This window comes from Cohnella phaseoli (assembly GCF_003386235.1).
In the GTDB taxonomy this organism is placed as follows: Bacteria; Bacillota; Bacilli; order Paenibacillales; family Paenibacillaceae; genus Cohnella; species Cohnella phaseoli.
Window position 1 is genome coordinate 115,344 of sequence record NZ_QRDZ01000018.1, and the last position, 57,671, is coordinate 173,014.

A 57,671-nucleotide genomic window follows, 5' to 3' on the forward strand; every position below is an offset into this window, starting at 1 on the left:
GACGGCCGTGTCGTCATGGTCACGACCGGTTCGGCGACGCACGGAGAAGTCGCCGAATTATTGCGAGCCAAGGGCGCCGTCGATGCGATGGGGTTGGACGGAGGCGCTTCGGCCGGCATCTACTCGCAGGGAGTTCAGTTGTTCACGCCGGGGCGGAATTTGAGCAACGTGCTGCTGTTCGGCCCGGATTTACGATAAGGTTGGCTCTGGCGCAAATTGCCGAGGTTTGGTACAATTTTAGGCATAGTTTGAATAGTCGGTCGTGAAGAACACGCCGCTTGCTCCCTGTTTTACGGGGAGTAGGCGGCGTTTGTCGTTTTCGGCCGACCAAAGAGGAGGCAGGTGGAGATGAGAAACAGAGGGATGCGGGATCAGGAGAAAGGCGCGGCGATACCGCATGACGAAGCATTCAAGAAGCTGCTGCAAACTTTTTTTGCAGAGTTTATCGAGCTGTTTTTTCCCGAATTGGACGTTTTGCTGGATCACAGTCATACGAGGCTGTTGATGCAGGAGCAGCTCGTCGATATTGTCGGCGAGGAGGCGAAAATTCTCGATTTGCTATTGGAAACCCGCTACAAAGCGCTGGATGCGTACATTCTGGTTCATATGGAGCCGCAATCGTCGCGTAAGAAGGACTTTTCCGAACGAATGTTCATTTATTTCGGTCGTCTGTTCGAGCGTCATCGCAAGGAGCATCGACTGATTATTCCGATCGCCATCTTCACCGCGGACGAAGGCGGCGAGGAGCCGGATACGTTCAGGATGGCCATCCCGGGGCGCGAAATCGTCCGATTTCATTATTGGAAGGTGGAGCTGAGGCGGCATTCCTGGAGGAGGTTTGTCGATTCGGACAATCCGGTAGCTGCTGCACTGCTGGCGAAAATGGGTTACAATGAGAAGGAGAAAAAAGAAATGCGTCTGGCGTATTTGCGGATGCTTTTACGGCTCAGAAGGAAGCTGGACGATGCGCGGATAGCGCTGCTGATGTCGGTGGCGGATTTGTATTTCAAACCCGACCCTGAGCAGGACGAGCGAATCATGCGAGAATTGATGAACGATCATCCGAAGGAGGGGGAAGCAATTATGGAATTGATGCCGGCCTGGAAGCGTTGGGGGTATGAGGAGGGCATTGAAGAGGGACTGTTGAAGGGCAAGGAGCAGGGAGTAGCTGAAGGAAAAGCTGAAGGTATGGCAGAAGAGAGGGCTAAGGTAGTCCGCAAAATGCTCGCTAAAGGTTTGGATGCAGCGCAAATCGCCGATATGCTCGACCTTACGCATGACGAGGTGCAGCGAATCGGGAAACGATAGAAACTCAGGCCCGGGGATGGTCGACAGAAATGCCGATTCCATATCCGGGCCGAACGAGCGGCTAAGGATAATCTTCTTCGACAACTTCGTCCGGAGCGTCGACGTCTCCCGGGTAGCCTCGCTCCATACCGGCATGGAACTCGCGATTTTCATAGGAGAAAGGGTTAGGCGGACGCTGGTCGTCGCGCCATGGTGAGCTTTTGCCGATGGCGTGCATCGGAGCGGGTGAGCCGTAAGGCCCCTCCGGGAATTCCTCGGAAGCGAGGTCGTTGCGCTGCGATTCTACTGTGGCCAGATCGGTCGACGGCTGCTTGTTTTCAGGATAGAAAGGGGACATGGCGAAATCTCAACTCCTTCTTAAGGCGACTGATTCCGTTAGCATATCCGAACCATTCGTCCGTTAATCGGTGAAGTTGACAGCTCCCAGTACGAGAGTCAGGAACTGAGCTAGCTCAGCGGCTTCCTCTTCGGAGATGCGAAATGCCGATTCAAGCACGCCCTCTTCCTCCAGGTCGTCGGGGCCGAGTATGGCGCTTCGCCCGAACATCATGTCGGTGACCAATTTTTTGCCGTAAAAACGGTTCGTCGTTAATATGGCCAGATCGAAGCGTTTAAGGCCGGGAGTAATGAACGTAACAAAACGGGTCGACGTTTGTTCGGTCGAATCGGACAGAAAATCGTAATCTTTCAAAACCATGCGGATAAGTCCTCCTTGGGGCAGCTGTTGCCTTTATTATAAATGATCAAAGAGGTCTTGCCTAACCTGGATAATTCTGATAATCTTAAGTTGTTCAATGTTCGCACGATTGAGGAAGCACCTCATCGCCAAACCGGCGTGGGGTGCTTTTTTTGTTTGCCCTGGCCGGCGTTGCAGTTGAACGCACATTATGAAGCCGCGGATGCGGCCGGGGAGGAATTGGAATGCAGGTTGTATTTTTGAATCAGTTCGAGCGGGTGACGGGACATGCGGATGAGCGCGCACAGGTGTTCATCGGCGAACTGCAGGGGATTTGGAGCGTTGGCTGGCGGACGCTTCAAGATGCGGCGTCGGAGGTGCAGGATCTGTGGTACGAGGGCATGAGCTGGGAAGAGCTGCTGGCTGCGTTCCGTCATGGGGTCGCTGTCAAAATGAAGCTGGGCTTCAGGCCTCTTCTGGACGGAATGTTGGAGGAGGTGCCGTTCTGGGAACGTCGTCAAGCTATGCCGCAGCTGCTGCAATGCTATGCGGACACGCAAGATGCGGAAGAAGTGGTATCTACGCTTCGAACCTGGAGGAGAGCCAGAGCGGTCGAAGAGAAGAAGTCGGCCTATCTGATCGCGACGAACCGGGAAGTGCAGCTGCTGGCCGTTTATTTGCCCCATACGCTGGACGAGTTGGGGGAGATTCCGGGCTTCGGGAAAGTTAAGACCGAACGTTACGGCGGCGAGATCATCGAACTGCTGCAGGGCATGGAGAGGCGGCATACGTTTCCGCTTAGCGAGTGGGTGCCGGGATCGGTAACTGCAGAGCAGTTGGCGTCCTGGATGTTCCGGCAGCAGGAGGAGAAGTACAGCAAGAAGCTGGCGATTGTCAGGGAGAAGCGTTCTCTTCTTGAAGGAATACGCGGCGGTAAAACGCTGGTTCAATTAGGGGACGACCTAAAATGCTCGCGCCGGGCGCTCATCGAACGAATTGAACGTCTGGACGAGGAAGGATACGATGTGCTGCCGATCGTGGAGCGGGAGCTCAGCGAGTTGACCGAAGAGGAAGCGCAGCAATTCGAAACGGCCATCGGCGAGCTCGGAGATCAATATTTGAAGCCGCTGCTTCGCAAAATGTATGGGGATTCCGTCTCCGCCGATGAAGCGGAGACGAAATACGCGAAGCTGCGCATGATGCGAATCCGGCATCGCAGATCGGTCGTTCAAGCCGTCTGATCCGCGAATATAAACAAAGCCGGCTTCCCTTCGTATGGATGAAGGAAGCCGGCTCTAAGGGCGTATCGTTCGCCTATCGGACGGATCGGGCGCGGGTTGGCTCGATTTCATAGCCAATCCTTCTTGCGGAACAAGTAAAACATGCCAATGCCGATGACGGTCATACAGACGATCAGAACAACCGAACCGTAGGCGAAATGCATTCCGGGAATATAGTCGAAGTTCATTCCGTAAATTCCGGTAATAAAGGTCAATGGCATGAAAATGGTCGTGAGAGCGGTAAAAACTCTCATAATTTCGTTCGCGCGGCTCGCCAGACTGGATTGGTAAGCCTCTCGTAAGTTCCCCATCAGGTCGCGGTAAGTCTCGAACGTTTCATAAATTTTGACCGCGTTCTCGTGAATGTCGCCGAAATATTTCTGCAAATCGTTGTCGATCAGGCGCAAATCCTTCTTGTTGAGCGTGGCAATCAAATCTCGCTGCGGTCCCAGCGCTTTCTTCAGCCACAAAATCTCGCTTCGAAGTCCAATGATCTCGGTCAGATGGGATTTCTTCGTATGCATGAGAATATCTTCTTCGAGGCTTTCAATGCGGGCTTCGATCCTGTCGCCTACCGTAATGTAATTGTCGACGACAAGGTCGACGAGGTGGTACATGAAGCGGTCGGCCGTATCGACCTCCTGCTCCCATAGTATCGGCTTGACGCTGCGGATTTCGTTGATCTTCTGACGGGTAACCGTGATCAGATAGTGGCGGCCGAGAAATAGGTTCACCGCCCGCAGGAAAATTTCCTCATCGTCGAAGCGGATGCTGTTGATCACAAGAAAATACTGGTTTTCGTAAATTTCCAGCTTGGGCCGCTGTTCCTCTTCCGTCAAGCAGTCCTCGACGGCCAGATCGTGAAGCCCGAACAGGGGCTGAAGGACGACCAGATCGTCTACGTCCGCGTCAATCCAGTAAAATCCGTTTTTCGGCGCAATCAATGTTTCTTCAATGCTGTCGATCGGCGTAAATATGCCATTGTTTACAAGTCTGATTTTCATGGGAATCGCTCCTTTTGCATGTCCGTTTCCGTTCATGCAGGACGACTCCGCCTAAGCGATATAGATTATCCGGAAGAGGCCGGACATCGTTATCTTGCCAATGACGGAAATCGATCCTGCATTTTTTATGTGACTTCCATCCGGCTTCGGTTTATCGCCTTCCATGCCCGGCTCCCCCCTTTTTGCAGTCGCGTGGACTTTGTCGATAATGTTGGTTAACGTGATAAGTATAATCCTCACCCCCCAAACCTTTCAAGGAGAAAATCAAGCCTTTGCAGACGGCGGTCCGCGCATAAACGACACCTTGACTGTCCCCGCGATTTCGGGTACATTAAGGGTAGTTTTCCCGACAACCAAATAATGATGGCCATCTTATCAAGAGCAGGCGGAGGGACTAGCCCTATGAAGCCCGGCAACCGGCGTAGCTATTATACGCACGGTGCTAATTCTTGCGGAAACGGTATGTTTCTGACAGATGAGAGGGGCGCGCGTACGATTGACGGATACACGACCCTGAACTCATTTGGGGTCGTTTTTTTATTTGGCGACATGCAACATTCGGCCCAATAGGAGGAATGAATATGCCGATTAAAGTACCGGACCACTTGCCGGCCAAGGAAGTGCTGGCACAAGAAAACATCTTCGTCATGGATGAAAGCGTCGCGTATCATCAGGATATTCGCCCGCTGCGGATCGCGATCCTGAATTTGATGCCGACCAAGGAAACGACGGAAACCCAACTGCTGCGCCTGATCGGAAATACTCCGCTGCAAGTGGAGGCGGTATTGCTGCATCCGAAGACGCACACATCCAAAAATACGTCCACTGAGCATCTGTCCAGCTTCTATAAAACGTTCGAAGACATTAAAGACGAGAAGTATGACGGGATGATTATTACCGGCGCTCCTGTCGAGCACTTGCCGTTCGAGGAAGTGAACTACTGGGAAGAGCTGAAGGAAATTATGGATTGGTCGGTCGATAACGTGACGTCCACCTTCCATATTTGCTGGGGAGCGCAGGCAGGGCTGTATCACCACTTCGGCATTCCGAAATATCCGCTTCAGGACAAAATGTTCGGCGTCTTCGCGCATGGAGTGACGAAACCGAATACGCCTCTGCTGCGGGGCTTCGACGAAATGTTCTATGCGCCTCAGTCCCGCCACACCGAAGTGTTGAGGGAGGACGTGGAGAAAGCGCCGGGACTGGAAATTTTGTCGGAATCGGAGGAGGCCGGGGTCTACATCGCGGCGTCAGCGGACGGCAAACAGATTTTCGTGACCGGCCATTCCGAGTACGATCCGCAATCGCTCAAGTGGGAGTATGACCGAGACAAAGCCAAAGGACTGCGGGTTAACGTTCCGAAGAACTATTTTCCGAACGACGACCCGACGAAGTTCCCGCTATCCACCTGGAGAGCGCACGGCAACCTGCTGTTCTCCAACTGGCTGAATTATTACGTTTACCAAGCAACGCCATATGAGCTAGGCAAAGCCAAGTCGCAAACCAATTCGTTAGGAGGCGCTTGAATCATTATGAAAATTGAAAGTCGCTTGGCCCAAATCGGGTCGCAGAACGATCCGCAGACGGGAGCGGTAAGCTTCCCGATCTATCCTTCCACCGCCTTCCGGCATCCTCGCCTCGGGCAAAGCACGGGTTTTGACTATTCCCGTTCGAAGAGCCCGACGCGCGCTGTGCTGGAAGCGGCGGCGGCCGACCTGGAAGGAGGGGACGCAGGCTTCGCGACTAGTTCGGGCATGGCCGCGCTGCAGATCGTTTTCTCTTTGTTCAGCAGTGGAGACCATTTGCTCGTATCGCTGGATCTATACGGCGGAACCTACCGTCTGCTGGAGCAGGTGATGTCCAGGTTCGGCGTGACGGCGACTTATATCGATACGAATGATCTGGATGCCCTGGAATCGCATCGCAAGCCGAATACGAAGGCGGTGCTCATCGAGACGCCGACGAACCCTCTGATGATGATTACGGATATTGCCAAGGTGGCGGCTTGGGCGAAGCGCAGCGGCCTGCTCACGATTGTGGACAATACGCTTCTGACGCCGTTCTTCCAACGGCCGATCGAGCTTGGCGCAGATATCGTCGTCCACAGCGCAACCAAGTACCTGGGCGGCCATAACGACGTGCTTGCGGGTCTCATCGTAACTAAGGGCGAGAAATTGTCCGCGGACGTGGCGTTCCTGCACAACTCGATTGGCGCAGTGCTCGCTCCCCAGGACTCCTGGTTGCTGATGCGCGGCATGAAGACGCTGGCGCTGCGGATGGAGCGGCACCAGGCAAACGCGACGAAGATTGCTGAGTGGCTTAAGGATCACCCTTCCGTGGAAGAGGTATACTACCCGGCGCTGCCGGATCACCCCGGACATGAGATTCAGAACGCCCAGTCTTCCGGCAATACAGGCATCTTCTCCTTCCGAATGAAGGATGCCCGCACGATTGAACCGATCCTGCGCCACATTAAGCTGATCGCATTTGCGGAAAGCCTGGGAGGCGCGGAGTCTCTGATGACTTACCCGGCGGTACAGACGCATGCGGACATCCCGGAAGAAATCCGTCGCGCGGTCGGCGTGGACGACCGGTTGCTGCGGTTTTCCGTCGGACTTGAGCATGGGGACGATATTTTGGAGGATCTGCGGCAGGCAATCGAGGCTGCGGAGCGGGAAATCAACGGGTAAAACGAATCGGAGGAAAACGCATGAAATACGATTTCGACAGACGCATCGACCGGACGGGAACGGCCTCCTACAAGTGGGATCAATCGGAGAAGCTGTTCGGTCGTCCCGATATTCTGCCTTTATGGGTAGCGGATATGGATTTCCAACCCCCGAAGGAAGTCGTGGACGCGATCAAACAACGAGCGGAGCATGGCATTTACGGCTATACGATGCGGCCTCAAAGCTATTACGACGCCATTGTCGGATGGCTGTCGCGACGCCATGGATGGCGGATCGAGCAGGATTGGCTCTCTTCCAGCCCGGGAGTGGTGCCGGCGCTGAGCGTGGCGGTGCAGACATTTACGCAGCCGGGGGACGGAATCATTTTACAATCGCCGGTCTATTATCCGTTCTACGACGTCATTCGCATGAACGGGCGGGAGGTCGTGAACAATCCGCTAGTCCTTCGCAATGACCGCTATGAGATGGATTTCGAGCTGCTGGAGAAGCAGGCGGCGGCCGGGGCAAAAATGCTGTTGCTGTGCACGCCGCACAATCCCGGCGGACGAGTATGGACGCGCGAGGAACTGGAGCGGGTCGCAGAAATTTGCGCGAAGCACGGACTGCTTGTCGTCGCGGACGAAATTCACCACGATCTCGTCTTCTCCGGGCATAAGCATGTGCCGTACGCTTCCTTGTCGGAGGCGAGCGCGCAGCATTCCATTACCTGCATCGCGCCAAGCAAAACGTTTAATCTCGCCGGGTTGCAGGCGGCGGCCGTCGTCATCCCGAATGCGGACGTTCGCCGTCAGTACAATGCGGCGCTCAAAACGCTGTCCATCCACATGGAGTCGTACTTCGGACTGACCGCGACCGAGACGAGCTATGCGCACGGCGACGAATGGCTGGATCAATTGCTCGTCTATTTGGAGGGCAATCGGGACGCGCTGCTCGCTTACGTGAAGGAGCATTTGCCGCAGGTGAAGGCGATGTCGCCGGAAGGTACGTACATGGTATGGATGGACTGCACGGCGATCTCGAACAAGCCTGCGGAGCTGAAGCAGCTCATGTTCGACAAAGCGGGCGTCGCCTTCACCGAAGGCTCCGTGTTTGGCGAACAAGGAGCCGGCTACTTGCGGGTGAATCTGGCCTGTCCGCGCTCTTTGCTGCTCGAGGCGCTCGATAAGTTTGTCGAAGCGATTCGAGAAGAAAGCGCAACCCGTTCCTAACAAAGTAGAAGCCGCAGGAATTGTGTCGATTCTTGCGGTTTTTTGCTTTGTTTTCTCTAACCGTCTTCGCTCCTTTTGTGTTATAATATTCCAATCTATTTCAAGACAGGGATGATGGAACTTGAGAATGCAGAAGATGATCGACCGGTTTTCATGGGCATGCCGCATGCTGCTGCCTGACCGGCTGCTTAGGTTCTATCCGCCGGACTTCACCTTGCGCCGCCCAACCGTTTCCTTGTTGAACAAGAGAATCAGACGAGGCAAGGACTGCTATCTGACGTTGTTCAAGCTGGATTGCTATCCGGTTAAGCAGGAGATTTCCCGCGGCGAATGGTCCGACTTTCTGGAAGCCGCCCGTCGTCATCTTCGCATCTCCGCAATGAACCGTTTCGAGGAGCAAGAGGTAATCGCGCTAGTTCAGTATTCCGACACCGAGCTTATTATGCTGACCGAGAGCCGATACTTCAAAGAGAAAAGCAGCTTTGTGCCGGAGAAATTACGGCTGTTGCTCGACGGAGTGCGTACCGACTTGGAGGTCGGTCTGGCGGGGCATCGCCCCGAATGGAGAAATACGCTGACCGTCGTTTCTGCTTCAGTGCCGTTTTCCGCCGCCCCCGCGTCCGATGCGCCAACCGAAATTTTGCTGCTGGAAAGCTATCAATCCGCGTTGGCGTTGGCAACGGGGACAATCACGCCTCAGATGCAGAGTCTTCGGAGCGAGCTGGAGCATGTCCTGGACAACGGGACGATTACCGTATTAGCGCAGCCAATTATGAATTTGACGACGGGAGACGTGTTCGGATGGGAGATGCTGACGCGGGGGCCGGAAGGATCTCTGCTGCATTTTCCGGACGAGCTGTTCAATTTCGCCACACAGAGCCGACTTCTCAGCCGTTTGGAATTTCTCGTCGTTAAGCGCGCGCTGGACGAGATCGCTTCTCGCAGCATTAAGGAACCGGTGTTTCTGAACATAACCGCAGTGACGCTGTCGCATCCTCTTTTTCTCTCCCATGTGCTTGAATGCTTGGAACGGAGTCCGTCGCTCAGCGCTCGGCAGGTGATTTTTGAAATTACGGAGCGCCACCAGATTACAAATTTTACAGCAATGAATGCCATTTTGGGATCGTTCCGCCAGCACGGCTTCCGCTTTGCGGTGGACGATGCCGGTTCGGGCTATTCCAGTCTGCAATGGATCGGAGAACTCGTTCCTGAGCTGATCAAGATCGATCGTTCGGTCATTAAGCATGTCGACCAGATCGCCATCAAGGAATCGCTGCTGCGAGCCATCGTCATGGCCGCTAGAGAGATGAATTGCGAGATTGTGGCGGAGGGAGTCGAGCGCGAGGAGGAAGCCGACATCCTGTTCAAGCTCGAAGTCGATATGGGGCAGGGCTATTACTTCGCGCGACCAAACGTACTGTTGCATGAGCACGAACGGCAGATGTTTCAGGAAACGAAGGATCGGATTCAACATCGCCGCGGACTTGTCGCCTCTTAGGTGACTCCCGCGGTGTTTTTATGTTACGATGGGATAAGGTTTGAAGAGGACAGCAGTCCACCGAGGAGGAGGGTCCGAACATGAGTCAAGTGGATCGGATATTGGAAGGCGCTCTGCAGGGCAAACGTCTTCAACAGGAAGATATTGTTGCTTTGTTCGAGAGCGATGAAATAGAAAAGATGGGGCATACGGCTAACCGGATTATGCTGGCCAAGCATCCGGAGCCGATCACGACGTTTGTCGTGGGGCGTAACGTCAACTACACGAACGTGTGTGACGTTTATTGCCGTTTTTGCGCGTTCTACAGGGCGCCGGGCTCCAAGGAAGGCTATGTGCTGCCAGACGAAGCGATCTTCCAGAAAATTCAGGAGACGATCGACGTGGGCGGCACCGAAATATTGATGCAGGGCGGGACGAATCCCGACTTGCCGTTCAGCTATTATCTGGACTTGCTGCGCGGCATCAAGCAGCGCTTCCCGAGCATCACCATGCACTCGTTCTCCCCTGCGGAAATCCGCAAGATGCAAGTCGTGGCCGGCAACATCCCGATCGAGGATGTCGTCAGACAGCTTCACGAGGCGGGCCTGGACTCGCTGCCGGGCGGCGGCGCGGAAATTCTCGACGATAGGACGAGGAAGAAAATCAGCCGTCTGAAGGGCTCTTGGAAAGACTGGATGGAAGTGATGACGACCGCGCACAAAATCGGCATGAACACGACGGCGACGATGGTCATCGGGTTTGGCGAATCGATGGAGGAGCGGGCGCTGCATCTGCTGCGCGTACGCGACGCGCAGGACGAATGCTTGAACAACGGCTATCCGTCCCCGGGCTTCCTGGCATTCATCCCGTGGACTTTCCAGCCGGACAACACGAACATGAAGCGCGAGAAGGCGACGCCGGAGGAGTATCTGAAGACGCTGGCCATTAGCCGAATCGCTCTCGACAATATCCAGAACTTCCAGTCGTCTTGGGTAACGATGGGACCGGAGATCGGCAAGCTGTCGCTGCAGTACGGCTGCAACGACTTCGGCAGCACGATGATCGAAGAGAATGTCGTCTCGGCCGCAGGCACGACGCATAAAGTCAATATCGAACTTATCCTTAAGTTGATTCGCGAAAGCGGCAAAATTCCGGCTCAGCGCAACACGAAGTACGAGATTTTGAAGGTGTACGGGGAAAGCGAGACCGCCGAGAAGGATTACGTCATGCAGAACTGATTCATAAATAAAGGGCCTTTCCCGTGGGCGATTTGCGACCCGGGAACGGCCCTTTATTTCGCTCAACAGCTTCCGCTTGCGGCAAGATGCTGCGGCGTCTGTTCAGGCTGGGCGATGACGGTGCGGTTCTTGCCCGAGCGTTTCGCCTCGTACAGAGCCGCATCCGCCAGCTTAAACAGTTCTTCCTTGCCCATTCCCGGAATGTAGGCGTTCAGCCCGATGCTGACGGTTACATTGCTTCCGTCCAACGTGTCGTGCGACGAGGCGGCAATCTCCTTGCGAATATCCTCGACCAGATCGAACGCCTCCTGAAAGCTTTTCTCCGTAAACAAAATAACGAACTCTTCTCCGCCGTACCTAGCGACGAAGTCGTTGCTTCCGGTTTTCAAGCGGGCGATCGAAGCGACTTTGCGCAATACGACGTCCCCTGCTTTGTGGCCGAACGTATCGTTGATTTTCTTGAAATTGTCGATATCCATAATGGCCAGATGCAGCTGCAACACTTCTTTGTCCGCCTGTGCGACAAGGTAGTCCGTATATTCGTGATAAGCCATGTGGTTGTAGGTGTCGGTAAGCGCGTCCGTCTTCGCCAGCTTGTCCATCATTATCGTCCGCACAAGCAGCTCCTGATTCGATTCGTACGAGCTGCGCAAATGACTCAAAATTTCTTTGCCTCTGGCAAGAATGCCGAATCCGATTCCGCTGTATACAAGCAAAATGATCGCCATCGTCAGCACTCCCGCGCTTGACATGCGCTCCTCGATCTCGCCGTTAAACGCAAGCAGTGCGGCAAAAGCGACGCCGGTAATCAAGATGGCGTATACCAGTTTTTTGTACTGGAAATAAAAAATGCTGATCAAAATCGGAAAAAACAGAAGAAACAGGAGATACTCCAAGGAAGAATGAACGAAGGTGACGGTATAGGTTAACAAAGTGGCAGTCGTGATGAGGATGTAGTCGTGATGCTTGGAAAAATAACGAAGGCTGATTTCCGCAGCGATCAGGATGACTCCCATGATTGCCGCCGGTCGGACGATGTATGAGGAGATGAATTGCGCGGCAGGCAGTTCGGTTACTTGCAAATAAAGGAACTCAGTGGCTATGGATAGCAGGAACACGACCCAGCAGCCCTTCAGCAGTAACCGATTCCAACGTATCTGACGATTGGAAAACGACGATAAAGACATAGGGACGTCCTTTCTTGATCAAACTTTATAAAATATACCATAAACGCCCTGCCATCGTATATCCCTTTTTGGGCCACCATATAGTTAAGTAACGAGTCGGAAGGGTGGAGGCGGGGAAATGAAAAAAAAGATGAAGTTCGTCGTGGCATACGCAAGCGATCCTCCTTCGCTGGAACGGCTGGCGGGCATGCTGAGCCGAACGTTCGTAGACGCTGACGCTCCGGTGGACAGTGTGCTATGGGAGTTAAGCCAGGAAGACGGCGTGATTCGCTGTCAGTTCCCGATCGGTCCGGGGCCGCAAGGAAAAAAGAAGTCATGCGACCGCGTCGGAAAGGTGTTGGCGGAATATACGCTGTCGGAGCAAGAGCCGTCGCTGCTTAGGAAGCTGTTTCGATCCAAGTTCAGCTTAAGCGATGCAATGGAGCTCGATGCAATGATTGCGGAAGCCGTTGCGCTGCTGGACGGCGAGCCGGAAGCGGACAGCGGGTGGATGGGCCGTGGAAGGGAGCGCAGGCGGCAGAAGCTGGCTGACAAGTTTTCGCAGTATTTGGCGGAGCATGAACGTTTGAACCTGGAAGGCTTTCTGAGGTTCCGCCTCTCCGACTACCGAGCCGAAGTTCTGGAAGCGGCCGAAGCGGCAATTGAAGAGCGAATGATGGAGCGTCAGTACCAGGAATTCATGGCCTTGCTTAAGTCGATGGTGGAGCGGCAGGAATCGAGAACGCCGACGGTTCATGTTCTGCATTCCGGCGGGCATGCCTTCCGGTTGCTCGATGAGGAGCTGCGTCCGCTCGGAGAAGCCGACGAAGTCGAGCCGGAATCGCTGGGACGGTCGAACTCGGGCGGGAAGGAAAGCTTGGAGGAGACCGAGGAAGAGGAAAGCTTGCTGGTTAGTCGGCTGCTTGTCGCTTCGCCACGTCAGCTATATATCCATACGCCGGAACCTGAAGCGCAAGTCATTCGTACGATCATTGGCATTTTCGGAGATCGGGCGTCGCTATATCCCGACCTTCCGGTTCATTAAGGGAGCCGGAGCTGTTAGTTGCTGCGGGATATTGACGGATATCGGACACAATCGATATAATAAGCAGTATGAAATCCACATTCAAAAGCGATGAGAAAGACAATGCTGTCTGAACCGGACGGTCCAGAGAGAGGAACCTTAGGCTGCAAGTTCCTTCCGTAACGACTGACAGATACCCCTTTCGAGCTGCAGGAAGGAATTTAACGGCTTAATCCGCCGTTGCAGTATTTCCTGCCGGGTCATGACCGTTAGCTTCATGCCGGAGGATCGACATAGCGATGTCGGTTGATGGAGGGTGGAACCACGGGCCGCATACAGAGCACCCGTCCCTTTTCGGGACGAGGTGCTTTTTTTGTTTCCCCACAAGACGAAGGAGGCATTCGAAATGTCAGTACAAGTGAAATTGCCGGACGGCGCCGTGCGCACCTACGATGCGGGCGTCACGATCGAAGAGGTGGCGCAATCGATCAGCCCCGGCTTGCGTAAAGTCGCGGTAGTCGGCAAGGTGGACGGCAAAGTCGTCGACCTGAATACGCCGATTGACGGTGACGTCGCGCTCGAAATCGTGACGCTCGACAATGCGGAAGGGCTGGAAGTGATGCGTCACAGCACGGCTCACTTGCTCGCGCAAGCGATCAAGCGGATTTATGGAGGCGATAAGGTTAAACTGGGAATCGGTCCGGTCATCGAGGACGGCTTCTATTACGATATCGACATGGAGCAGTCGATTACGCCGGAAGATCTGGCGGCGATCGAGAAGGAAATGGAGAAGATCGTTAAGGAGAACCTGCCGATCACCCGGCGCGAAGTGAGCCGCGAGGAAGCGCTCGGCATTTTCGAGGAGATCAACGATCCTCTCAAGCTGGAGCTGATTCGCGATTTGCCGGAAGGCGTTGCAATTACGATCTACGATCAGGGCGAATTTTTCGACCTGTGCCGTGGCCCTCACTTGCCGTCCACCGGACGCATCAAGTCGTTTAAGCTGCTCAGCGTTGCCGGCGCTTACTGGCGCGGCGACAGCAAAAATAAAATGCTGCAGCGGATATACGGCACTGCCTTTGCCAAGAAGGCCGAGCTGGACGAGCATCTGCACTTCCTGGAGGAAGCGAAGAAGCGGGATCACCGCAAACTGGGCCGCGAGCTGAAAATGTTTACGTTCTCCCGCGAGGTCGGACAAGGCCTGCCGCTCTGGCTTCCGTATGGAGCGAAGGTTCGCCGCACGCTGGAGCGTTATATTGTCGACCTGGAGGAAAAGCTCGGCTACACGCACGTATACACGCCGGTACTGGCGAACGTGGAGCTGTACAAAATTTCCGGTCACTGGGAGCACTACCAGGAAGATATGTTCCCGAAAATGGAGTTGGACAACGAAGAGCTCGTTCTTCGTCCGATGAACTGTCCGCACCATATGATGGTGTATAAGAGCGACATGAGGAGCTATCGCGACCTGCCGATCCGGATCGCGGAGCTGGGTACGATGCACCGCTACGAGATGTCGGGCGCACTGACCGGCTTGCACCGGGTTCGTGCAATGACGTTGAACGACGCTCACATTTTCTGCCGCCAGGATCAAATCAAGGAAGAATTTACGCGCGTCGTCAACCTGATTCGCCAAGTGTACGAAGACTTTGGCATCAAGGAGTATCGCTTCCGTCTGTCCTATCGCGATCCTAAGGATACCGAGAAATACTGGCCGGACGACGAGATGTGGGAGACGTCGCAGCGGATGCTGCGCGAGGTCGTCGAAGAGCTCGGCTTGCCGTTCTTCGAGGCGGAAGGAGAAGCGGCGTTCTACGGTCCGAAGCTGGACGTGCAGATCAAGACGGCGCTGGGCAAGGAAGAGACGCTGTCGACCGCTCAGCTCGATGTGCTGCTGCCGGAGCGCTTCCAATTGGAATACGTCGGCGACGACGGCAAGAAGCATCGTCCGGTCGTTATTCACCGCGGCATTATCAGCACGATGGAGCGCATGACCGCGTTCCTGCTGGAAAACTTCGCGGGCGCGCTGCCGACATGGCTGTGCCCGGTTCAAGCGAAGCTCATCCCGGTTAACCCGGTGTACGAGCCTTACGTGAAGCAGGTGGAAGAGAAGCTTCTGCTTGCGGGCGTTCGCGTCGAAGCGGATTTGCGCAACGAGAAGCTCGGCTACAAAATTCGCGAGGCGCAGTTGGAGAAGATTCCTTACATGCTTGTTATCGGCGAACAGGAATCCGCTAATGGCACTGTATCCGTGCGTCGCCGCGGCGAAGGCGACTTAGGCGCAGAAGCGGTGGAAGATTTCATTGCTCGCATTACGGGCGAAATCGCCTCCAAACGGGTCGACTAAGGTATTGTAGATGAGTAGGGCGGTTCTCCAAGCAGGGATTGTTGCGGAGTGGATCTGGACAATCGGAACTGCTTGGGGAACGGCCTTTTTTGGTGCGTCAGGTTAGTGGGTAGGACACAACGACTCATGCACCGCCCGCCAACCTCATTCTCAAAGGCAAGGCTGTCCGTTTCTGCTGGAGTTACCGATTCCTGTCGTTTATTTCCTACTTTGTGGGAATTATTCTCTTTTTATCGCGTATATGATAGAATAGGAGTACTTTAATAAAAGCGTCCTTTTAGGAGTGGCTGGTTACATGGACTTCCTCCGCGATTCTCGTTTACCGAAAGCGTTTCAATCGGAAGATGAGATGTTGACTGAGCTGTATTCTCAGATGTTAAAGGTCGTACGCCATAAGCTATGGCATAAAAGCGATGCGGTGGACGTCGTGCAGGAAGCTTGGGTGCGCATTTTGGAGAAGAGCGCTACGCTGAGGGACAAAGAGAAGCTGGTTCCTTGGGCCAAAGCGATCGCCTACAACCTCGCCTCTAACGCCAATCGCGCAAGACGGCACGATGCCAACTACGATATGCTGGAAAACGAGCTTGTCAGCCCGACGTTCGTCTTCGAGCCGGAAGCGATGACGGAGCTGTCCGATTTGCTTGGACGGCTGGATCCGACGACGAGGACGCTGCTGCTTTACAAGTTTTATTACGGGCTGAAGGACGCCGAAATTGCGGCCGCTTTGGATCTGCCTGTCGGCACGGTCAAAGCCCGTATTCATAGAGGCAAAGCCCGGCTGAGAACGCAGGCGGACGACGAGAGCGGGCATACATAAAGAGAGCTTGCGAACTCGCACATAAAGACAACTCCCTCTGTCCATGCTATGGGTGGAGGTGAGGGAGAAGTGGCCAAGAACAAGAAACAGAAGCCTGGCAATTCGAATGCTTATCAGGAAGAATTCGCTACGGAGCTGAATGACAATAACGCGGCGGCCAACGTCAAAGCCGCTCAGAAAAACCAATCCAAGCGTTAAGAAAAGCAGGAAGCTGAATTCGTATTAATGGGGAAGGGGCCGAGAGGTCCCTTCCTTTTTGTCGACAAACCCTATATAATGTTAGGTATTCTTACATATCATGATAGTCGGGTTTGGAGGGATGGGGAGATGGGGGATTGGCGGCGTTGGTTGTTAAAGGATGACGGAAAAGAAGCGGACAAGCGGAATTTGAGTCGGTTCGGGCAGACGGGAGCGGTCGATCTCGAGTCGGCTGTATCGGACGCGGCTAATCCGGCGGCGCTTCGGAAGATGATTGAAGAAGCGGTGGTCATCGCCGACCGGCTCCAGGCCGCAGTATCGGAAGTAGACTCCAGCATGGGCCAGCTTGACGGAATCGCCAACTTGGCGGCGAAGCAGGAGCAGAGGCTGCGTCAGCATGCCCAGACGGCGATGCTGCGCTTGGAAGAATCGTTCGCTTCGCTCGGAGAGGTGGAGGCTTCCTCCCGGGAAATTCGCGGCGCAACGGAGGAGCTAAGCTTACAGAGCAAGAACGCGAGGGACGTCGTCGTCGAAGTATGCCGATCGTTGACGCATACGGACGAGGTGATGAACGACTTGTCCCGCAATCACGGCACGATGGAGGAGCGGGTAAACGCTCTGATCGCTCAGGCCTCCAAGATCGGAGAGATCAACGCGTGGATACAGGAAATTGTCTCGCAAACGTCGCTGCTGGCGTTGAACGCCGCGATTGAAGCGGCTCATGCCGGAGAGCACGGGCGCGGCTTCTCCATCGTTGCGCAGGAAATTCGCAAGCTGGCGGAGCAAAGCGCCCAAGCGATCAAAAATTCCACGGGAATCGTGCATAACATCGAAGCGGGCATCCGTCAGGTCGTCAGCTCGGTGGAGGGAGAGAAGAAATCGGTCTCGCTCGGACTGGCGGAAATGGGCAGGACCCGCGAGCGGATGGACGTTATTTTCAACTCCTTCCTTAACGTGGACGAACGTGTCGGCAGGACGCTGGATTTCGCGATCGAGCAGGCGGAGCGAACGGCAGCCACGAACGCGATGCTGGAGGAGGTTGTGCAATCCGTCGGCATTACGTTGAGCAGCGTCGACGAGACGCTGGCCCAGAACGAACGGCAGCGGGCGGAGATCGCCAATCTGGCGCGAGTGTCGGAGGAATTGAAGGAGTCGGCCGACGAGCTTGTAGACGCGGTTCAAAGCGCCGGCGGGCGCGTCTGGGAAGGATCGGGCGCGGCGGATACGGATAGATGGACCGAGCTGCTGCACGCAATCGTTTCCGACCGTGAACTGGCGTCTATGTTGGAGGAGGCGCACCGCAGCGTGTTGAGAGGATGGCTGCAGCGCTCCTCCGGCATGGAGGCGATCTGGTCCAACCGCAGCGACGGATCGTTCGTATTCTCCGAGCCGGCGGCCGGTCTGCTTAACGCCCGAGGGCGAGAATGGTGGAAGCGGGCGATGAACGGAGAAACGTTCGTCTCGGAAGTATACTTATCCGCCATTACGAAAAAGCCGTGCCTGACGGTGTCCATGCCGCTGCGCCGGGACGACGGAACGATCGTCGGAATCGTCGGAATCGATATTGCGGCATCATGAACAAAGCGAGGCTGTCCGGAGGGTTGTCGAAAAAGACGACCTAGGGCGGCCTTTTCTCTACATGGGCATCTCGGTCTGCAGACCGAGGCCAACTTCCAACCCGCGCCGCTGTTGTGCAGGCCGAGCTTTTCGCTATACTGAATACAACAGATTAACATCCGCAACGGGTTGGAGGACAGGGCTATGAATTCATCAATCGTTCATCGACTGCTATGGGGAGCGCTCATCGTTGTCGTAGGCGTCGTATTTTTACTGAACCAGGTCGGCTTGATTTCAATGGATATCGGGGACTTGTTCCGTACCTACTGGCCGGTTTTTCTTATCGTATTCGGCTTGCAAGGCATGCTGCTTCAGCAAGTATGGTGGAATTTGATTACAGTACTCGTCGGCTGCTATTTTCTCGGAAGAAATCTCGGGTTGGTGGAATGGGGCTTCGGCGACTTTATCCGAATTCTAGGGCCGGTGGCGATTATTTTGTTCGGACTAAGCTTGATTTTCAGAGGGAATCGTCCATCGTGTCGGAATTCTCGCTCGCATCATCAGAAGCACGAAGGTTGGAATCCGATAGATCCTCAACCCCCGACTCCGCCTATGCCGCCGGGTCCGCCTCCCGCGCCTCCCGAACTGGAGGACTTCGAGAGACGCTCGGGAATCAACCTCGGCAAAGAGCCGAAAGCTGAGCATTCGGACGATTACGGATTTAACAATCGGAAGCATGCTTCGCCCCCGCCTCCCAATCCGGATCCTTACGGCAGCTGGAAGAACGGAGGCGACCATAAGGATTGGTGGGATTGGAAGCACGCCGGCAAAAACGCGCACAGCCGCTTTATCGGAGATGCGCACTTCGGCAAAGATTATTGGGAGCTGCGTCCGATGAATATCTCCCATTTTATCGGAGATACGACGCTGGACCTGACGAAGGCGCAAATCCCGGTCGGAGAAACCCGCGTATATGTCTCTTCGTTTATCGGCGACGTTAAGGTATATGTACCTAACGATCTTGGCGTAGGCATTCAAGTCGTATCCAGCAGTCTGATCGGCGACGTCAAAGTGCTGGGACAGAAGCGCGGCGGGCTGTTTAACCAGATCACGGAGGAAACGCCGTTTTTCCAGGATGCGGACAAACGCGTTATCCTGATCGTCAGCAGCTTCATCGGCGACGTGCGCGTCACGAAGGTAGGTTAATCGATGGTCAGAAAAGTTCGCACGAGTAAATGGGCTTCGTCGATTTATGCCGGTCTTGCTACGATTGTGCTTATGTTTGCCCTATACTACGGCGTTATTTTTTTCACGGATTCCGCGCCGTCTCTGGAAACATGGTTGACCTGGATGGCGACGTTAGCCGTGCTGCAGATGGCGGTCACGTATCAGATCGGCCAGCGCATGCAGCGCAAAATCGATCAGCTGCAGCTCGCGATGAAGCACGCTTCGGCCGGAAACTGGAAGTATCGACTGCCGGAAGAGGAAGGAGACGCATTCTCCGGAGTCTACCGCGAGGTCAACGCCATGATGGGGCAGCTCGAATCGCGCATCAAGCTGCTGCAGCAGCTTGGGGAGAAGGAAGCGCTGGAAGAGATGATCTCTACGGAGGACGCCGTGCTTGAGGAAAGAAAGCGTCTGGCGAGAGATTTGCACGACACGGTCAGTCAGCAGCTGTTCGCGCTGCACATGTCGGCTTCCTCGCTGCCTAAGCTCATCGAAAGGGACATGAAGCATGCGCAGCAGGTGATGGAGCAGTTGATCGCGATGTCTTCGACAGCGCAGAAACAAATGCGGGGCTTGATTGCGCAGCTGCGTCCGATGGAGCTTCAGGGCAGAACGTTGGAGGAAGCTCTGGACCGTTGGTTCCCCGATTATTGCCGACAGAACGGACTCCAGGGAACGCTGGATATCCAGATCGGCGACCGCATCTCGGAAGCGAAGGAGCATCAACTCTTCCTTATCATTCAAGAGGCGATGGCCAATGTCGTCAAGCATGCGGAGGCGAAGAGCGTCCGCTTGCTGCTTGGAGATACGGGGGCGCAAATCTCGCTGTCCGTCGAGGATGACGGGCTCGGCTTCAAGGGCGGCCAGGTCAGAGCCGGCGGGTACGGCTTGTCGACGATGCGGGAGCGCGCGCAGAAGCTGGGCGGAGACGCGGAAATTGTAACGAAGCCGGGCTCGGGCACGAGAGTTCGGGTATGGGTTCCGAAGTTCGCTCCGGAGCCGGACGAGCTGCAGATAACCGGAGAAGATATGGGACAAGGAGCGAATGCGAAGTGACGGGAACGACGTGGAAGGTGCTGATCGTCGACGATCATGAGATGGTTCGAATGGGCTTGCGGACATACTTGATGCTCGATTCCAGATTCGAAGTGATCGGCGAAGCGGGCGGAGGCAAGGAGGCGGTTGCCAAGCTGGAGCAGGGCGGGTTCGACGGCCAGATGCCGCAAATTGTGTTGATGGATTTGATGATGCCCGAGATGAACGGCGTAGAGACGACGCGAGAGCTGTTGGCGCGTTATCCGGGGCTCAAGATCATTATTCTAACCAGCTTCCTGGAAGACGAGAAGGTTGTCGAAGCGATCGAGGCCGGGGCGGTCAGCTACGTGCTGAAGACGGTATCGGCGGATGAGCTGATCTATGCGATGCAGGGCGCGGTCAAAAATATGCCGGTCATGAGCGGGGACGTCTCGCAGGCTTTGACGCGAGGGCTGCGCAAGCGTTCCGCGAGCACGGAGGTCGAAGGGTTAACCGAACGCGAACGCGAGGTTCTGCTGCTTATTGCCGAAGGTCTGAGCAATAAGGAGATTGGCGACGAGCTGCACATCAGCATCAAGACGGTGAAGACGCACGTCAGCAATTTGCTGATGAAATGCGAGCTCGAGGATCGCACTCAGCTTGCGATTTTCGCGCATCGCAAAGGCTGGGTCAAGGAAGCATAGCGCGATAAGGATAATCGGGCAACGCATGGGAAGCCTAGTAAGAAAAAAGGCGGTAACTCGGCATGCGCGAACTCGATTCTTCTCTGACCTCGCAAGTTCACGATTACGGCGTCTCGCGCCAACTGCTGTCCGAGCGGGGCTTTACTTTGGGCGGTAATTGGGATTATGATCACGGCTCGTTCGATTGCGCGCTGGACGAAGCGAATCTCGTATGGCTTAGATTGCCGTTTGAAGTCACGGCGGGACGTCTCGACAGCGAAGCCGAACCGATGGATACGGAAATTCGCTTTGGCTGTCCTTACGTGCTTAAGCACGTATACAACGAGGGGCTGGACGACAGCGCGAGGGCGGGTACGGTCGGAGGCTTGATCAATCAGTTCTCCGCGCCGGTCGATCCGGACGACGACATCGAGAGCGCTTGGATCGATAAAGCCCGGCGTAAGCTGGACGAGGTCGAGGCGATCTATCCAAGGCACGGATAACCAGTCGCAATGTCGCAATGTCGCAATCCGTTGCGGCCCCGCAAAGGGGTTGTTCCATAAGCAACTCTGCTTATGGATCAGCCCCTTTTTTAGCTGTTTTCTGCCCGGCTTTTACTTCATCTTCATTTCCGTTTAAGATAGTTTTAAGGAATGGGGTTTATGATACGGTTACAAGATCAGAACGGCGACAGCCTTCAAGGCTGCGCGAGGAGGTAATTTCGATGGAAGACGACAACAAAAAATCGGAACAGCCGCAAGGATTCACATACGGAGATGAACCGCGGAACGATTCCTTCTCGGAGACGCGCAAGGAGACGGAGCCCTATACATTCGGTCCGTTCGGCGCTCCTAGCCGCCCGTACGGAGAAGAGCCTGCTCGCCAAGAGGCGCCGGGCGTCGTAGAGATTTCGACTCCTGCGGCGAAGGAATACCGGCCATTCACTGTATCCGGCGGAACGGTCAAGAGCGACTGGGGGGCCAAACCTCCGCGCAGGACTTCATTTCTTGCGGTATTCGCCTCATTCTTGGCGGGCGTCGTCGTTGTCGGCTCCTTGATGTTTGTGGCGGACCGGCAAAATTGGTTTTCGGGAGAGCTGTTCGGGAATGCGCCGCAAGCGGTGAACACGACGGCCAAGCCGGTGAACAGCCCGGTCGGCAATAGCGAGGACGTCGTTCGGCCGAACAATATCGCGAAGATTTTCGAGCAGGCTTCGCCGGCGGTCGTTAAAATCGAAACGTTTGCAAAGGCTCGCCAAGGAACGACTTGGGAGGACGAGTTCTTCCGTCAGTTTTTCGGAGACAACTATAGAAGCAACAGAAGCGACGAAGGCCAAGGCGATCTGCAGGAAAGCGGAATGGGCTCGGGCTTCCTGTTCGACTCGACCGGGTACATTTTGACCAACCAGCACGTCATCGACGGAGCCGACGAGATCAAGGTTGCGGTCGAAGGCCGTGATGAGCCTTACACCGCCAAGCTTCTCGGCACGAGCCCCGAGCTGGATCTGGCCGTGTTGAAAATCGAGGGCAGCGACTTCCCGACGCTGAAGTTGGGCGATTCCAGCAGCATGAACATGGGCGATTGGGTCGTCGCGATCGGCAACCCGGTTGGCTTCGAGCATACGATCACGGTCGGCGTGCTCAGCTCCAATGAGCGGGAAATTACGATTCAGGACAACAACGGCGGCACGCGCAAATACCAGCATTTGCTGCAGACGGACGCTTCGATTAACCCTGGCAACTCGGGCGGTCCGCTTCTGAACCTGAACGGCGAGGTCATCGGTATTAATACGGCGGTCAGCACGCAGGCCCAAGGCATCGGCTTCGCCATTCCGACAAGCACGATTACCGAAGTGCTGGAGAACTTGAAGACGAACACGAAAATTCCGCAGAAGCCCGTACCTTTCATCGGCGCGACTCTGATGACCATCAACGAGGAGATTGCTCAGCAGCTTGGCATCGACAAAGACACGAAAGGCTCGTTCGTGCGGGAGGTTATTTTTAACTCCCCGTCGTACAGAGGCGATCTGCGCCAATACGACGTCATTACGGGGATGGACGGCACGGCTTACAAAAACAACGAGGAATTGATCGCGGCGATCCAGAAGAAAGAAGTGGGAGACAAAGTGACGCTCGACGTGCTGCGCGGAGACAAGAAGATCGAGATCGTCGTCGAAATAGGAGACAGAAACGAATTCAACGTTCAGCAGTAAAGACGGATTGAAAAAGCTGGAAAAGAGCGGGAAACCGATTAGGGATTCCCGCTCTTGTCGATAGAGGAGGACGTTCTCGGTGAGACCCCATATTGCGGTAATTGACGACGATGAGAAAATAACGGCGCTGCTGCGGCGAAGTCTGGCGTTCGAAGGGTATGAAGTGACGACGGCGTCGGACGGCGCGGAAGGACTAAAGCTGATCGCGCAGAAGGCGGCCGATCTGATCGTTCTGGACGTGATGATGCCGAAGATGGACGGCTGGGAGGTATGCAGGAGGCTGCGCGAGGCGGGCATCGTCTCGCCGATTCTGTTGCTGACCGCCAAAGACGAGGTGTCCGATCGGGTGAAAGGGCTCGATCTGGGCGCTGACGACTATCTGGTAAAGCCGTTCGCGCTGGAGGAGCTGATGGCGCGTGTCAGGGCGCTGCTGCGCAGAAGACCCGAAAGAACGGACGAGGGCGGACAATTTCGCTTCGAGGATCTCGTAATGGATGTGGATGCGCGCGAGGTGGCGCGCGGAGATCGTCGCATCGAGCTGACGGCGAAGGAGTTCGACTTGCTGCATCTGTTTATGCAGAATCCGAAGCGGGTGCTGTCTCGCGATCTGATCATGGAACGGATATGGGGCTACGATTATAGCGGCGAATCCAATGTGCTTGAAGTCTACGTCGCAATGCTCAGGCAGAAGCTTGAGGAGAATGGCGAGAAGAGGCTAATTCTAACCGTCAGAGGAGCCGGGTACGTCCTGAAAGGAGACGGCTGAGCATGTCGATTCGGCTGCGGTTGACTTTGTGGTATTCGGGGCTGCTGGCGGTCACTTTGGTCGCTTTCGGCGTCGTTATTTATGGAATCGTGCAAAACAATACGATGTCTTCGTTAAAAGATCAGTTGCGGCGAATTAGCGAGGAAACTCAGGTAAGAGGCAGAGTCGGGCAAGGCGTCAACCTGAGCGGAGTTCTGAGAAGCGCAATCGATTACAACTCGTTCTTTATTCAAATCGTCAATTATATACCGACAATCACAGGGGTTGTCGATGATAAAACTCCGAATATGCGCTCTTCCACGAACAGGCCGGAGCTGACGTTTACGTTCCCGAAGCAGAATGAAGTTCGCCATGGCGAGTACGCTTTTGTGAAGAGGGAAATTGAAGGAATCCCCTTCCTTGTGTTGGAAAATCCGATCATGTATAACGACGAAGTCGTCGGCTTGCTGCAGGTTGGAGCTTGGACCGGACGCGAGGAGCAGTTGCTGCACCAGCTTCGCTCCATTCTATGGTTCGCCGGAGCCGCCGGGCTGATTGCCGCGTTCCTACTGGGCATGTTCCTTTCGCGTAAAGCGCTTATGCCGATCAATCGGGTGACGGAAGCGGCGGAGCGCATTCAGAGCGGCTCCGAGCTGAGTCTGAGAATTCCGCGAGAGAAGCCCAACGACGAAATCGGCCGGCTGACCGATACGCTGAATGCGATGCTCTCGGGCGTGGAGCGAGCGTACAAAAACCTGGAGGATTCGAATGCGGCCCAGCGGCGTTTCGTGTCCGACGCATCGCACGAGCTGCGGACGCCGCTAACGACGATTCGGGGCAACGTGGATCTGCTGGAGAAAATATGGATCGGCGGAGAAGCGGAGCCGCGCGAAGACACGGAGAATGTCGCATCTACGACGCTAGTTCTGACGGATGAGGAGAAGCGGGGCATGTCGCTCGAATCGATTCGCGATATTGCCGACGAGGCTCGCCGGATGAGCGGGCTGGTCAATCATCTGCTATCGTTGGCCAGGGCAGACGCCGGCTACGTGATGGAGATGGGCGACGTCGAGCTGCTCCCGCTTGCGGAGGAGGCTGCGAGAAGGGCGGCTTTTCTGCCTAGGAAAGCCGAATGGGCTGTAGGACCGCTGGACTTGCTCTCAGAAGTCAAAGTGCGGGGCAACCGCGATTATTTGCTTCAGCTGCTGTTTATTTTGATCGAGAACGGCTTTAAGTACACGCCATTCGGGGTTGTCCGGCTCTATGCCGCACGGCGGGATAATGCGATCGGATTGTCGGTGGCCGATACCGGCATTGGGATCGCCCTGGAAGAGGTTCCGCATATTTTCGAGAGATTTTACCGAGTGGACGTGTCGCGCGGCGAAACGTCCGGAACGGGGCTGGGGCTGTCGATCGCCAAATGGATCGCGGATATGCACCATGCCCGGATCGAGGTTCAGACCAGACTCGGCGAAGGGACGGTATTCACGCTGTGGCTGCCCGTTCAACGGGAGGAGAAGCCTGCATGATTTTGCTAGGAAGACGGTCGACTGCCGAATGAGGCGGAGCGGCCGTCTTCCTTGCCGTTTCCGCGCCTTTCGTCTGTATCTTGAATAGGCTATAATAGAGAAGGAAGAGTCGGGCCGCCTACGACTGACGATCTATTGACCTGATCAAGGACAAATAAAGGGCGAGAAAGCGGGCGCAAGCAATGCAAGTCGTGAAAATATCGCCAAGGGGCTACTGTTACGGAGTCGTCGATGCCATGGTATTGGCCCTTCAGACGGCGCGGAATCTGGATTTGCCCAGACCGATTTATATATTGGGAATGATTGTTCATAATAGTCATGTGACGGAAGCTTTCAAGGACGAAGGAATCATTACGCTGGACGGTCCCAACCGGCTGGACATTTTAGAGCAGATCGACGGCGGCACCGTCATTTTTACTGCTCACGGCGTGTCTCCTGAAGTTCGAAAGCGGGCGAAGGAGAAAGGGCTGACGGTCGTCGATGCGACTTGTCCGGATGTGACCAAGACGCATGACCTGATTCGCGAGAAAGTCGGCGAAGGGTATGCAGTCATCTATATCGGCAAAAAGAATCATCCCGAGCCCGAGGGTGCGATCGGCATCGCTCCTGGACATGTTTACTTGATCGAGCGCGAGGAGGACATCGAGAAGCTGGAGTTGGACACGGAACGAATTATCATTACGAACCAGACGACGATGTCCCAATGGGATATTCGGCATCTGATGTCGCTGCTTCTGGCGAGATTTCCGACCGCGGAAATCCACAATGAGATATGCTTGGCGACGCAGGTTCGTCAGGAAGCCGTTGCGGGCCAGGCAGGAGAGGCGCAGCTGTGCATCGTCGTCGGCGATCCGCGCAGCAACAACTCCAATCGACTAGCCCAAGTGTCTCAAGAGATCGCGGGCGTACCTGCATACCGCGTAGCGGACGTATCCGAGATCCAGCAGGAGTGGCTGCAGGGCGTCGAGCGCGTTGCGGTTACTTCCGGGGCTTCCACGCCTACGGCTCTGACCAAGGAAGTTATCGCTTATTTGGAGCAGTTCGATTCCTCCGATCCATCGACATGGGCAATCAAGCGGACCGTGAATCCGAATAAGCTGCTGCCCAACGTTAAGATCAAATCGACGGAGACGACTTTGTAAGTGCCAGTACAAAAAAGGAGCATCCTATGAGTCGACTGCAATCGCTTGGCCGTTGGCTAAAATATAAGTACATTCTGCTGCTGAGAGCTAAGGGCGGCGCCTCTATCGTGGCCATGGGATTTGCGATCGGAATCGCCATCGAGATGTTCACGCTGCCCACGCTGGGAGTCGCATTCGTGCTTATTTTCCCGCTCTGTCTGCTGCTGCGGGGCAATTTGCCGGCGGCGCTGATCGGCTTCGTCATCGGCAAGATCATCTACATTCCCATGATGTATCCGAATTCGAAGGTAGGCGGCTGGATACTGCCTAAGCATCTCAGTATTCACTTGCCGATTTTGCCCGAATGGATCAATCATCTGCTGCTGACGAATTTGAAGCTGATCGTCGGCGGGATGGTGGACGGGGCTTTGCTCGGGCTGCTGTGTTATTTTCCGATCCGCTACAGTCTCAACGCCTATAAATCCAAACGCAAAGATAAACGCAAGCTGATTCGCGCCCGTCTGGAAGCCTGAGGACGTCTTCTTTTGGAGCCGGGCGCGGTTATTTTCAAAGAGAACGTCGAAAAGTCCTATGTCGCCTAAGTGATGCTTTGGGGTTGACATAGGGCTTTTTATCTTTTATATTTACTTTAGCGCTTAAAAGCGTATAAGCGTTGCAGCGTATACGCGTTAATATAATTAGGAGAGTGAGCTTTATGATCGTTATTACATCCCCTCATATCGCAGAAGAGCGAATCAATGAAATCGTACGCCACATTGAGCAGTCCGGCGTTCAGGCGCATGTGTCCCGCGGGACGGACAGAACTGTAATCGGAATTATCGGCAAGGCGGAGCCTTCGCTGGCCGAACATATCCGTTCGATGAAGGGCGTAGAAAATGTAATCAAAATTTCGAAGTCTTACAAGCTCGCAAGCCGCGACTTCCATCCGGACGACACGATCATCGAAGTGAAGGGCGTGAAGATCGGCGGAGACAATCTCGTCGTCATGGGCGGCCCGTGCGCGGTCGAGACGCCGGAGCAGATCGACGAGATCGCAAGGCTCGTTAAAGCTGCCGGAGGCCAAGTTTTGAGAGGCGGCGCGTTTAAGCCGCGGACTGGTCCGTACAGCTTCCAGGGCATCGGCGTTGAAGGTCTGAAGTGGATGAAGGAAGCCGGGGAGAAATACGGACTGCTGACGATTACCGAAGTTATGGCTCCGGAGTTCGTCGATGTCTGCGCCGAGTATGCCGACATTATGCAGGTGGGAACGCGCAACATGCAAAACTTCGACCTGCTGCGGAAGCTGGGTACGATTCAAAATCCCGTCCTGCTCAAGCGGGGCTTCAGCGCAACGTACGATGAGTGGTTGAACGCGGCCGAGTACATTTTGGCAGGCGGAAACCCTAACGTGATGCTGTGCGAGCGCGGCATTCGTACATTCGAGACGTATACCCGCAATACGTTCGATCTGACGGCCATTCCGGTTATCCAGCAGCTCTCGCATCTGCCGGTCATTGCCGATCCGAGCCATGCGACAGGACGCCGGGAGCTCGTCGAGACGATGACGAAAGCTTCCCTGGCGGCAGGAGCCAACGGTCTCATCATCGAGATGCATACCGATCCGGACAATTCAGCGACGGGAGACGGCGTACAATCGCTGTTCCCGGATCAATTCGCCAATCTGCTGAAGGAGCTGGAACAGCTTGCACCGCTTCTTGGCAAGAAGTTCGATACGGAGAAGGCTCCGGCGGAAGCTTTCGCAACGTGGATCAAATAAGCTGGTTATAATTGAAGCAGAGTCGATCGTTGTCCGGAATCCGGCGGCGATCGGCTTTTTTTGTTGACGGAAGGGAAGCTGACGGGACCGGATTTTTCGTGAGAGGGATTGGGTTGGTCGATTAGAGGAATGGGAGCTATGTAAGGTTTTACCGGGTTTTTGAGCGTAAGCGCATTCATCGCGGGATAGTGTTTAGAACATTTTCATAGGCCATAGCCCCAAATGTCGAAAATTTTGTGAGAAATGCTAACATGGATTCAAAAAATACCTGACATAAGTATTGACGCTCGAATGAGCAGGGTTTTATAATAACTTCATAAGTTCGACGAAAACTTGAACGTTATTTCGGAATTAACAACTTAATGTTCGGAAATAGGGAGGAAACAACATGTCAGTTCAACAAGTATTGGAGCTTATCAAGGAAAAAGGTATTGAATTCGTAGATTTCCGATTTATCGATTTGAACGGCCGCGCACATCATATTACAGTGCCTGCTGCTGAAGTAGAGGCAGACACTTTTGTAAACGGAGTTGCGTTTGACGGTTCTTCCATCATCGGTTTCCGCGGGATTGAGGAGTCGGACATGATGATGATGCCCGATACCGAATCGGTGTATATCGATCCTTTTACCGCACATCCGACGTTGATCGTTATTTCCAACATTCATACTCCAGACGGTACTCGCTACGATCGCGATCCGCGTTCCATTGCACAAAAGGCCGAAGAGTTTCTGCAAAAGTCCGGCGTTGGAACGGCTGCCTATTTCGCTCCCGAATCCGAATTTTTCATTTTTGACGATGTCCGTTATGAGTCCACTATGAACTCTTCCTCCTTCTACGTCGATTCTGAAGAAGCAGGGTGGAACACGAATCGTAAAGAAGAAGGCGGCAACCTTGGTTTCAAGGTTGGGGTTAAAGGCGGATATGTGCCGGTTGCTCCGACGGATGCTCAGCAGGACATTCGCAGCGAGATGGTGCGCCAAATGCAAGAAGCAGGCCTGCGCGTAGAACGTCACCATCACGAAGTGGCGACAGCCGGGCAAGCGGAAATCAACTTCCGCTTTGATACGTTGACCAAAACTGCCGACAACCTGATGAAGTATAAATATATTGTACACAATGTCGCCCGCCAATACGGCAAAACGGCTACATTTATGCCAAAGCCGCTTTTCGGGGACAACGGAAGCGGAATGCACGTTCACTCTTCCATCTTTAACGAAGGCACTCCGCTGTTCTATGAGAAAGGCGGATACGCGAATATGAGCCAGATGGCGCTGTACTACATCGGCGGTATCCTTCACCACGCGCCTGCTCTTATCGCGATCACGAACCCGTCTACAAACTCGTTCAAGCGTCTTGTTCCAGGTTACGAAGCACCGGTAAACCTTGTTTATTCCAAGGGCAACCGCTCCGCAGCTATTCGTATTCCGGTTGCTGCAGTTACGCCTAAAGGCTGCCGTGTAGAATTCCGTACTCCGGACTCTACGGCTAACCCTTATCTGGCCTTCGCCGCTATGTTGATGGCTGGTCTGGACGGAATTAAACGTAAAATCGATCCTTCGGCGCTTGGTTTCGGTCCGTTCGATACGAATATCTATGAACTGTCCGACGAACAGAAGAAAGAAATTCGCAATGTTCCAGGCACATTAGACGAGGCGCTGGATGCTCTTGAGGCCGACTACGAGTTCTTGACGGAAGGCGGAGTATTCTCTAAAGAATTTATCGATAACTATGTGAAAGTAAAACGCTCGGAAGCGAAGGCCGTCTCCATCCGTATTCACCCGCACGAGTATAGCCTTTACTTCGATTGCTAATTCTATAATTAAGGTATCAAGACCGCAGTCTTCATCCGTTGGGATGGAGACTGCTTTTTCATTTGTGCCAAAGCCGAAGATTATCTTAGGATGGTATCGCTTTCGTTCGGAAATTAGTCGAAATTTCCGTGAATATCAAGGGAAATGGTTGCCGAGCGGCGCGAAGCTCTGATATGATTAGCCTATTATGTATGATTCCAGACAAGGTGGGGACGAGATGGCCAATCGCGCATACAATTTTAACGCCGGGCCGGCGGCATTGCCGCTTGAAGTACTGCAGAACGCTCAGAAGCAATTTGTCGAATACGAAGAAAGCGGCATGTCTTTGATGGAGATGTCCCATCGTGGAGCAGTCTACGAGAAGGTTCATTACGAGACGGAAACGCTGCTTCGCGAGCTGATGTCCATTCCGGAAGGCTACAAGGTGTTGTTCGTTCAAGGCGGAGCCAGCACGCAGTTTGCCATGGTGCCGATGAACCTGCTTCGCGCAGGCACGACTGCGGCGTACGTAGCTACGGGAAGCTGGGCGACCAAAGCGATTCAGGAAGCGAAGCTGTTCGGCGACGTTGCGGTCGCGGCTTCGTCGGAAGCTGACGCATATAAGCGTATTCCTGCGGCCGAGGAGCTGAAGCTGCCGAGCAATCCGGCTTACGTGCATCTGACCTCGAACGAAACGATTGAAGGTACGCAATGGACGGATTACCCGGACACAGGCAGCGTACCGCTAATTGGCGATATGTCGAGCGATATTTTGTGTCGCCCTGTCGACGTGTCGAAATTTGGCTTGATCTACGCTGGCGCTCAAAAGAATCTTGGACCTTCCGGCGTGACGATCGTGATTATCCGCGAGGATCTGATCGCCAAGCCTGAGGGCGCCGTGCCGACGATGCTGCGTTACGATACGCACGCGAAGGCTGATTCGCTCTACAATACTCCGCCTACGTTCGCGATTTACATGGCGGGCGAAGTATTGAAGTGGGTGAAAGCGAACGGCGGAGCGGCCGGAATGGCAGCTCGCAATAACGAGAAAGCGAATCTTCTGTACGATACGATCGATTCCAGCGGCGGCTTCTATCGCGGCTTTGCGGACGCCGGCAGCCGTTCGATCATGAACGTCACCTTCCGTCTGGCCACGGAAGAGCTTGAGAAGCAGTTTGCCAAGGAGTCCGAAGCGCAAGGCTTCGTCGGACTGAAGGGCCACCGCAGCGTCGGCGGCTTGAGGGCTTCGATCTACAACGCCGTTACGCCGGAAAATGTGCAGGCGTTGGCAGGGTTTATGCGCGATTTCCAAAGCCGTAACGGTTAAGGAAGCGACCGATTCATCCGGGCTTTCTCCGGTCATCGATTTCGATGGCTGTGGGAAGCCCTTCGATTTGTATGCGTGAAGAAGGGGGCGCGATCGATGCCTTTTCACATTGTGCTCGTCAATCCGGAAATTCCGGCCAATACGGGCAATATCTCCAGAACCTGCGCGGCAACCGGAACGCATCTCCACCTCGTGCGTCCGCTTGGCTTCTCGACCGACGATAAAGTGTTGAAAAGGGCGGGGCTCGATTACTGGCATTCCGTGAACATCACTTACTACGATTCGTTCGAAGAGGTGAAGGCTGCGCACGCTGGAGCAAGATTTTTCTTCGCGAGCACTCGGGTGACCAAGCGATATACGGATTTCTCGTTCCGGGATGGAGATTTCTTCGTGTTCGGACGAGAGACGAAGGGGCTTCCGCAGGAAATGCTGGACGCTCATGCCGATACGTGCATGAGGATCCCGATGACGGACAAGGTTCGTTCGCTGAATTTGTCCAATTCTGCAGCAATTGTCGTATTCGAGGCGCTGCGGCAGAACGATTTCCCTCTCCTTTAGCCTTGATTCGACATAATTCGTAATGATTCGAGATTAATTGTCGAAAATTGCATAATCCTAAGCAAATTGGTTGAACGGAAGGGAATAAGCTTTTTATATAGAACGGTATAAAGTGGTCAAAAAGGCCAAAAGGTTTCGAGATAACCAGCTAGATTAGCGTATGAATGGAGGAACTGCATTGAAACCTGCAGGCGTAGTTCGTAAAGTCGATCAATTAGGAAGAATTGTTCTTCCGAAATCGTTGCGCAAACGGTACCAGATGAATGAAGGGGATCCCGTGGAAATATTGGTTCAAGGCGATCATATCATTTTGGAACGTTATCGGCCGCGCTGCGTGTTCTGTTCTTCGATGGAATCCGTCGGGGAATTCAAGGAGCGTTATGTCTGCGCTTCCTGTGTTAAAGATATGCACGGGCTGTAAAGATACCGGGAACAACAAAAACCGTCCTCTCGGACGGTTTTTTTGTCATATATGCCGTAAACAAAACCGGAACCTTCCGGTTCCGGTCTTGTCGGCGGATATTTACAAGCCTTTGGTTTTATCATCGTTATACGAAGCCGTCAAAATTGCTCCGATGAACAACGCCAGGATGAGAACGACGATCCAGAACTTGTGGGACATCCCGAATAAGATCACTTCTTGTGCTGCTTCGCCAGCTGCCGAAAGGAACATATCCTACACCTCCGATTAACTACCCTTTATTATAACCAACCCTTGTTAAAAAGAAAACGCAAAATGTTGTGAACAAACCCGAACAATTGATGATCTTCGCTCGTCGGGCATATAAATGAAATCGTGGCCAACATCGCAAGGGGAGGGAATCGCCTTGAGTTCGATCATCAACTGGATGGGCGGATGGCCGAAGGAAGGACTCGTAGCCGCATCGGATTGGGAGGAGAGGGTGGAAACCGCCGCAGAGAAGCTGGCGGGGGAGGAGTTCGGACCGGGGCGGCAAGAAGCGGGCAGCGGCGGAGAATCAAATCTGAACGATCAGTTTGCCGCAAGCTTGCTGAACGGGAAAATCAGCGGGAACGGCAAACGAATCAGATTTACCAAAGGGGCTGACAGCGCGCTAAGCTGGATCATCGGCGAAGCGCTGCAGCCCGGCGACGTCGTTCTGACTGAACGGCTGACGTCGCGAACCGCTCTGCAAGCGTTTCGCAAAGCGGGCATGAGGGTGGAAGCGGTGGACGGAGATCGGAAAGGGATGGACCCCGAAGCGCTGACGACAGCCCTGTTCCGGCATCGTCCTAAGCTCGTCTATGTCGCCCCGTCCTGTACGGAGCCGGAAGGGATGAAGTGGAGCGGGGAGTATCGGGCCGCCGTCTTCCATCGCTGCCGAGAAGCCGGAGTGCTGCTCGTCGTCGACGACAGGCAGGAGTCGCTGCTCTATGACCCGGAAGAGATCGCGGCGGCGCAGCGGCGTCTAGAGCCGGGGGTACTGTCTATCGGTCAACTGCCTCCGGGGCTGATCGCGGGCTCCCGCGTCGGATGGATCGCCGGAACCGCGGAGCCATTCAGTCGACCGTCGCTTGCGAGAGAAGAGAATGCAAGGAAATACGCGTTAGGTCCAATCGAGCAGCGGGCATTAAGCGGTTTAATCGAGGAGCAGCCCCTTGAGCCGCTGCTTGACATGCTCAGAGTTCAATGTCGGGAACGGAAGCGAATGATGACGGAGCAGTTGACCCGCCAGCGTATCGGCGAGTTAACTTGGGTAGAGCCGCGAGGCGGACTTCATCTGTGGCTTAAGCTGCCGCCCGGCTTGGACGGCGAAGCTTTGCTGCGAGGGGCGTGGTTAAAAGGGGTAATTTTTCAGCCGGGGGCTCCGTTCTTTACGAAAGATCCGAAGCCCAACACTGTCAGAATTACTCACGCCTTCGCCGACGAGCGACAAATCCGCCAAGGCGTGGCGAGACTGGCGGAGAGCATTGAGGAGTTTACGGGTCGATGGTCCCGTTCCTAATCGAACTTGGCGGCCGCATAGAGCCGCCCGTTTCTTTCGATGACTTGACGGTAGGCTAATCTGCGGTCGGAGAGGGTAAGACACGCTCCGGTTTCGCCATGGAAAGTCCAGAAGTGCAGCGGGCAATAGAAAATATCCTCGTGCGGACGGATGTCGCCGCCCGCATGGGGACAAACGGCCAGTAACAGGCGATAAACCCCTTCGGCGCTGCGGACAAGCCAATAAGGGGAGTCCTCCGCCGTTATTTCCGCAGGTAAGATTTCATATTGGATTACAGGGCCAAGGTCGATCGGATACAGCTCTTCGCTCATCGGGATGCAGCTCCTTCCGCTTGTTCGTTCGCCGGCTCCGGCGCGTTCGCGTTCGCCCATACGTCGGCCCATACAAACTGGCGAGCCCATACGAGAGCGACATGAGCATATTCTTGCAATGCCGCTTCGCCGCCGGGCGTCAGCTCGTATATGCCTTTGCTGATCCGTCTGAACCAGCCGTAGTGATTGTCGCGCAGAAACGTGCCGGCATTCGGGCAATTGGTCCAATCGCGGACTTGTTTGGGAGCGGAGGGGCCGTGACAAGCGAGCGCAAGCGCGCATTGGATCGCTCTCTCCCGATAAGCGGTAACGAGCTTGCGTTTCGAGCTGCCTCCGACATTGTAATCTCCGCTTCTGGCATTAAATTCTTTCAGCAGTCTGTTTGCTTTGGCTTTGCTTCTTCTTCCCGTTGGCAGGTTGTAGGCGTCTCCCGTCTCCGCCGCCAAAGACGAGCCGGAGAGGACCGGGGAAGGGGCGGAGCTGCGGATTTCCGCAGGCTCGCACCAGACGTCGACGACGGGGGATTTTGTACGATAGAAAGTAACGGTAATAAATCCGAGATTCAGTCTTCGGCACAGATGAGTTATTTCATTGAACCTTTGATTGTGGGCGCCTTTTTTTACGCGGTTCCTCTCCACGGCGAGCCAGACGGACGCTCCGGTTTTCTGCCGGTCGATTCCTTGGAGCAGCAGCGGCAGCGTGAACGTTTTTTTCATCTCGACGATCGTGGGCGTCGGATCGCCGTGCTCTTCGGGGCGATAGGCGACCAGGTCGCAGCCGCGAATTTCCGCTTTTACTTCGTATCCTCGGGAGGCGAAGAAGCTTTTGACCGGCGGGTACAGCTCGGCTTCCAGTTTGACGGCCAAGGTGAAATCTCCTCCTGATCAGCACGTAAATACGTTGGTTTTATCGCCATTATAGCATACGGGGCACAGAGGATTTAGCAATGAACAAGAATGTAAGGTCAAATTCGTCCCTCTCCCCGCATAGGATGATATTACGTCAAGTCAGAGTAGAGAAAGCTGCGAGGAGGAAGCGGCATGGACATCTTCAGTCGGATCTCAGAGTATCGGGCCGAGAGTGAAAAATTAAGCTGGTCGGGGACTTTTCGGGATTACATCGATATACTTCGCCGCGACAATTCTCCGGCGATGACCGCTCACGCCCGGGTTTACGATATGATCGTATCCCATGGGGTGGAAGAGGCGGGCGGTAGCAAAACATACAAGTTTTTCAGCTCGGAAATTTTCGGGCTGGATCGGACGATGGAGAGGCTGGTGGAGGAGTACTTTCATTCTTCGGCCAGAAGACTTGACGTGCGCAAAAGAATATTGCTGCTCATGGGACCCGTCAGCGGGGGGAAATCGACGATCGTCACTCTGCTTAAAAAAGGGCTGGAACAGTATTCAAGAACGACAAGGGGAGCCGTTTATGCAATTAAGGGCTGCCCGATGCAGGAGGACCCGCTGCACCTCATTCCCGAAGAGCTTCGCCCGGAGATCGAGAAGGAGCTTGGGGTACGTATCGAAGGCGATCTGTGTCCGTCCTGCCAGATGAGGTTGAAGACGGAGTTTGACAACGACATCGAGACGGTGCCGATTGAGCGCGTGCTGATCTCGGAGAAAAATCGCGTCGGAATCGGTACATTCAGCCCGTCCGATCCGAAATCTCAGGATATTGCCGACCTGACCGGCAGCATCGATTTCTCCACGATTACGGAATACGGCTCGGAGTCCGATCCGCGAGCGTATCGGTTCGACGGAGAGCTGAACAAGGCCAATCGCGGTTTGATGGAATTTCAGGAGATGCTCAAGTGCGATGAGAAGTTTCTATGGAACCTGCTTTCGCTGACGCAGGAAGGCAACTTCAAAGCCGGCAGGTTCGCATTAATTAGCGCGGACGAAATGATCGTGGCGCATACGAACGAATCGGAGTACAAGGCTTTCATCGCCAATAAGAAAAACGAAGCGCTGCAGTCGCGGATGATCGTAATGCCGGTTCCGTACAATCTGAAGGTATCTTCGGAAGAGAAGATCTATACGAAGCTGATCGGTCAATCCGACATGAGCCATATCCACATTGCGCCTCATGCGCTGCGGGCCGCCGCGATTTTCTCGATTATGACCCGTCTCAAGGAATCGAAGAAGCAGGGGATGGATCTGGTCAAAAAGATGCGGATGTACGACGGCGAGGAGGTAGAGGGCTACAAGGAAGCCGATCTGAAGGAGATGCAGAACGAGTTCAGCGAGGAAGGCATGTCCGGTATTGATCCGCGTTACGTCATCAACCGGATATCGAGCGCCTTGATCAAGCACGACTTGCCGTGCATTAACGCCTTGGATGTGCTGCGCGCGCTCAAGGACGGTCTCGATCAGCATCCTTCGATTACGAGGGAGGAGCGGGAGAAGTATCTCAATTACATCTCCGCCGCTCGTAAGGAATACGACAACCTAGCCAAGAAGGAAATCCAGAAGGCGTTCGTCTATTCGTTCGAAGAGTCGGCCCGCACCTTGTTCGAAAACTATCTCGACAATATCGAGGCGTACTGCAACTGGTCGAAAATCAAAGACCCGCTGACAGGCGAGGAGCTGGACCCGGACGAGAGGCTGATGCGCTCGATCGAGGAGCAGATCGGCGTGTCGGAGAACGCGAAGAAGGCATTCCGCGAAGAGATTCTCATTCGTCTGTCGGCGTACTCCCGCAAAGGCAAGAAGTTCGATTACAGCATGCACGACCGGCTTCGCGAGGCGATCGAGAAGAAGCTGTTCACCGACCTGAAGGACATCGTGAAAATTACGACCTCGACGAAAACGCCGGATGAAAGCCAGCTTAAACGCATTAACGAGGTAACGAAGCGGCTGATCGACGAGCATCATTATTGCCCGGTTTGCGCGAATGAACTGCTTCGGTATGTCGGTAGCCTGCTGAATCGATAAGCGGCGGCGGTCTGGCACAAATCGTTAAGCTCTGCGTCGGAGCGTCATGACGTTGGCTAATGATCTGCCAGACCGTGCTGCGTCGGAGAGCCTTGACAGCAGGTAAATTCCGCCACACTGCCGACTATCGTAGAGACTGAGCCAGCTTCCTTAGCAAGGTGCCGTTGAAATCTTGGCTGAGCTCCCAGACAACGGCGCCTCCAAGCCCCTTAGCTTTGACGTAACCGGCTTTGTAGGCGAGCGATTCGGGATCTTCGTAAGTTATGAAGGTCCCGGTTTTTTTGTTGTACAACCACGGAACTTTGGCCGTATCGTCCCAGTAACGCACGAAGCCGCTCCCGTCTAACCAGCCGAGGTTCTCCAAGTTACCAAACTCATGTACGCCAGAGGCGGTTACTCCTTCCGACAAAGCGGTGCAGGTCTGCGCCAAGCCGTTGCCTGTCGATCCGCATCCCGCCCAGCCCCGTCCGTAGAACGGAACGCCCAGCACAAGCTTGTTTGCGGGAACCCCTGCTTTCATAAAGGCGTTAACCGTATCGTTTGCGCTGGCGCCGGAGGTGCTCGGCCGCTTCGGATCGGAATACAAGGGGGCGTGGTGATTGCTCGTCTTTTCCCAGCTTCCATAATAATCGTAAGTCATCAGATTGACCCAATCGACGATGGCTGCGACCTGATTCATCTCCGTGTTGGAAATATAGCCGGAAGAAGCACCGGCGGCAATCGTCAACAAATACGGTTTACCGTCCTGTTTTCTTGCATCGTCCAGCTTGGCCTTAAGCTCCTTCAGCAGCAAAGTAAAGTTCCGCTTATCCTCCGGTCTCGTGCGATTGGAGGACAAGCCTCCGGCTACCGGGTATTCCCAGTCGAGATCAACGCCGTCGAATCCGTTGTCCCGAATGAATCGAACCGCGCTTTCCACGAACTTGGTTCTTGCGGCGGCGGTCAGAGCGACGTCGGAGAAGGAGCCGGACCAATTCCAACCGCCGACGCTGATCAAGGTTTTCAGCTTCGGATTGTCTTTCTTTATCCGCTTCAATTCGGCGAAGTTGGCGCGATCCGCAGCGGCGTCGCCCATCACGACTTCGCCTCTCTGAACGTTAGCAAAGGCATAGTTGAGATGAGTAATTTCGGATGTTGCGAAGCGAGACGGGGTTAGCTGCTGATAGGAAGCCCAATACGGATAATAGGCAACGATCCGGTACGGCGAAGCCGACGGTTTCGTACTACCTGCTGTAGCTAAAGCAATCGTATTGGAGCCAGCGAACCATTGTACGTTCAATCCTATGAGAGCAGAAAACGGGCGTATAGGAAGAAACAAAGTTGAGTTGGACAGAATCGGCGCGTGAGTGAGCGACAGGCTGCTCCCATTGAGGGCAGCGGCAGTTTTTCCGACCTCCATATCGACAACTATGCCTGAACGGAACAGCTTGAATCTGGTTTTATCGATCCATTGGACCTGTAATCCTGCTGCATTCAACAGAGGCCGGGCTTGAACGTATGTAGCGTCGTTTCTTACGAACGGGCTGGTCTGGAACTCGATTGTATTGCCGTTATATGTAACTTTGACGTCGCTGTCGGCGTTTCCCGGCGGCATCGGAATGAGCAATACGGCAAGAACGAAGGTAAGCAGGGCGACTCGCAAATATACATGATGTCGATTCAATAGAAATGTCCTCCCAGGTCGGTTGATGGCCTATTAGGCTCAAATAGATAGAGGTAAGCTTGTTTCTATCTATTTTCCGGTTAGGGAGGACTCTCGTAAATGTTAAAATATTGGATGGAGGTAGATAGAGGACTTTACGGGACGCCGCTAATGCCTTACGCGCTTACCTCCGGGAGGCATACTTTGAACACGGTCAGCCCTTCCTTTTCATCGGAAACGAGCTCAAGCGCTCCTTTATAATGCTTTACTCTCTCCTGAACGATAGCGAGTCCAAGCCCGCTGTGCCCTTCTCCTTTGGTCGTATACCCCGGCTTAAAAATTTGCAGTCTATCGTCCGTTGTTATTGCACGGCCGCGATTGGATACCTTAAGTGCAATTGAGCCGTCCTCCTGGGAGCGGATAGAGGCGAAGACATGTCTTTCCTCCTGTGGAAGGTGCATCGTCTCGTCGAATGCGTTGTCTACCAGGTTTCCAATAATTTTAATGATATCGATCACTTTAATCGTCGTTTCCTTGGCCTCCCACTTGTCGGGCAGCTCATAAGTAAACTGAATGCCTTTCCCCAGCGAGACGGCGATCTTGGCCTGAACGAATGCGGCAAGCGCGGGAGACGAATGATGAACGATGTCGCTTACGTCCCGGGTCTCCTTGACCAGGTCCCCTACATAATTTTTCAATTGCTCCGTCTTGCCCATCTGCGCCATCGTATGGATGACCTGCACATGGTTGAGAAAATCATGCCTCTGTCCCCGAATCGATGTGAACATGTCGTTAATATCGTCTATGTACACCTCTTGCGTCGTTTTCGCCGCTTGCTCCCTGGTGCGAATGACCAGTCGGATGATGGAGACTAGTGCTAGGAGGCTGACTAGGATGATGAGGTAGATCATTATAGCATTAAGAATTTTGTTGCTGTTGTCATAAGTGATATGTAAAATCTGCATAGTTCCTAATAGACAAAATTGAATGGCAATTAGAAGGATGACCTGCATTAGAGATTTTCGGTTGTCTTCTACAATAAATGAGAAAAAACGTCTGGCGGAAAACAGGTTTTTGTTTCGAATAAACCAAGAAGCGATCAAGAGTAAAAGAAGCTGAGGGTACAACGTTCTCATTAAGGTAGACGGTTCTCGAATGATTTCAGAGTGGGTGGATATTCCTAACGAATAAACTATGATGGCACTTGAAATAATGTCAGTAATCATGCTTAGTATCAGCATAAAGAAAACTAATAATATCTTAGTTTTTGGGCGCAATTCTTTGAAGATCATAAACACTAGCAATGCTCCGGAGATGACTGAGTTTAACAAATGGATCGGGAAAGGAAGAATAAGAATCAAAATATCCGTGTAAACGGAATGAATAACCGTAATAATTAACAATCGTTTGAACAGATTCTTAGGCAGCGGATCTAAGAAAGAGAAACAAAATAATAAACAAGTAAATGTCTGAGGCTGCGCCACCAAGAGATCCAATTTAAGAAAATTGATAAATTCTTGCATACTGCTGGCTCCCTTGCTAGGCAATGTTTGGTATACATCTTTTATACCATTAAAATATGGGTAATGTGGAGCATTCTACGTCAATCATTTATCTATTAAGTATTTTTATGAAATATATACCAAATATCACGTTAATATTTTGTTTATTTTAACGGAAGGTTATTTAAAAACGAGTAAATATGCTTAATAATTTGATAGAATAGAACTAGACTATCATAATTGATTTCTGGGGGCACTTCATGTTATTCGCAAAGTTTATCTTGGCATCTACGATTGAGTTCCTGTCATTCTTCATTTTTACTATGACATTATTCAGATTCAGCGTGAAAGAAAATATTTTAAAATTTGCAATCGTTTCCTTTATTCTGGCTTTTGTTTCTAACACTTTGCAGGTAGAGTCGTTGCAATCGGTATCTGCACTCATTAATGTTTTTCTGTTCATATTTTTGACGACTATTATTTTACGCGTAAGGCTGATACATTCCACTACCATGGTAGTTATAACGTTTGTGGTTTTTTCTTTGGTTCAATGGCTGCTTGTAAATATTTGTATTAGATTTAATGTGTTTTCCGAAGTGCTTCCTTATACGAACAATGGATTTCTTTTACAACTAGCCACAGCCTTTATGCTATGCATTATATCTTTGTTCATACATTTGAGTAATGGCGGTTTTAGCTATATCGAATCCAACAGTCGTTTCTTCAAGCAATCGTTAAAAGGAAATAGGTTGTTCTATCTTTTCTTGCTAATAGCCATCGTTGTAATTGTGATGGTTAATGTTTTCTACCTTTCATCCGTTTATTTGCCCTATTACGTGTATATTGTGACAGCTACAATACTGGTCATATTAGTAATACTCATCTATTTTTCCGTTCGGAAGGATGGTCAAAGTGATCGGAAAAATTTCAAATGAAATAGCCGGATATTTAAAGAAACAAGAGCCTGAAAATACTCCTAGTATTGCAGTGATGGCTTATTCTTTGTATATTATATTACACGCTACTATTACCACATTTTTTATAATTTTCGTTGCGTTATTTTTAGATAGTTTTACAGTTACTGCCTACACTTTGCTTTATTTTATTATTCTCCGTTTTTTTGCTGGTGGCTACCATTTACATTCTTCATTACTTTGCACGGTACTGTCGGTTCTTCTGATTTGCGCTGCGCCATTAATTCATATTCCTTTAGAATGGCTGCCATATTTAATCGGTGTGAATTTACTGTTTATTATTATATATGCTCCAAGAAACATAAAAGGATATGCAAGAATTCCTGAGAAATACTATATTTATATGAAATTAGTCTCATTGGCAGTAGTAGCTAGTAATTTTTACTGGCTTGATGCATCTCTTGTTACGGTTTCATTGTTTCACGCCATATTGCTTATACCGAAACAAGAAGGGAGGAAATAAGATGAAAAAGAAGATCGTATTGACCTTCTCCAAGGGACTGGGGCTGCTGGCGATATTATTTGTTAGTACAGCTTGCGTTTGGATATTGCATAGACCGGAAGTACCGGAAGAATTAAAGTAGTAACAGACTTCAAGGATTGGAGGGAAAGAAAATGTCGTACATAGCTCTTCTTGACTCTGAAGGAAATCCTGTAAAAATTGATCCTGCGGATGTCGTTCTAATTCGTCCTACACCGGATGGACCAGTGTTTCAGACTAAGGATGCTATGTATTATTATCCCACCACTCTTGAGGAATTGCTGATTGTATTAAAAGATGTTGGCTTTGAGCGCTTAGACAGAACGAATATCGTAAATTTGAATCAAGCGAAGGCTTTTGATCCAAAGGCTCGAAAGGTTTACTTTGAGCATCCTTGGGGTGGTGACAGCAAATTTGCTACCGTGTCGGAAGCGAATGTGAGTAAGGTGCAACATCTGGCTAAAGAAGAGAGTGCGGATTATAAGACTAAAGCGATCTTAAGGCCGTCGTTGTTCTGGAAGAAGTGAACTGCATTATAGCCATAAGGAAACAAAAGCCAAGCCGCCTAGGTTTGGTTTTTTTCTATATAGGTATGATGTGTATCCAGGAGAGGGTTGAGTAAGCTATTTAATGATTATAGTTTAAAACTATAAATAATATAATTATTATATATTTAATCAATCGCTGGAAAGGTGTTATAACTGATGTACCAACAAAATCGGGGAGTGGATCAGGATGGCGGAGAATCAGCAAAAGGTGCATTGGGAAGCAGACGGGTACGACAAAATGATGGGTTTCGTGTCGCGTTACGGTGAAGATTTGATTGAATGGCTGGATCCGAAGGAAGGGGAGACGGTTATTGATTTCGGCTGTGGGACGGGGGATCTGGCAGCTGCGATTGCAGAGAGAGGCGCAAGTGTATACGGTCTTGATATTTCCTCGGAAATGGTCGATAGGGCGCAGAAGAAATATCCGAAGCTTCAGTTTCGTTGTGTAGATGGGATGGGCTGGCGAGCCGACTTCCAATACGATGCCGTTTTCAGCAATGCGGCGCTGCATTGGATGAGGGAGCCAGAGGCGGCAATTCGTAGCTTCTTATCCGGACTTAAGCCGGGAGGACGGCTGGTTGCGGAATTTGGCGGAAAAGGGAATGTGCAAGCGATTGTTGCGGCGACGCGGTTAACGTTGCGAGAACTGGGAGTAGAGGAGCGGTTCGTAATGCCCTGGTATTTCCCCTCGGTAGGGGAGTATGCTTCAATGTTGGAGAAGTACGGAATGGAGGTTCGGACAGCCCTGCTGCTGGACCGGCCGACGCTGCTCGAGAACGGCGAAGCTGGAATGAGGGATTGGTTAGGAATGTTCGGAACGGCAATGTTTCCGAGCGCGACAGCCGAGGAGGCTAAGCGGTGGATCGAAGAATCGGCGGAGAGGGTGAAGGGCGCTCTCTATGACGGCAGCCGGTGGACGGCGGATTACCGAAGACTGCGCATCGTTGCGTTCAAAAAATAAGCACGAGAAAAAGCAATCCCGCTTGTCGCATTTTCGCGATCGAAGCGGGATTTTTCATTTTATACATTTTATGAGCGATATATCGTGAGAAAGTATAAAGTTTCGTTGTTCTGTCAAATAGGAAACGGTTTTGAGAACCTTTACAATTAATTCGAACAAGGACGGAGCGAGTCAGAACATCGTAGCTCATGAATGGCAGAGAGGGGAGTAGTATGGCAGATTTATCGACAACGACAAAGTATCCGCCCCAACCGCAGTTAAAACCAAGGAGTCTTGGAGAACGGTTGCTCAAACAATGGGACATTCAACTCATGGTGTGGCCAGGTATACTTCTGATTTTGGTCTTTGCCTATTTTCCAATGTACGGCGTGCTAACCGGGTTTATGAATTACAAGCTTCATACCGGTGCCAATATCTTCGCGAACGAATGGGTCGGACTTAAACATATTAAGATGTTTTACGAAGCGCCTGAATTCGGTCGGGTTTTGCGAAACACGATGGTGATCAGTTTGCTCAAGCTGGCGATCGGATTCCCGGCGCCGGTCATTCTAGCTCTAATGTTGAATGAAGTCCGCAACATGGCGTTCAAGCGTACGGTCCAGACGGTGACCTACTTGCCGCACTTCCTGTCGTGGGTTGTTGTAGCCAATCTCGTTATTTCGTTGTTGTCTGTGGATAATGGCAGCATCAACATGCTGCTCATGAAGCTAGGATTCATTGCCGAACCCGTGAACTTCCTTTCGATGTCCGAGTATTTCTGGGGTATTCTTGTCTCGTCCAACGTGTGGAAAGAAATCGGGTTTGCCTCCATTGTTTATCTCGCGGCGATCGCCTCTATCGATCCGCATCAATATGAAGCGGCACAGATCGACGGAGCTACCCGGCTGCAGCAAATACGCTACATTACTTTCCCGTCGATTATTCCGATCGTAACGATCTTCTTGATTCTGGCGATCGGGCAATTGCTGAACGCCGGCTTTGAAGATATCCTGCTGCTGGCGAACAACCCGGCATTGCGCAACGTCTCCGACGTCGTGGATGTATACGTCTATCGAATCGGCTTGCAGAACTATCGATATTCGTACGCGACGGCAATCGGCTTGTTCAAGGCGCTGATCAGCGTTGGACTTCTAGTCATGGCGAACTACGCCGCACGAAGATCGGGCAATAGTCTGTGGTAATCCGCTCAGGCATACAAGGAGGCTGACTGTAACATGCGTTTAGGATTGTCCGATCGTGTGCTTATGACTTTTATCTATGTTTTACTTGCCTTGCTGGCGTTCTCTACCTTGTATCCGTTCTGGAATGCGATCGTCATATCCTTCAACGTCGGGGCGGATACCGCCAAGGGCGGAGTAACGTTCTGGCCCAGGGCTTTTACTTGGGAGAATTACAATATCGTATTCTCGGACGACCGATTGCTCAACGGATTCGTAGTGACAATCGCTCGTACGATCATCGGTACATTGACCGCGCTGTTCATGACCGCATTGCTTGCTTACGGAATGTCCAAGAGCGAGTTGATCGGCCGCAAATATATTATGATCTTCTTCATCATTACGATGTACTTCGGCGGCGGCTTGATCCCGTCATTCCTGCTCATTCGCTCACTGGGAATGATCGATACGTTCCTCGTATATATCATTCCCGGGATGATCAGCGTGTGGAACATGATCATATTCCGGACGTTCTTCAGGGGGCTTCCGGCGGGACTGGAGGAATCGGCGAAAATAGACGGTTGCGGAAACTGGGGGACGTTCTTTCGGATCGTGCTTCCGCTCTCGGGACCGGTGCTCGCGACGCTTGGCTTGTTCACTGCCGTTGCGCACTGGAACGACTGGTTCGTGGCGACGATCTATATCTCGAACGAGAAATTGATCCCGGTTCAGACGATGCTGCGGCAAATCATTAATGCCAGCACGGTCACGGATTTTCTCTCTTCCGCCGACTCCGGAGCCATAGCGCGTATAGAAAAGATGCAAAAGGTAACCTCCAAGTCGATCTCCATGGCGACGATGATGGTCGCGACGTTGCCGATCATCATGCTGTATCCGTTCCTCCAACGGTATTTCGTCAAAGGCGTTATGATCGGTTCATTGAAAGAGTAGTTCCCAGATTCGGGGATAAGCCGCAAGGCTTTGAACATATACAATACTTAAATTGAAAGGGGTAATCCGCAAGTGAAAGTAAGAAAACTTTCGTCCGCTTTGTTGGCCACTTCCCTGGCCCTCACAGCCATTCTTGCCGGCTGTAGCGGCAAGGGTGAAGACGGCAACAAGGGCGCAGCAAGCCCGTCGCCGACCTCATCCGCCACGTCGCCTAGCGCGTCTCAGCCTGCAAGCGAAGAGGCAGCTCCCGACATTTGGCAAGTGGGTTCTGAGCCGCTGGAATTCTCCGTTTACCATCATTACGGCTGGTCCGATGCACCGGAATGGGAGAGCACCCCGTTTGGCCGTTACGCGAAAGAAAAGCTTCAAGTGACGATGACGCCGATCAAGGCGTCGGGCAACCATGAGCAAAAGCTGACTACGATGATCGCCGACGGCAAACTGCCGGACGTGATCTGGGGCGACCGCGGCGCCAACGTCGAGCGTCTGCGCGAAGCGGGCATGCTCGTTCCGCTGGACGACTATGTCGAGAAGTATCCGAACCTGAAAAAATGGTTGAACTCCGAAGTGCTGAACATGCTGCGTTCCCCGGCGGACGGCAAGCTGTACATGTTCCCGAACTGGTATAACGACGAGCCGTTCGGCAATGCCGGCTACCTCGTTAACAAGAAGATCTACGACGAGCTCGGCGCGCCTTCGCTCGAAACGACCGATGACCTGTATGACTATTTGAAGAAGGTCAAAGAGAAGTACAAAGATGTCATTCCGTTCGAGCCGCACTTGGCCAAGGATCTTCACGGTATCGGCCTTTTGTACACCGCCTTTGAAGAAAATGCGCTGTACTGGTATCTCGGCAATCAGATGCGGGCGATTCCTCGCGGCGACAAGCTGACTTCCGTCTTGACCGATCCGGCTTTCCGCGAGTCGCAAAAATATGTCGCCAAGCTGTATCGCGAAGGTCTGATGGCGCAGGATGCCATGACGCAAACGCTTGACCACATTAAGGAAAAAGTAACGTCAGGCCGGGTGGCAGTCTATGCAGCTTCTTCCCCCACGGAGAACGGCATGCTAGCTCAGATCGAGCTTGAAAAGCAAGGCCATCCGGGCTACTTCATGACCTGGCCGATTCACAAAGCAGGTCTGGACAGAAACAAAATCTTCCCAGGCTCGTACTCCACGCTGGGTTGGAACGCCGCGGTAATTACGACGAGCGCTAAAGATCCGGAAAAAGTATTTGCATTCCTGGATTGGATGACAGGTTCGGAAGGTCATGCGATTCTGCACTACGGTCCTGAAGGCGAAATGTGGCAAGGCTTCGACGATGAAGGCTACCCGAACTTCACGGATAAGCTGGACGTGAAGAAGGCTGCTGAAATCGAAGCAGAGAACCAAGACGTCTGGTGGGTCGGCAACGCCAAGCTGAACGACCGCGGCAAAATTAAAGCTCAAGGCCAACTGCCGCCGGAAGAGCAAAGCTGGATTTCCAAGGTTCAATCGGAAGTATCGTGGAAAACGCAAGCCGACCATACGGAGTTCTCTAACCTGACTCCGGATCCGGATTCTCCGGAAGGCTATGCTCGTCAAGCGGTTGACGACATCTTCAACGAAGTGCTGGCAAGAACGTTGACAGCGAAAAACGATGCAGAAGTCGATCAGATTCTCGATAAGGCGCAGAAGGATGCCGAAGCTGCAGGCTACGACATGCTTCTCGAGTGGAAGACGGAACAATGGCATAAGAATCAGGAAATCATGTCTGGCAAGTTCAATCAATAAGCTTGATGATTTAGGGTCGGGAGGAGCTGCTGCGCGTTCGCGCAGCGGCTCTTTCTTTTTGTCGTAAGCGAAAAAGCAAATCGCCAAAGAATCGCTTTTTGACGGCAATTCTCGCTATTGACTACGATCGTTTTCTCCGGCAGAATGGTGAGATTGAAATCATTCTTATTGGGGAAAGGTACGGACTTCATGAAACTGCTTAAGAGCTGGTACGGCATTCTTGTACTGGCGCTTCCATCGTTATTCGCCTTTGCCACACAGACGATGACCGGTACGATCAATCTGATTATTGTCGGTGATCTCGGCTTTGTGGTTATTGCTGTAGTTGGCGTATCCAATATCATTATGTACAACGTGTTTGCGATCTTCTCGGGGATCGGACACTCGATCAATTACCTCGTCGCGCAAAATTTCGGCGTAGGAGAAATGCGCAAGGGCATGCAGCGCATGTACTTGGCGTTGGTCGTAAGCTTTGGCGTGGCGATATTCATCGCGATCGTCGGCTGGCTGGCCAGCGGAGCGGTACTGAAAATGACCGGCGGCTCGGCTGAGTTGTTTGCTACTGGTAGCGAATATTTGAAATTACGCTTCTATGCTATGGCTTTCGGCATTATCAGCTTTGTTTTCCACGGTTTCTTCCGAGGGGTAGGAGACACTAGAACTTCAATGTTTGTATCCATTGCGGCGAATGTTCTAATGATCGGACTGACATACGGCTTGACGTATGGACATTGGGGCATGCCGAATATGGGCATTATCGGCGCGGGCTACGCGATGCTGATCGGCGAAGCGGTGCAACTGGTCATCTGTTTGCTCATGTTTTGGGGGCCGATGCATAAACGGTATCAGACGCGGAAGCTGCAAAAACCGGATTGGAATGAGCTTAAGCTGATTTCCCAGGAGAGCGGGAAGCTGGGGCTGCAGGAATTTTCGATGAGCATTTCGATGTATATCTTCACGATGTTTGTCCTTACGCTTGGAGATTTGGCGGCTGCGGCCAATGAGCTGGCACTTAACGTCATGTCGTTCGGCTTTATGCCTGCTTTTGCCTTTGGTTCGACGGCGACGATTCTTGTCGGACAGGGCATCGGGGAGGGCAGGCCTGACAAGGCGAAGAAGGCGGGAACGAATACGGCTGTGCTCGGCGCGATATTTTTGATTTTGCTTGGGACGGTCGAACTAATCTGGGCCGTACCAATAGCGAGGATATACAGCAAAGATCCCGACGTGTACGAGCTGGTGGCGCTTTTGATTCAGGTATCGGCTTACTTGCAAATTTTCGACGGCCTCTACAATTTTTATGCGGGTGGTCTGAGAGGAATCGGGGATACGACATTCCTGATGAAAGCTTCGCTCGTGCTCAGCTTTTGTATGTTCGTACCGCTGGCTTATCTGTTCGTCATCGTCTTCAAGTGGGGAAGCATGGGCGCATGGCTTTCGCTTTATTCTTACCTCGTAGCGCTTGGCTTGGCGGTGATGATCCGTTACTATCGAACGGACTTTGCTTTCGTGAAGCTGAAGGAAGCGCATGGATAAAAGAAAGGAGCTGCTCCGGGCATAAGCGCCCTGGCACAGCTCCTTTTTACGCTACCCGTTCACAACCTCGCCGCCATTCACATGCAGCACTTGTCCGGCGACATACGAGGAATCCTCGCTGGCCAAGTAAACATAAGCCGGCGCAAGCTCGTCCGGCTGTCCGGCCCGTTTCATCGGCGTATCGGAGCCGAACTGCGATACCTTTTGGGCGTCGAACGTTGAAGGAATAAGCGGCGTCCAGATCGGGCCCGGCGCTACGGCATTGACGCGAATGCCCTGTCCGACGACGTTTTGCGAGAGCGCCCTGGTGAAGGAGACGATTGCTCCCTTGGTCGCCGAGTAGTCGAGCAAGGTTGGGCTGCCGCGATAAGCGGTGATTGAGGCCGTATTGATAATCGCGGAACCGGAAGCCAGGTGCGGCATCGCCGCTTGCGTCAAATAGAACATGCCGAATACGTTCGTCCGGAACGTTCTCTCCAACTGCTCAGGGGTAATCTGCTCGATCTTATCCTGCGGATGCTGCTCGGCGGCGTTGTTCACCAGAATGTCCAAACGGCCCAAGGCGCCGACGGCCTGCTCTACCGCTTGCTTGCAGAACGCCGCATTGCCGATATCCCCTTTGATCAGGTGACAACGTCGTCCTTCGGCTTCCACCTGCCGCTTCGTTTCTTCGGCATCGACATCCTCGTTCAAATATAGAACTGCGACATCCGCGCCTTCCTTGGCGTAGACGATGGACACCGCGCGGCCGATGCCGCTGTCTCCTCCGGTGATCAACGCGACTTTGCCTGTCAGCTTGCCGGCCGGCTTGTAGACAGGGGATTCGGCTTCCGGGCGAGGATTCATATTCATCTCGATGCCCGGCTGGTTGTTCTGATGCTGAGGCGGAAAGGAGGCGGGACGTTGAGGCGTTTCGGTAGTCGGGGTCATGGAATCTCTCCTATTCATCGAAGTATTTATATGTAGATTAAACCAATGCCGCCATCTTTACTCAACTATGAAGATTTCCTTATCATTCCTTTCTGTTCGGAACAAAAGACCATTCAGAAAGTGTCAAGTTATGTCGATAAATGTCGTATAACTGCGCGGGAGTGTGGGAGAATGGTGAAAAAGAAGAGCGGCTTTTCTTTAACGGCCAAGTTTATCGCTTGTTTGGCTGTATCCCTGATTGTTGTATTTGTGGTTATGGTGCAGTTGAACTTAAACAGCTTAAAGGAAATGAGTCTTAGCCGGGGAGAGGCCGAAGCCGAGCTTGCCGGGCAGCAGTTCGGCAGCGAGTTCGAGGGGAAGCTGGAGGGCTTTAAGCAGGAACTCGATATGCTAAAGCGCGTGCTGCTGCAGGCCAAGGATAGCGGCACCTTGTCTCGGGAGCAAGTGATTGAGTTGCTGAGAGCTACGCTTGAAGATTATCCGGAACTTCTCGGCACCTATACGCTCTGGGAGCCGAACGCCTTCGACGGCAAGGACGCGCAGTGGGCCGGCAAGTCGTCGCATGACGGAACCGGACGTTTGATTCCTTACGTCGTGCGCAGCAACGGAGAAATCATTGTCGAACCGATCGTAGGCTACGAGGAGGAAGAGACCGGAGCTTTTTATCATATTCCGAAGCAATCCCAAAAACCGACCCTGCTTGAGCCATTCGCATACGAAATCGCCGGACAGTCGGTGCAAATGACGTCGTTGCTCGTCCCGATTATCGATGCTCAGGACCGTTTTCTGGGCATCGTCGGAGTTGATTTTACGCTGGAGAGCTTACAGCAGCGAGCAGCGGAGTATACGCCGATGGGCGGTTACGTCACGATGGTGACATTAAGCGGCAATTATGCCGTTCACCCGGAAATGCCGGAGTTGATCTCGCAGCCATATGGCGACACCACAGGGAAGCAGGCGCTGTTCGCCAAGCTGGAAACGGACGGGGCGAGCAAAGCATACGTAGAAGATGCGTCAGCCGGGGAATCGCTGCATATGCTGTATCCGATTCGGGTGGCCGAAGCCGGAGTCGTGATGTATACGGAAGCGGTAATTCCTAAGGAACAAATCCTGGCATCGTACAACAAGGCCAGATTCGCCGTCCAGGTCGTCAGTGTGGTCGGGATTGTCGTGCTGGGCGTCGTTCTTGCTATGCTGACCCGAATTATGATTATCCGGCACGTTCGTTCGCTCGCCGGCGTTGTCGGACGAATGGCGGGGGGAGATCTTACGCAGCAGGTAGCCGTACGCAGCAAAGACGAATTCGGTCAGTTGGCCGGAGATTTCAACCGGATGACTGCCGAACTGCGCGGCATGTTTCACCTGGTGGCGGATTTGTCGATGTCGGTTGGCGCTACGTCCCAGCAATTGACGGCAAGCGCGGAGCAGACAAGCCTCGCCTCTGAGACGATCGCTAAATCAATCGAGCAGGTCGCAGCAGGCGCCGAGGCGCAAAATCGTCATACCCGCGAGACAGCCGGGGCAATGGCGGAGATGGCTGCGGGCATTCGCAGAATTTCCGATTCCTCCGAGGCCGTCTCTGCATCCGCCCAGGAGGTGCAGGCACATACCGAATTGGGCAATACGCGAATCGGCCAAGCGGGAGAACAGATGTCCCGCGTTAGGCACACGGTATCCGAGGCCGAGCAATTGATGGAGCGGCTGGGCGACCGTTCCAAGGAAATCGGCGGCATTGTCGGTCTGATTTCCAGTATCAGCAACCAGACGAACCTGCTGGCGCTCAACGCTGCGATTGAAGCGGCACGCGCGGGAGAACAGGGGCGGGGCTTTGTTGTCGTCGCGTCGGAGGTTCGTAAGCTTGCGGATCAGACGCTGCACGCCGCAGAACAAATTTCGGGCATGATTCGTTCCGTTCAGGAGGAAACGGTACAGGCTGCGGAACGGATGAAGCAGGGAGCGTTCGAACTCGAGTCGGGAGAACGCTACGTGCTGGAATGCGCAACGATCTTCCGAGCGGTAGAAGAGGAGATGCAGCGGGTGAACGGGCAGATCCAAGAAGTGTCGGCGATCTCGGAGCAGATGAACGCAGGCTCGGACCAGGTCGGAGCTGCAATCGGGGAGCTGACGCGGCTTGCGGGAGAAACTGCTGACAGCTCGCAGAACGTTGCATCGGCGTCAGAGGAGCAGCTTGCTTCCATGGAGGAGGTAGCCTCCTCTTCGGCGGCTCTCAGTAACATGGTTCAGGAGCTGCTTGAGAAGCTTTCCCGGTTTAAAATCTAGGGAGAGAGACAACGAAAAAGACAAAATGCCAAGAGTGCCGCATCACAGCATGCTTCTTGGCATTTTGTCATTCTTCGTCAGGGTCAATTCCCCAGAAGATATGGTGGGCGCTACCGGAGTTAGCAAAATAACAAGCATCTATAAGGACACATTTTTGCGTATGATCAACCTTGTACACGATGACAACATTCCCGATAATAGTCCACGCGTAGCAGTTAAATGAAAATCAGGAAAGTCTGAGATTCCGTATGCCTTGCTATCGGGGTCAGAGGATAAAATATACCCGCTTCTCCAAATATGGAAGGGAGGCTATCCAACTGGCGGATAACCTCCTGTCCTTTTATACGCTACGCCGGTTCGTCCTCTTGCCGTCGCAAGTGAACAGCACTTTTTTGTCGTCGCAGAATGTTTCCAGATGCACGTTTTTGCCCCACAGCGCAACGAGATAGGGGAGCGTTCTTTCGACGTACTTCAGGTCCAGCTCGGTGCCCTCGTACTGGTGCGTCACGTACAGCTCGCCGCTTCGCTGATAGTCCGCATCCGTTACCTCCATATAAGGGAAGCCGCCGTTCACGCGAGAGAATACGAGCTGATCGCGTACGTTCTCCCAGCCTTTATCGGTAATTTTCCACTCCTGGCCCTTTTTCTCGAAAATGTACAAATCCAGCTCTTCCGTCAGCTCCTTCGTCAAATAATTGCGCAGGAAGGAAGCGTCGGAATCGAGCTCGCGCACTTCGAATATTTTCTCGCGGCCGAATCTCTTCTCGATATCCTCGAAAATTTTAAGCCCAAGGTAGTACGGATTAAGGGAGTGCTTGGAGGGCTGCACGACCGCCGAATTCAGCTTGGCGTATTCGACCGTCTCCTCACTCGTCAGCGGCAGCTCGCGCATGATTCTTTGGTGCCAGTACGAAGCCCAGCCTTCGTTCATAATTTTCGTCTCGATTTGCGGCCAGAAGTAAAGCATCTCCTCGCGGATAATGCTCATGACGTCTCGCTGCCAATCCTCCAGCACAGGAGAAAACTGCTGGACAAACCAAACGATGTCTTTCTCCGGACTAACCGGAAAACGTTTGGGATCTTCGTTCGATTCCTCGTTCGCCTGATCCTGCTTTTCCAGATCCCACAGGTCGTCGTAGGGAGAGGAGAGCTGGTTAGCGCTCCGGTCCTTCTTCTCGCGTCGCTGCTGCGCCTCGATATAATGTTTCCGATCGAGACCGTATGGCTTACGGATGACGGGATCGACATGCTCTTGGATCGCCATGACCGCATCAAGGAAGCGTTCAACCTCTGCGGTTCCGTATTCAATCTCGTAGCCGCTGATGCGCTCGGCTGCGGCGGACATGCTCTCGACCATATTGCGATTGGAGACGGAGAAACGGGCGTTGTTCTTGAAGAAGTCGCAGTGGGCGAGCACGTGGGCGACAATCAGCTTGTTTTGTACCAATGAGTTGCCGTCGAGCAGAAAAGCGTAGCAGGGATTGGAGTTGATGACGAGCTCGTAAATTTTGCTGAGGCCAAGGTCGTATTGCATTTTCATCCGGTTAAAAGTCTTGCCGAAGCTCCAATGGCTGAAGCGGGTCGGCATTCCGTAAGCGCCGAATGTATAGATGATGTCCGCCGGACAGATCTCGTACCGCATCGGATAGAAATCGAGTCCGAACGTTTCCGCTATTTTCGTAATATCCGATATCGCCGTCTCCAGCTCAAGCTGTTCCTCTTCGCGCATCATGACTAAGCCAAGCCCCCTGTTCTGAACAAAAATTTCACCACCTTATGTATATGTGGGAACGTCTCGGAGTGTGCTTGGAACATTCGGAGGCTCTTATATGATAGGCCCGATCATGTGACAAGCTGGAACTGCCCTTTATCTACTTCAAGAGTTGGATGTAGCCCAGTCTGGCCTGAGCGTATAACGCTATCTCTGGAGGTGAGATCCATATCTTCCGCATACAGGTTGCGGAGGGAATGGACGGATGTCGCTCGCTGATTTATATTAGACTTGTCAAGTTTCGCTCTTGTTCGATAGAATCCATGGAAAGGAGCACAAACGATGAAAAAAATGTTTCTGTATGCGCTTATTTTTATGTTGGTTTCTCAGGCGTTTTCGATAGTATGGGGGTCCGGAGAAGCTCATGCGGCTTGCAGTCCGGAGGGGGACGGTACAGCAGAATGTCCGTTTGTCATTATGGATGCCGCCGGGCTGTCCGATATTCGGATCGACCTGTCGGCACATTACCGGCTGGGAGCAAATATCGATCTGGCTGGGTACGATTACGACGGTGCCGGTCCGGACGCCGGTGGGTGGATGCCGATCGGAGCCATGGATGATAATACCGGCAATCTTTTCACAGGAACGTTGGACGGGAACGGCTACGTCATCCGCAATCTGACGATCGACCGCCCTTCCATGAGCTTCGTCGGTCTTATTGGAAGAATCGGTTCTTCGGGAAACCAAGGGCAACTGCTTAACATTCGCCTGATCGATGTGCAAATTAGGGGGAAAGAAGCAGTTGGGGCCGTATCAGGCAATCTAATCGCCGGAAAGATCGAAAGCTCGTATGCAACCGGCAAAGTGGACGCTTTGCAGAGCAACGCAGGAGGGCTGGTCGGCACCGTCACCGGCCAGGGAAGTATTTTCGATTCATACGCGGTCGTTAATGTTGGAGGATGGATCAGAGTCGGCGGTCTAGCGGGTATGAATGCCGGTACGATCCGCAACTCCTTCGCGGCCGGCAGCATCAAAGCGAGCGGTGGCGAAGCCGGGGGATTGACAGGTTATGCCTCGTCGACTTCCATCGTTAAGGATTCATACGCACTGGGGAGCATAATTTCCGACTCTGGTTCTATCGGCGGACTGATCGGTCGAGGCGACGGCGGCAGCTCCGCTCCGCGGTCCTACTGGAATAAAGACACCACAGGTTGGACGAACAGTGCCGGGGGAACGGGAATGACGACGGAGGAAATGAAGGAGTCCGGTCCTTTCGCCGATTGGGACCCGACGGTGTGGGGCTTCCGTCCCGGCGAATTGTATCCGTACTTGCGGGCCTTCGGAATGGGGATCGCCGTCGATCCGCTGGCTGCGACGACGTACAGTCTTCATCCGGGACAGGATACGCTTTCGGTGACAGGCAGCCTGTTTCACGAAACGGAGGGAGAACCGATTGCCGTCAAGTACGACGTTCGCGACACCTCGAACTTTTCCGTTATTAGCGCGACTTACGGAGCGATATTAGACGGCGGCAGCGCGATTCCGCTTAACCGCAAGTTCTCGCTTTCTGGGTTGAGTGACGGAGATTATACGATTACGGTTACGGCCGAGGACAGTCGCAATACGACGGTAGGAGGGATGCTTGCCTTTAAAGTGGATACGACGAGTCCGCCTCCACCGTCGATCGATTTCGGAACAAACGGCAGCGAGGCTTGGGTTTATAACGCGTCCACCTCGGTGACCGTAAGCGACTCCGGCGGCGGCATAGACTCCTCGACGCTGCAGTATGTATGGTCGACCGACCCGGTGGCTCCTTTCTCCGACTGGAACCTGTTCTCTAACGGACAGACGCTGTCGAAGAGCGGGGTCGAAGGGGAATGGTATTTGCACATTCGTGCGAAGGACGGTACCGGCAATCCGGCGAACGCAACCACGAACCGCTTTCGGATGAACGCTTCGTCCGCGGTACTGAGCGGGCTTGCGCTCTCGGCGGGGGAGCTGGACCCTGCGTTTGTGGGAAGCACGTTCAACTATGCGGCTAGCGTCGCAGCTGGCATATTCGAAGTTACCGCCACACCGGTTGCGGCGAATGCCGGGGATACGATTGAAGCCAGCGTCAACGACGGCGAACCGCTGACGGTCGCCAGCGGTTCGCCAAGCGGCCGTTTCGCGCTTCGCGAGGGAACAAATGCACTCCGCATCGTCGTTACGGCGTTGAACGGGGCGCAGAACTTCTACAACGTGTCCTTATACCGAACTCCGTCGAGCTCAAGTTCGAGTTCGTCTTCGTCTTCGGGGATGGCAGTCGCTCCGGACACGGGCAAGAATCCGGTAGCCATGGATGCCGATGGCGGGGTGATCGTAACGGTAGACGCGGATAGGATCAAGAAGGTCGCAAAGCCGAAAGGCGACTTCTCAGAACGGGTCGACCTCGATCAGAGTACGCTGAATGCGGCGCTCGACTTGCTGCGACAAGCCCCCAAGCCGAAGCTGACGATCGCGGCGAGCGATTCCGAACGCGAGATTCGGGTGCAGCTGCCTGCCGAATGGTTGGCGCGAACGGATGCGGCCGTTCCGCACGCCGTTATCGAAGTGCGGCTCAATGCCTCCAGCTTCCGGTTCGTCGTCGGAGAGCTGGATCTGCAAGGGCTGGCGGCGCAGTTAGGGGCGGAAGTGAAGGATTTGAACGTTAACGTAACGATGGAGCGGATTACAGGACAAATGGGGCAGGAACTTGGCCGAGCGGCGTCCGCGAGCGGCGCCCAATTGATTGGGAATGCCGTCGCTTACCGGATTTCCGCCGAGTCGGCGGTCGGCCACGGCACGAATTTCGGAGATTCCGGAATAATGGATACGGTTCGTGCCATCGTACTGGAAGAGAACAGCCGACTGGAGAGCTGGACGGCCGTCCGCTACGATTCCGTAGCCCGAACGATCTCCTTCGTTCCGGCTAAGCTTGCGCTGCGCCCGGACGGGAAACGGGAGATTGCAATGAGCGCTCCCCAAGACGGCATATACGCCGTGCTGGCAACGAGTGCAGGATTCGTCGACCTTGACGGGCATTGGGCGAAGAAGGACATCGAGCTGCTTGCGTCCAAGCTGATCGTCCGCGGGCTGTCGGATCGTCGCTTCGCACCTGACGCGGACGTGACGCGGGCGGAATTCGTCGCATTGCTCGTTCGAGGGCTGGGCTTGCCAGCGAGCCTGGATGGCGGAAACTCGCAGTTCTCGGACGTTCCTACAGGAGCTTGGTACGCGACCTTCGTGGAAGCGGCTGCGAACACCGGACTGGTCAGCGGTACGGCGCAGGGACGGTTTGCGCCGGACGAGCGGATCACCCGCGAGCAGATGACAGTGATGATCGCTAAGGCTTTGTCGGTCGCGGGCGGACAGGAGGATGCAGCGAATCTGGGGAGTGCGGGAAGGGAAGCTTTCCCGGACAAGGACGCGATCTCTCCGTGGGCGCAAGCTTCGGTGGCGCAAATGGCTGCTGCAGGCCTTGTCTCCGGCATGCCGGACGGCACGTTTGCTCCGTCGGAGACGGCTACTCGGGCTCAGGCGGTCGTGCTTCTAAAACGGCTGCTGCGGCACGTCCGCATTATTGAATAGCACGATCCCGGTTTGGAGCAAGAAGCCGATACGATGGAACAGTGAGCGGTCCATCATACTGTATGGGGGAGCTTCAACTGTGAGAAATTTAACATTCCGATAACGCAATGTTGTAGATCAGTTAATCTTTGGACAAGTATAATACAGGAACCGGGCAATGAAAACCATGTAAACACAGGGAAATACAACAGTGGAAGTCGCAGACGAGGAGGAGAGCCATGAAAGTAGATTTCCATTTTCATCTAGAGGAAGGGCCTTATTCATTTAATTGGCTGCAGAGAACGGCTAAAGCGCTGGAGGTCGTACCGGGGGAGCCGAAGCCGGTCGGGGAACGGAATACGCTGCAGTGGATGGAGCATCAGGCGGAGCGGCTGAAAAACCGGCTTGACGAGGGCTGTTTTACGGAGCGATGGTTGGAAGCCTACTTTAT

51 protein-coding genes and 1 riboswitch (2 of these 52 cut by a window edge) are annotated in these 57,671 nt (G+C 53.4%); of the genes, 40 read left to right on the top strand and 11 right to left on the bottom strand.

The window, feature by feature from the left end; translation table 11 throughout:
• Together DFP98_RS21740 and DFP98_RS21745 are read left to right on the top strand one after the other, a co-directional pair.
• Positions 1–198: the end of a phosphodiester glycosidase family protein gene (locus DFP98_RS21740; protein WP_181917842.1), read on the top strand. The gene continues 1,164 nt to the left of window position 1, outside the view; only the last 198 of its 1,362 coding nucleotides appear in the window; the start codon falls outside the window, past its left edge; its stop codon occupies positions 196–198.
• Positions 199–348: 150 nt separating this feature from the next.
• On the top strand, positions 349–1,308 hold the full coding sequence (locus DFP98_RS21745; protein ID WP_116062713.1) for an Rpn family recombination-promoting nuclease/putative transposase: 960 nt from the start codon (positions 349–351) through the stop codon (positions 1,306–1,308).
• A 61-nt stretch (positions 1,309–1,369) separates the two neighbouring features.
• Here DFP98_RS21745 and DFP98_RS21750 read toward each other — a convergent pair whose 3' ends face one another.
• Together DFP98_RS21750 and DFP98_RS21755 are read right to left on the bottom strand one after the other, a co-directional pair.
• Positions 1,370–1,645, bottom strand: coding sequence for a hypothetical protein (locus DFP98_RS21750; protein WP_116062714.1), 276 nt, complete (start codon positions 1,643–1,645; stop codon positions 1,370–1,372).
• Between the two features lie 63 nt (positions 1,646–1,708).
• Positions 1,709–2,005: a DUF3055 domain-containing protein gene (locus tag DFP98_RS21755; protein ID WP_181917843.1), complete on the bottom strand. Its 297-nt coding sequence runs from the start codon at positions 2,003–2,005 to the stop codon at positions 1,709–1,711.
• Positions 2,006–2,229: 224 nt separating this feature from the next.
• Here DFP98_RS21755 and DFP98_RS21760 point away from each other — a divergent pair, with 224 nt between their 5' ends.
• Entirely contained in the window at positions 2,230–3,225 is a 996-nt protein-coding gene (locus DFP98_RS21760) for an HRDC domain-containing protein (protein ID WP_116062715.1), read from the top strand.
• A 107-nt stretch (positions 3,226–3,332) separates the two neighbouring features.
• On the opposite strand, the gene corA is transcribed toward DFP98_RS21760, so the two are convergent.
• The gene (corA, locus tag DFP98_RS21765) at positions 3,333–4,268 is read right to left on the bottom strand and encodes a magnesium/cobalt transporter CorA (protein WP_116062779.1); all 936 of its coding nucleotides are present in this window, start codon (positions 4,266–4,268) and stop codon (positions 3,333–3,335) included.
• Between the two features lie 369 nt (positions 4,269–4,637).
• Positions 4,638–4,750: riboswitch (SAM riboswitch) on the top strand.
• Positions 4,751–4,849: 99 nt separating this feature from the next.
• Here corA and metA point away from each other — a divergent pair.
• The 5 genes from metA (at position 4,850) to mqnC (ending at position 10,881) form a co-directional block, all read left to right on the top strand.
• Complete coding sequence (gene metA, locus DFP98_RS21770) at positions 4,850–5,794, top strand: homoserine O-acetyltransferase MetA (protein WP_116062716.1); 945 nt, start codon at positions 4,850–4,852, stop codon at positions 5,792–5,794.
• A 6-nt stretch (positions 5,795–5,800) separates the two neighbouring features.
• Positions 5,801–6,958, top strand: coding sequence for a PLP-dependent transferase (locus DFP98_RS21775; RefSeq protein ID WP_116062717.1), 1,158 nt, complete (start codon positions 5,801–5,803; stop codon positions 6,956–6,958).
• Between the two features lie 20 nt (positions 6,959–6,978).
• Entirely contained in the window at positions 6,979–8,166 is a 1,188-nt protein-coding gene (locus DFP98_RS21780; RefSeq protein ID WP_116062718.1) for a MalY/PatB family protein, read from the top strand.
• A 127-nt stretch (positions 8,167–8,293) separates the two neighbouring features.
• Positions 8,294–9,664, top strand: coding sequence for an EAL domain-containing protein (locus DFP98_RS21785; protein WP_116062719.1), 1,371 nt, complete (start codon positions 8,294–8,296; stop codon positions 9,662–9,664).
• Positions 9,665–9,744: 80 nt separating this feature from the next.
• Positions 9,745–10,881, top strand: coding sequence for a cyclic dehypoxanthinyl futalosine synthase (gene mqnC / locus DFP98_RS21790; RefSeq protein WP_116062720.1), 1,137 nt, complete (start codon positions 9,745–9,747; stop codon positions 10,879–10,881).
• Positions 10,882–10,943: 62 nt separating this feature from the next.
• On the opposite strand, the gene DFP98_RS21795 is transcribed toward mqnC, so the two are convergent.
• Positions 10,944–12,068, bottom strand: a complete 1,125-nt coding sequence (locus DFP98_RS21795) for a GGDEF domain-containing protein (protein WP_116062721.1) — start codon at positions 12,066–12,068, stop codon at positions 10,944–10,946.
• Positions 12,069–12,186: 118 nt separating this feature from the next.
• On the opposite strand from DFP98_RS21795, the gene DFP98_RS21800 reads away from it, so the two are divergent.
• From DFP98_RS21800 to DFP98_RS21885, 19 genes are all read left to right on the top strand, one after another.
• Positions 12,187–13,092, top strand: a complete 906-nt coding sequence (locus tag DFP98_RS21800; RefSeq protein ID WP_116062722.1) for a putative sporulation protein YtxC — start codon at positions 12,187–12,189, stop codon at positions 13,090–13,092.
• Between the two features lie 385 nt (positions 13,093–13,477).
• Positions 13,478–15,418, top strand: a complete 1,941-nt coding sequence (thrS, locus tag DFP98_RS21805) for a threonine--tRNA ligase (protein ID WP_116062723.1) — start codon at positions 13,478–13,480, stop codon at positions 15,416–15,418.
• 349 nt (positions 15,419–15,767) lie between these two features.
• Entirely contained in the window at positions 15,768–16,235 is a 468-nt protein-coding gene (locus DFP98_RS21810) for an RNA polymerase sigma factor (protein ID WP_246016634.1), read from the top strand.
• Positions 16,236–16,304: 69 nt separating this feature from the next.
• Positions 16,305–16,433 (top strand): hypothetical protein, encoded by a 129-nt coding sequence (locus DFP98_RS40015; RefSeq protein WP_281275150.1) that lies wholly within the window; start codon positions 16,305–16,307, stop codon positions 16,431–16,433.
• Positions 16,434–16,562: 129 nt separating this feature from the next.
• Positions 16,563–18,011 (top strand): methyl-accepting chemotaxis protein, encoded by a 1,449-nt coding sequence (locus tag DFP98_RS21815; protein WP_181917844.1) that lies wholly within the window; start codon positions 16,563–16,565, stop codon positions 18,009–18,011.
• Between the two features lie 183 nt (positions 18,012–18,194).
• Positions 18,195–19,196 carry a cell wall-active antibiotics response protein LiaF gene (gene liaF / locus DFP98_RS21820; RefSeq protein ID WP_116062726.1) on the top strand — a complete coding sequence of 334 codons (1,002 nt, stop codon included), beginning with the start codon at positions 18,195–18,197 and terminating at the stop codon, positions 19,194–19,196.
• A 3-nt stretch (positions 19,197–19,199) separates the two neighbouring features.
• A complete protein-coding gene (locus DFP98_RS21825; RefSeq protein WP_116062727.1) occupies positions 19,200–20,273 on the top strand; it encodes a HAMP domain-containing sensor histidine kinase in 1,074 nt (357 codons plus the stop codon).
• Complete coding sequence (locus DFP98_RS21830) at positions 20,270–20,935, top strand: response regulator (protein WP_256442684.1); 666 nt, start codon at positions 20,270–20,272, stop codon at positions 20,933–20,935. Before DFP98_RS21825 ends, DFP98_RS21830 begins: the two co-directional genes overlap by 4 nt.
• Positions 20,936–20,997: 62 nt before the next feature.
• Positions 20,998–21,417, top strand: coding sequence for a YugN family protein (locus DFP98_RS21835; RefSeq protein ID WP_116062729.1), 420 nt, complete (start codon positions 20,998–21,000; stop codon positions 21,415–21,417).
• Positions 21,418–21,638: 221 nt separating this feature from the next.
• Positions 21,639–23,126, top strand: a complete 1,488-nt coding sequence (locus DFP98_RS21840; RefSeq protein WP_116062730.1) for a S1C family serine protease — start codon at positions 21,639–21,641, stop codon at positions 23,124–23,126.
• Between the two features lie 79 nt (positions 23,127–23,205).
• Positions 23,206–23,892, top strand: coding sequence for a response regulator transcription factor (locus DFP98_RS21845; protein ID WP_116062731.1), 687 nt, complete (start codon positions 23,206–23,208; stop codon positions 23,890–23,892).
• Positions 23,893–23,894: 2 nt separating this feature from the next.
• Complete coding sequence (locus tag DFP98_RS21850; RefSeq protein ID WP_116062732.1) at positions 23,895–25,400, top strand: sensor histidine kinase; 1,506 nt, start codon at positions 23,895–23,897, stop codon at positions 25,398–25,400.
• Positions 25,401–25,582: 182 nt separating this feature from the next.
• Complete coding sequence (locus tag DFP98_RS21855) at positions 25,583–26,542, top strand: 4-hydroxy-3-methylbut-2-enyl diphosphate reductase (protein ID WP_116062733.1); 960 nt, start codon at positions 25,583–25,585, stop codon at positions 26,540–26,542.
• Positions 26,543–26,568: 26 nt separating this feature from the next.
• Entirely contained in the window at positions 26,569–27,054 is a 486-nt protein-coding gene (locus tag DFP98_RS21860) for a DUF2062 domain-containing protein (RefSeq protein ID WP_116062734.1), read from the top strand.
• Between the two features lie 182 nt (positions 27,055–27,236).
• On the top strand, positions 27,237–28,298 hold the full coding sequence (gene aroF, locus DFP98_RS21865; protein ID WP_116062735.1) for a 3-deoxy-7-phosphoheptulonate synthase: 1,062 nt from the start codon (positions 27,237–27,239) through the stop codon (positions 28,296–28,298).
• Positions 28,299–28,686: 388 nt separating this feature from the next.
• Positions 28,687–30,111, top strand: a complete 1,425-nt coding sequence (glnA, locus tag DFP98_RS21870) for a type I glutamate--ammonia ligase (protein WP_116062736.1) — start codon at positions 28,687–28,689, stop codon at positions 30,109–30,111.
• Between the two features lie 217 nt (positions 30,112–30,328).
• Positions 30,329–31,417 (top strand): 3-phosphoserine/phosphohydroxythreonine transaminase, encoded by a 1,089-nt coding sequence (gene serC / locus DFP98_RS21875; protein WP_116062737.1) that lies wholly within the window; start codon positions 30,329–30,331, stop codon positions 31,415–31,417.
• A 96-nt stretch (positions 31,418–31,513) separates the two neighbouring features.
• Positions 31,514–31,975, top strand: coding sequence for a tRNA (uridine(34)/cytosine(34)/5-carboxymethylaminomethyluridine(34)-2'-O)-methyltransferase TrmL (gene trmL, locus DFP98_RS21880; RefSeq protein WP_116062738.1), 462 nt, complete (start codon positions 31,514–31,516; stop codon positions 31,973–31,975).
• A 178-nt stretch (positions 31,976–32,153) separates the two neighbouring features.
• Complete coding sequence (locus DFP98_RS21885) at positions 32,154–32,396, top strand: AbrB/MazE/SpoVT family DNA-binding domain-containing protein (protein WP_116062739.1); 243 nt, start codon at positions 32,154–32,156, stop codon at positions 32,394–32,396.
• A 102-nt stretch (positions 32,397–32,498) separates the two neighbouring features.
• Here the strand turns inward: DFP98_RS21885 and DFP98_RS39185 are convergent, their stop codons facing one another.
• Complete coding sequence (locus DFP98_RS39185; protein WP_181917857.1) at positions 32,499–32,648, bottom strand: hypothetical protein; 150 nt, start codon at positions 32,646–32,648, stop codon at positions 32,499–32,501.
• A 154-nt stretch (positions 32,649–32,802) separates the two neighbouring features.
• Here DFP98_RS39185 and DFP98_RS21890 point away from each other — a divergent pair, with 154 nt between their 5' ends.
• Positions 32,803–33,939: an aminotransferase class I/II-fold pyridoxal phosphate-dependent enzyme gene (locus tag DFP98_RS21890; RefSeq protein WP_181917845.1), complete on the top strand. Its 1,137-nt coding sequence runs from the start codon at positions 32,803–32,805 to the stop codon at positions 33,937–33,939.
• Here DFP98_RS21890 and DFP98_RS21895 read toward each other — a convergent pair.
• Positions 33,936–34,250: a Rieske (2Fe-2S) protein gene (locus DFP98_RS21895; protein WP_181917846.1), complete on the bottom strand. Its 315-nt coding sequence runs from the start codon at positions 34,248–34,250 to the stop codon at positions 33,936–33,938. The two genes, DFP98_RS21890 and DFP98_RS21895, sit on opposite strands and share 4 nt — an antisense overlap.
• On the bottom strand, positions 34,247–35,116 hold the full coding sequence (locus tag DFP98_RS21900; protein ID WP_116062742.1) for a DUF2161 domain-containing phosphodiesterase: 870 nt from the start codon (positions 35,114–35,116) through the stop codon (positions 34,247–34,249). The genes DFP98_RS21895 and DFP98_RS21900 overlap by 4 nt, the downstream gene beginning before the upstream one ends.
• Before the next feature lie 174 nt (positions 35,117–35,290).
• Between DFP98_RS21900 and DFP98_RS21905 the strand changes: the two genes are divergently transcribed.
• Positions 35,291–37,186: a PrkA family serine protein kinase gene (locus DFP98_RS21905; RefSeq protein WP_116062743.1), complete on the top strand. Its 1,896-nt coding sequence runs from the start codon at positions 35,291–35,293 to the stop codon at positions 37,184–37,186.
• 124 nt (positions 37,187–37,310) lie between these two features.
• Here the strand turns inward: DFP98_RS21905 and DFP98_RS21910 are convergent, their stop codons facing one another.
• Together DFP98_RS21910 and DFP98_RS39190 are read right to left on the bottom strand one after the other, a co-directional pair.
• Complete coding sequence (locus DFP98_RS21910) at positions 37,311–38,849, bottom strand: glycosyl hydrolase family 18 protein (protein ID WP_116062744.1); 1,539 nt, start codon at positions 38,847–38,849, stop codon at positions 37,311–37,313.
• 155 nt (positions 38,850–39,004) lie between these two features.
• Entirely contained in the window at positions 39,005–39,793 is a 789-nt protein-coding gene (locus DFP98_RS39190) for a sensor histidine kinase (protein WP_220377147.1), read from the bottom strand.
• Positions 39,794–41,242: 1,449 nt separating this feature from the next.
• Between DFP98_RS39190 and DFP98_RS21925 the strand changes: the two genes are divergently transcribed.
• From DFP98_RS21925 to DFP98_RS21965, 8 genes are all read left to right on the top strand, one after another.
• Positions 41,243–41,767: an accessory gene regulator ArgB-like protein gene (locus DFP98_RS21925; RefSeq protein ID WP_181917848.1), complete on the top strand. Its 525-nt coding sequence runs from the start codon at positions 41,243–41,245 to the stop codon at positions 41,765–41,767.
• A gap of 1 nt (position 41,768) precedes the next feature.
• Positions 41,769–41,888 carry a cyclic lactone autoinducer peptide gene (locus tag DFP98_RS39195; protein WP_181917849.1) on the top strand — a complete coding sequence of 40 codons (120 nt, stop codon included), beginning with the start codon at positions 41,769–41,771 and terminating at the stop codon, positions 41,886–41,888.
• 31 nt (positions 41,889–41,919) lie between these two features.
• Positions 41,920–42,312 carry a LytTR family transcriptional regulator DNA-binding domain-containing protein gene (locus DFP98_RS21935; RefSeq protein ID WP_116062749.1) on the top strand — a complete coding sequence of 131 codons (393 nt, stop codon included), beginning with the start codon at positions 41,920–41,922 and terminating at the stop codon, positions 42,310–42,312.
• A gap of 208 nt (positions 42,313–42,520) precedes the next feature.
• Positions 42,521–43,294: a class I SAM-dependent methyltransferase gene (locus DFP98_RS21940; RefSeq protein ID WP_116062750.1), complete on the top strand. Its 774-nt coding sequence runs from the start codon at positions 42,521–42,523 to the stop codon at positions 43,292–43,294.
• Positions 43,295–43,506: 212 nt separating this feature from the next.
• Positions 43,507–44,475, top strand: coding sequence for an ABC transporter permease (locus DFP98_RS21945; protein ID WP_116062751.1), 969 nt, complete (start codon positions 43,507–43,509; stop codon positions 44,473–44,475).
• 33 nt (positions 44,476–44,508) lie between these two features.
• Complete coding sequence (locus DFP98_RS21950; protein ID WP_116062752.1) at positions 44,509–45,402, top strand: carbohydrate ABC transporter permease; 894 nt, start codon at positions 44,509–44,511, stop codon at positions 45,400–45,402.
• Between the two features lie 72 nt (positions 45,403–45,474).
• Positions 45,475–47,175, top strand: a complete 1,701-nt coding sequence (locus DFP98_RS21955; RefSeq protein WP_116062753.1) for an extracellular solute-binding protein — start codon at positions 45,475–45,477, stop codon at positions 47,173–47,175.
• Positions 47,176–47,364: 189 nt separating this feature from the next.
• Positions 47,365–48,711, top strand: coding sequence for an MATE family efflux transporter (locus DFP98_RS21965; RefSeq protein WP_181917850.1), 1,347 nt, complete (start codon positions 47,365–47,367; stop codon positions 48,709–48,711).
• A 51-nt stretch (positions 48,712–48,762) separates the two neighbouring features.
• Here DFP98_RS21965 and DFP98_RS21970 read toward each other — a convergent pair whose 3' ends face one another.
• Positions 48,763–49,641, bottom strand: coding sequence for an SDR family oxidoreductase (locus DFP98_RS21970; RefSeq protein WP_116062755.1), 879 nt, complete (start codon positions 49,639–49,641; stop codon positions 48,763–48,765).
• A gap of 171 nt (positions 49,642–49,812) precedes the next feature.
• On the opposite strand from DFP98_RS21970, the gene DFP98_RS21975 reads away from it, so the two are divergent.
• A complete protein-coding gene (locus DFP98_RS21975; RefSeq protein ID WP_181917851.1) occupies positions 49,813–51,921 on the top strand; it encodes a methyl-accepting chemotaxis protein in 2,109 nt (702 codons plus the stop codon).
• A gap of 340 nt (positions 51,922–52,261) precedes the next feature.
• Here DFP98_RS21975 and DFP98_RS21980 read toward each other — a convergent pair whose 3' ends face one another.
• Positions 52,262–53,650, bottom strand: coding sequence for a SpoVR family protein (locus DFP98_RS21980; protein WP_116062781.1), 1,389 nt, complete (start codon positions 53,648–53,650; stop codon positions 52,262–52,264).
• A gap of 324 nt (positions 53,651–53,974) precedes the next feature.
• Here DFP98_RS21980 and DFP98_RS21985 point away from each other — a divergent pair, with 324 nt between their 5' ends.
• Both DFP98_RS21985 and DFP98_RS21990 read left to right on the top strand, forming a co-directional pair.
• Positions 53,975–57,241, top strand: a complete 3,267-nt coding sequence (locus tag DFP98_RS21985) for an S-layer homology domain-containing protein (RefSeq protein ID WP_116062757.1) — start codon at positions 53,975–53,977, stop codon at positions 57,239–57,241.
• Positions 57,242–57,459: 218 nt separating this feature from the next.
• On the top strand, positions 57,460–57,671 hold the beginning of the coding sequence (locus DFP98_RS21990) for a histidinol-phosphatase HisJ family protein (protein ID WP_116062758.1). It continues 781 nt past the right edge of the window; only the first 212 of its 993 coding nucleotides appear in the window; the start codon lies at positions 57,460–57,462; its stop codon lies beyond the right edge, outside the window.

What these genes read in the sequence shown, in the direction of transcription:
- DFP98_RS21835 (WP_116062729.1), top strand. Translation starts at nt 20,998, where the DNA reads ATGCGCGAACTCGATTCTTCTCTGACCTCGCAAGTTCACGATTACGGC.
- metA (WP_116062716.1), top strand. Translation starts at nt 4,850, where the DNA reads ATGCCGATTAAAGTACCGGACCACTTGCCGGCCAAGGAAGTGCTGGCA.
- DFP98_RS21800 (WP_116062722.1), top strand. Translation starts at nt 12,187, where the DNA reads ATGAAAAAAAAGATGAAGTTCGTCGTGGCATACGCAAGCGATCCTCCT.
- thrS (WP_116062723.1), top strand. Translation starts at nt 13,478, where the DNA reads ATGTCAGTACAAGTGAAATTGCCGGACGGCGCCGTGCGCACCTACGAT.
- DFP98_RS21750 (WP_116062714.1), bottom strand. Translation starts at nt 1,645, where the DNA reads ATGTCCCCTTTCTATCCTGAAAACAAGCAGCCGTCGACCGATCTGGCC.
- DFP98_RS21965 (WP_181917850.1), top strand. Translation starts at nt 47,365, where the DNA reads ATGAAACTGCTTAAGAGCTGGTACGGCATTCTTGTACTGGCGCTTCCA.
- DFP98_RS21775 (WP_116062717.1), top strand. Translation starts at nt 5,801, where the DNA reads ATGAAAATTGAAAGTCGCTTGGCCCAAATCGGGTCGCAGAACGATCCG.
- mqnC (WP_116062720.1), top strand. Translation starts at nt 9,745, where the DNA reads ATGAGTCAAGTGGATCGGATATTGGAAGGCGCTCTGCAGGGCAAACGT.
- DFP98_RS39190 (WP_220377147.1), bottom strand. Translation starts at nt 39,793, where the DNA reads ATGCAGATTTTACATATCACTTATGACAACAGCAACAAAATTCTTAAT.
- corA (WP_116062779.1), bottom strand. Translation starts at nt 4,268, where the DNA reads ATGAAAATCAGACTTGTAAACAATGGCATATTTACGCCGATCGACAGC.
- serC (WP_116062737.1), top strand. Translation starts at nt 30,329, where the DNA reads ATGGCCAATCGCGCATACAATTTTAACGCCGGGCCGGCGGCATTGCCG.
- DFP98_RS21980 (WP_116062781.1), bottom strand. Translation starts at nt 53,650, where the DNA reads ATGCGCGAAGAGGAACAGCTTGAGCTGGAGACGGCGATATCGGATATT.
- DFP98_RS39195 (WP_181917849.1), top strand. Translation starts at nt 41,769, where the DNA reads ATGAAAAAGAAGATCGTATTGACCTTCTCCAAGGGACTGGGGCTGCTG.
- DFP98_RS21745 (WP_116062713.1), top strand. Translation starts at nt 349, where the DNA reads ATGAGAAACAGAGGGATGCGGGATCAGGAGAAAGGCGCGGCGATACCG.
- DFP98_RS21855 (WP_116062733.1), top strand. Translation starts at nt 25,583, where the DNA reads ATGCAAGTCGTGAAAATATCGCCAAGGGGCTACTGTTACGGAGTCGTC.
- DFP98_RS21840 (WP_116062730.1), top strand. Translation starts at nt 21,639, where the DNA reads ATGGAAGACGACAACAAAAAATCGGAACAGCCGCAAGGATTCACATAC.
- DFP98_RS21760 (WP_116062715.1), top strand. Translation starts at nt 2,230, where the DNA reads ATGCAGGTTGTATTTTTGAATCAGTTCGAGCGGGTGACGGGACATGCG.
- DFP98_RS21795 (WP_116062721.1), bottom strand. Translation starts at nt 12,068, where the DNA reads ATGTCTTTATCGTCGTTTTCCAATCGTCAGATACGTTGGAATCGGTTA.
- DFP98_RS21815 (WP_181917844.1), top strand. Translation starts at nt 16,563, where the DNA reads ATGGGGGATTGGCGGCGTTGGTTGTTAAAGGATGACGGAAAAGAAGCG.
- DFP98_RS21810 (WP_246016634.1), top strand. Translation starts at nt 15,768, where the DNA reads ATGTTGACTGAGCTGTATTCTCAGATGTTAAAGGTCGTACGCCATAAG.
- trmL (WP_116062738.1), top strand. Translation starts at nt 31,514, where the DNA reads ATGCCTTTTCACATTGTGCTCGTCAATCCGGAAATTCCGGCCAATACG.
- DFP98_RS21985 (WP_116062757.1), top strand. Translation starts at nt 53,975, where the DNA reads ATGAAAAAAATGTTTCTGTATGCGCTTATTTTTATGTTGGTTTCTCAG.
- DFP98_RS21935 (WP_116062749.1), top strand. Translation starts at nt 41,920, where the DNA reads ATGTCGTACATAGCTCTTCTTGACTCTGAAGGAAATCCTGTAAAAATT.
- DFP98_RS21825 (WP_116062727.1), top strand. Translation starts at nt 19,200, where the DNA reads ATGGTCAGAAAAGTTCGCACGAGTAAATGGGCTTCGTCGATTTATGCC.
- DFP98_RS21755 (WP_181917843.1), bottom strand. Translation starts at nt 2,005, where the DNA reads ATGGTTTTGAAAGATTACGATTTTCTGTCCGATTCGACCGAACAAACG.
- DFP98_RS21970 (WP_116062755.1), bottom strand. Translation starts at nt 49,641, where the DNA reads ATGACCCCGACTACCGAAACGCCTCAACGTCCCGCCTCCTTTCCGCCT.
- DFP98_RS21785 (WP_116062719.1), top strand. Translation starts at nt 8,294, where the DNA reads ATGCAGAAGATGATCGACCGGTTTTCATGGGCATGCCGCATGCTGCTG.
- liaF (WP_116062726.1), top strand. Translation starts at nt 18,195, where the DNA reads ATGAATTCATCAATCGTTCATCGACTGCTATGGGGAGCGCTCATCGTT.
- DFP98_RS21905 (WP_116062743.1), top strand. Translation starts at nt 35,291, where the DNA reads ATGGACATCTTCAGTCGGATCTCAGAGTATCGGGCCGAGAGTGAAAAA.
- DFP98_RS39185 (WP_181917857.1), bottom strand. Translation starts at nt 32,648, where the DNA reads ATGTTCCTTTCGGCAGCTGGCGAAGCAGCACAAGAAGTGATCTTATTC.
- DFP98_RS21975 (WP_181917851.1), top strand. Translation starts at nt 49,813, where the DNA reads ATGGTGAAAAAGAAGAGCGGCTTTTCTTTAACGGCCAAGTTTATCGCT.
- DFP98_RS21850 (WP_116062732.1), top strand. Translation starts at nt 23,895, where the DNA reads ATGTCGATTCGGCTGCGGTTGACTTTGTGGTATTCGGGGCTGCTGGCG.
- DFP98_RS21945 (WP_116062751.1), top strand. Translation starts at nt 43,507, where the DNA reads ATGGCAGATTTATCGACAACGACAAAGTATCCGCCCCAACCGCAGTTA.
- DFP98_RS21950 (WP_116062752.1), top strand. Translation starts at nt 44,509, where the DNA reads ATGCGTTTAGGATTGTCCGATCGTGTGCTTATGACTTTTATCTATGTT.
- DFP98_RS21895 (WP_181917846.1), bottom strand. Translation starts at nt 34,250, where the DNA reads ATGAGCGAAGAGCTGTATCCGATCGACCTTGGCCCTGTAATCCAATAT.
- DFP98_RS21940 (WP_116062750.1), top strand. Translation starts at nt 42,521, where the DNA reads ATGGCGGAGAATCAGCAAAAGGTGCATTGGGAAGCAGACGGGTACGAC.
- DFP98_RS21860 (WP_116062734.1), top strand. Translation starts at nt 26,569, where the DNA reads ATGAGTCGACTGCAATCGCTTGGCCGTTGGCTAAAATATAAGTACATT.
- glnA (WP_116062736.1), top strand. Translation starts at nt 28,687, where the DNA reads ATGTCAGTTCAACAAGTATTGGAGCTTATCAAGGAAAAAGGTATTGAA.
- aroF (WP_116062735.1), top strand. Translation starts at nt 27,237, where the DNA reads ATGATCGTTATTACATCCCCTCATATCGCAGAAGAGCGAATCAATGAA.
- DFP98_RS21780 (WP_116062718.1), top strand. Translation starts at nt 6,979, where the DNA reads ATGAAATACGATTTCGACAGACGCATCGACCGGACGGGAACGGCCTCC.